This is a genomic window from Algoriphagus sp. UBA3586 (assembly GCF_002376385.1).
Lineage (GTDB): Bacteria > Bacteroidota > Bacteroidia > Cytophagales > Cyclobacteriaceae > Algoriphagus > Algoriphagus ornithinivorans.
On sequence record NZ_DFMT01000046.1, the window covers coordinates 57,672 to 115,342 of the forward strand.

49 protein-coding genes and 1 tRNA gene (1 of these 50 only partly in view) are annotated in these 57,671 nt (G+C 39.7%); 39 read left to right on the top strand and 11 right to left on the bottom strand.

What is annotated here, in order from left to right; all coding sequences use genetic code 11:
• Positions 1-15: the start of a hypothetical protein gene (locus B2906_RS16675; RefSeq protein ID WP_091655031.1), read on the bottom strand. The gene continues 273 nt to the left of window position 1, outside the view; only the first 15 of its 288 coding nucleotides appear in the window; it begins with the start codon at positions 13-15; the stop codon falls past the left edge of the window.
• Positions 16-100: 85 nt separating this feature from the next.
• On the bottom strand, positions 101-1,819 hold the full coding sequence (locus B2906_RS16680) for a DNA polymerase/3'-5' exonuclease PolX (protein ID WP_255590501.1): 1,719 nt from the start codon (positions 1,817-1,819) through the stop codon (positions 101-103).
• Between the two features lie 268 nt (positions 1,820-2,087).
• Between B2906_RS16680 and B2906_RS16685 the strand changes: the two genes are divergently transcribed.
• Genes B2906_RS16685 through B2906_RS16700 form a run of 4 tightly spaced genes read left to right on the top strand, consistent with a single transcriptional unit; the run spans position 2,088 to position 5,608 of the window.
• Positions 2,088-2,486 carry an EVE domain-containing protein gene (locus B2906_RS16685; RefSeq protein ID WP_219958133.1) on the top strand — a complete coding sequence of 133 codons (399 nt, stop codon included), beginning with the start codon at positions 2,088-2,090 and terminating at the stop codon, positions 2,484-2,486.
• Positions 2,483-4,096 carry a hypothetical protein gene (locus B2906_RS16690; RefSeq protein WP_219958134.1) on the top strand — a complete coding sequence of 538 codons (1,614 nt, stop codon included), beginning with the start codon at positions 2,483-2,485 and terminating at the stop codon, positions 4,094-4,096. Before B2906_RS16685 ends, B2906_RS16690 begins: the two co-directional genes overlap by 4 nt.
• A 34-nt stretch (positions 4,097-4,130) precedes the next feature.
• Positions 4,131-4,679 (top strand): bifunctional pyr operon transcriptional regulator/uracil phosphoribosyltransferase PyrR, encoded by a 549-nt coding sequence (gene pyrR / locus B2906_RS16695; protein WP_219958135.1) that lies wholly within the window; start codon positions 4,131-4,133, stop codon positions 4,677-4,679.
• Between the two features lie 2 nt (positions 4,680-4,681).
• On the top strand, positions 4,682-5,608 hold the full coding sequence (locus B2906_RS16700) for an aspartate carbamoyltransferase catalytic subunit (RefSeq protein ID WP_219958136.1): 927 nt from the start codon (positions 4,682-4,684) through the stop codon (positions 5,606-5,608).
• A 1,266-nt stretch (positions 5,609-6,874) separates the two neighbouring features.
• Here B2906_RS16700 and B2906_RS16705 read toward each other — a convergent pair.
• On the bottom strand, positions 6,875-7,480 hold the full coding sequence (locus B2906_RS16705; protein WP_219958137.1) for an outer membrane beta-barrel protein: 606 nt from the start codon (positions 7,478-7,480) through the stop codon (positions 6,875-6,877).
• A 227-nt stretch (positions 7,481-7,707) separates the two neighbouring features.
• Between B2906_RS16705 and B2906_RS16710 the strand changes: the two genes are divergently transcribed.
• The 4 genes from B2906_RS16710 to B2906_RS16725 all read left to right on the top strand — a co-directional run bounded on the left by B2906_RS16710 (position 7,708) and on the right by B2906_RS16725 (position 12,206).
• Complete coding sequence (locus B2906_RS16710; RefSeq protein WP_219958138.1) at positions 7,708-8,424, top strand: ABC transporter ATP-binding protein; 717 nt, start codon at positions 7,708-7,710, stop codon at positions 8,422-8,424.
• Entirely contained in the window at positions 8,417-10,054 is a 1,638-nt protein-coding gene (locus B2906_RS16715; RefSeq protein ID WP_219958139.1) for a putative ABC exporter domain-containing protein, read from the top strand. The genes B2906_RS16710 and B2906_RS16715 overlap by 8 nt, the downstream gene beginning before the upstream one ends.
• 105 nt (positions 10,055-10,159) lie before the next feature.
• Positions 10,160-11,527 (top strand): pyridoxal-phosphate dependent enzyme, encoded by a 1,368-nt coding sequence (locus B2906_RS16720; RefSeq protein WP_144604152.1) that lies wholly within the window; start codon positions 10,160-10,162, stop codon positions 11,525-11,527.
• Positions 11,528-11,534: 7 nt separating this feature from the next.
• Positions 11,535-12,206, top strand: coding sequence for a hypothetical protein (locus B2906_RS16725; protein ID WP_219958140.1), 672 nt, complete (start codon positions 11,535-11,537; stop codon positions 12,204-12,206).
• Here the strand turns inward: B2906_RS16725 and B2906_RS16730 are convergent.
• Positions 12,184-12,912, bottom strand: coding sequence for a lysophospholipid acyltransferase family protein (locus B2906_RS16730; RefSeq protein ID WP_339816723.1), 729 nt, complete (start codon positions 12,910-12,912; stop codon positions 12,184-12,186). The two genes, B2906_RS16725 and B2906_RS16730, sit on opposite strands and share 23 nt — an antisense overlap.
• A gap of 312 nt (positions 12,913-13,224) precedes the next feature.
• Between B2906_RS16730 and rpsA the strand changes: the two genes are divergently transcribed.
• Positions 13,225-14,988 carry a 30S ribosomal protein S1 gene (rpsA, locus tag B2906_RS16735; protein ID WP_370627653.1) on the top strand — a complete coding sequence of 588 codons (1,764 nt, stop codon included), beginning with the start codon at positions 13,225-13,227 and terminating at the stop codon, positions 14,986-14,988.
• Between the two features lie 334 nt (positions 14,989-15,322).
• On the opposite strand, the gene B2906_RS16740 is transcribed toward rpsA, so the two are convergent.
• Positions 15,323-15,393, bottom strand: a tRNA-Cys gene (locus tag B2906_RS16740).
• Positions 15,394-15,758: 365 nt separating this feature from the next.
• Between B2906_RS16740 and B2906_RS16745 the strand changes: the two genes are divergently transcribed.
• From B2906_RS16745 to B2906_RS16850, 22 genes are all read left to right on the top strand, one after another.
• Positions 15,759-17,024, top strand: a complete 1,266-nt coding sequence (locus B2906_RS16745) for a c-type cytochrome (RefSeq protein WP_286941882.1) — start codon at positions 15,759-15,761, stop codon at positions 17,022-17,024.
• A 36-nt stretch (positions 17,025-17,060) separates the two neighbouring features.
• Complete coding sequence (locus B2906_RS16750; protein WP_286941885.1) at positions 17,061-20,144, top strand: TAT-variant-translocated molybdopterin oxidoreductase; 3,084 nt, start codon at positions 17,061-17,063, stop codon at positions 20,142-20,144.
• 17 nt (positions 20,145-20,161) lie between these two features.
• A complete protein-coding gene (gene nrfD, locus B2906_RS16755) occupies positions 20,162-21,526 on the top strand; it encodes an NrfD/PsrC family molybdoenzyme membrane anchor subunit (protein WP_144604147.1) in 1,365 nt (454 codons plus the stop codon).
• A 2-nt stretch (positions 21,527-21,528) separates the two neighbouring features.
• The gene (locus tag B2906_RS16760) at positions 21,529-22,059 is read left to right on the top strand and encodes a DUF3341 domain-containing protein (RefSeq protein WP_091655045.1); all 531 of its coding nucleotides are present in this window, start codon (positions 21,529-21,531) and stop codon (positions 22,057-22,059) included.
• Between the two features lie 13 nt (positions 22,060-22,072).
• Positions 22,073-22,693, top strand: a complete 621-nt coding sequence (locus tag B2906_RS16765; protein WP_091655046.1) for a c-type cytochrome — start codon at positions 22,073-22,075, stop codon at positions 22,691-22,693.
• A gap of 2 nt (positions 22,694-22,695) precedes the next feature.
• Positions 22,696-23,991 (top strand): quinol:cytochrome C oxidoreductase, encoded by a 1,296-nt coding sequence (locus tag B2906_RS16770; RefSeq protein WP_286941891.1) that lies wholly within the window; start codon positions 22,696-22,698, stop codon positions 23,989-23,991.
• A gap of 22 nt (positions 23,992-24,013) precedes the next feature.
• A complete protein-coding gene (locus B2906_RS16775) occupies positions 24,014-25,033 on the top strand; it encodes a cytochrome c oxidase subunit II (protein ID WP_286941894.1) in 1,020 nt (339 codons plus the stop codon).
• 27 nt (positions 25,034-25,060) lie between these two features.
• Entirely contained in the window at positions 25,061-26,944 is a 1,884-nt protein-coding gene (locus tag B2906_RS16780; protein ID WP_091655049.1) for a cytochrome c oxidase subunit I, read from the top strand.
• On the top strand, positions 26,928-28,004 hold the full coding sequence (locus B2906_RS16785) for a COX15/CtaA family protein (protein ID WP_219958144.1): 1,077 nt from the start codon (positions 26,928-26,930) through the stop codon (positions 28,002-28,004). Before B2906_RS16780 ends, B2906_RS16785 begins: the two co-directional genes overlap by 17 nt.
• 2 nt (positions 28,005-28,006) lie before the next feature.
• Positions 28,007-28,912 carry a heme o synthase gene (gene cyoE / locus B2906_RS16790; protein ID WP_219958145.1) on the top strand — a complete coding sequence of 302 codons (906 nt, stop codon included), beginning with the start codon at positions 28,007-28,009 and terminating at the stop codon, positions 28,910-28,912.
• Positions 28,913-28,914: 2 nt separating this feature from the next.
• Positions 28,915-29,496, top strand: a complete 582-nt coding sequence (locus B2906_RS16795) for a cytochrome c oxidase subunit 3 (RefSeq protein WP_219959388.1) — start codon at positions 28,915-28,917, stop codon at positions 29,494-29,496.
• Between the two features lie 27 nt (positions 29,497-29,523).
• Positions 29,524-30,300: a cytochrome c oxidase subunit 3 gene (locus B2906_RS16800; protein ID WP_091655052.1), complete on the top strand. Its 777-nt coding sequence runs from the start codon at positions 29,524-29,526 to the stop codon at positions 30,298-30,300.
• A 20-nt stretch (positions 30,301-30,320) separates the two neighbouring features.
• A complete protein-coding gene (locus tag B2906_RS16805; RefSeq protein ID WP_091655053.1) occupies positions 30,321-30,650 on the top strand; it encodes a cytochrome C oxidase subunit IV family protein in 330 nt (109 codons plus the stop codon).
• Between the two features lie 74 nt (positions 30,651-30,724).
• Positions 30,725-31,393 (top strand): SCO family protein, encoded by a 669-nt coding sequence (locus B2906_RS16810; protein ID WP_219958146.1) that lies wholly within the window; start codon positions 30,725-30,727, stop codon positions 31,391-31,393.
• A complete protein-coding gene (locus B2906_RS16815; protein ID WP_219958147.1) occupies positions 31,380-31,931 on the top strand; it encodes a DUF420 domain-containing protein in 552 nt (183 codons plus the stop codon). Before B2906_RS16810 ends, B2906_RS16815 begins: the two co-directional genes overlap by 14 nt.
• A 60-nt stretch (positions 31,932-31,991) precedes the next feature.
• Positions 31,992-32,210 (top strand): hypothetical protein, encoded by a 219-nt coding sequence (locus B2906_RS16820; RefSeq protein WP_255590503.1) that lies wholly within the window; start codon positions 31,992-31,994, stop codon positions 32,208-32,210.
• Between the two features lie 57 nt (positions 32,211-32,267).
• Entirely contained in the window at positions 32,268-35,972 is a 3,705-nt protein-coding gene (locus B2906_RS16825) for an ATP-binding protein (protein WP_219958149.1), read from the top strand.
• A gap of 43 nt (positions 35,973-36,015) precedes the next feature.
• Positions 36,016-39,480 carry a hypothetical protein gene (locus B2906_RS16830; RefSeq protein ID WP_219958150.1) on the top strand — a complete coding sequence of 1,155 codons (3,465 nt, stop codon included), beginning with the start codon at positions 36,016-36,018 and terminating at the stop codon, positions 39,478-39,480.
• Positions 39,481-39,544: 64 nt separating this feature from the next.
• Positions 39,545-40,249, top strand: a complete 705-nt coding sequence (locus tag B2906_RS16835; protein ID WP_219958151.1) for an SDR family oxidoreductase — start codon at positions 39,545-39,547, stop codon at positions 40,247-40,249.
• A 4-nt stretch (positions 40,250-40,253) separates the two neighbouring features.
• Entirely contained in the window at positions 40,254-42,236 is a 1,983-nt protein-coding gene (gene ispG, locus B2906_RS16840; RefSeq protein ID WP_219958152.1) for a (E)-4-hydroxy-3-methylbut-2-enyl-diphosphate synthase, read from the top strand.
• Positions 42,237-42,323: 87 nt separating this feature from the next.
• Positions 42,324-42,518 carry a DUF6728 family protein gene (locus B2906_RS16845; protein ID WP_091655060.1) on the top strand — a complete coding sequence of 65 codons (195 nt, stop codon included), beginning with the start codon at positions 42,324-42,326 and terminating at the stop codon, positions 42,516-42,518.
• 129 nt (positions 42,519-42,647) lie between these two features.
• On the top strand, positions 42,648-43,397 hold the full coding sequence (locus B2906_RS16850; RefSeq protein ID WP_219958153.1) for an NIPSNAP family protein: 750 nt from the start codon (positions 42,648-42,650) through the stop codon (positions 43,395-43,397).
• Between the two features lie 34 nt (positions 43,398-43,431).
• Here the strand turns inward: B2906_RS16850 and B2906_RS16855 are convergent, their stop codons facing one another.
• Together B2906_RS16855 and sucD are read right to left on the bottom strand one after the other, a co-directional pair.
• Positions 43,432-45,063: an ABC-F family ATP-binding cassette domain-containing protein gene (locus B2906_RS16855; protein ID WP_219958154.1), complete on the bottom strand. Its 1,632-nt coding sequence runs from the start codon at positions 45,061-45,063 to the stop codon at positions 43,432-43,434.
• A 137-nt stretch (positions 45,064-45,200) separates the two neighbouring features.
• Positions 45,201-46,082 (bottom strand): succinate--CoA ligase subunit alpha, encoded by an 882-nt coding sequence (gene sucD / locus B2906_RS16860; RefSeq protein ID WP_091655066.1) that lies wholly within the window; start codon positions 46,080-46,082, stop codon positions 45,201-45,203.
• A gap of 114 nt (positions 46,083-46,196) precedes the next feature.
• On the opposite strand from sucD, the gene B2906_RS16865 reads away from it, so the two are divergent.
• From B2906_RS16865 to B2906_RS16885, 5 genes are read left to right on the top strand one after another with little or no spacing between them, the layout of a single operon-like run.
• Positions 46,197-49,631, top strand: a complete 3,435-nt coding sequence (locus B2906_RS16865) for an ATP-binding protein (RefSeq protein WP_286941909.1) — start codon at positions 46,197-46,199, stop codon at positions 49,629-49,631.
• A gap of 47 nt (positions 49,632-49,678) precedes the next feature.
• Positions 49,679-50,854 carry a hybrid sensor histidine kinase/response regulator gene (locus tag B2906_RS16870; RefSeq protein WP_219958156.1) on the top strand — a complete coding sequence of 392 codons (1,176 nt, stop codon included), beginning with the start codon at positions 49,679-49,681 and terminating at the stop codon, positions 50,852-50,854.
• Position 50,855: 1 nt separating this feature from the next.
• A complete protein-coding gene (locus tag B2906_RS16875; RefSeq protein WP_219958157.1) occupies positions 50,856-51,488 on the top strand; it encodes an ABC transporter ATP-binding protein in 633 nt (210 codons plus the stop codon).
• The gene (locus B2906_RS16880) at positions 51,485-52,723 is read left to right on the top strand and encodes an ABC transporter permease (RefSeq protein WP_286941913.1); all 1,239 of its coding nucleotides are present in this window, start codon (positions 51,485-51,487) and stop codon (positions 52,721-52,723) included. The genes B2906_RS16875 and B2906_RS16880 overlap by 4 nt, the downstream gene beginning before the upstream one ends.
• 24 nt (positions 52,724-52,747) lie before the next feature.
• Positions 52,748-53,188: a hypothetical protein gene (locus tag B2906_RS16885; protein WP_091655071.1), complete on the top strand. Its 441-nt coding sequence runs from the start codon at positions 52,748-52,750 to the stop codon at positions 53,186-53,188.
• 37 nt (positions 53,189-53,225) lie between these two features.
• On the opposite strand, the gene B2906_RS16890 is transcribed toward B2906_RS16885, so the two are convergent.
• On the bottom strand, positions 53,226-54,047 hold the full coding sequence (locus B2906_RS16890; protein ID WP_219958159.1) for an aminotransferase class IV: 822 nt from the start codon (positions 54,045-54,047) through the stop codon (positions 53,226-53,228).
• Positions 54,048-54,169: 122 nt separating this feature from the next.
• Here B2906_RS16890 and B2906_RS16895 point away from each other — a divergent pair, with 122 nt between their 5' ends.
• Positions 54,170-54,586 carry a hypothetical protein gene (locus B2906_RS16895; protein WP_219958160.1) on the top strand — a complete coding sequence of 139 codons (417 nt, stop codon included), beginning with the start codon at positions 54,170-54,172 and terminating at the stop codon, positions 54,584-54,586.
• Here B2906_RS16895 and B2906_RS16900 read toward each other — a convergent pair.
• The 3 genes from B2906_RS16900 to B2906_RS16910 are packed head-to-tail and all read right to left on the bottom strand — an operon-like array spanning position 54,583 to position 56,207.
• Positions 54,583-55,032: a c-type cytochrome gene (locus B2906_RS16900; RefSeq protein ID WP_219958161.1), complete on the bottom strand. Its 450-nt coding sequence runs from the start codon at positions 55,030-55,032 to the stop codon at positions 54,583-54,585. The genes B2906_RS16895 and B2906_RS16900 overlap by 4 nt on opposite strands.
• On the bottom strand, positions 55,029-55,664 hold the full coding sequence (locus B2906_RS16905; protein ID WP_219958162.1) for an SCO family protein: 636 nt from the start codon (positions 55,662-55,664) through the stop codon (positions 55,029-55,031). The genes B2906_RS16900 and B2906_RS16905 overlap by 4 nt, the downstream gene beginning before the upstream one ends.
• Before the next feature lie 6 nt (positions 55,665-55,670).
• Complete coding sequence (locus B2906_RS16910) at positions 55,671-56,207, bottom strand: CopD family protein (RefSeq protein ID WP_219958163.1); 537 nt, start codon at positions 56,205-56,207, stop codon at positions 55,671-55,673.
• A 52-nt stretch (positions 56,208-56,259) separates the two neighbouring features.
• Here B2906_RS16910 and B2906_RS16915 point away from each other — a divergent pair, with 52 nt between their 5' ends.
• Together B2906_RS16915 and meaB are read left to right on the top strand one after the other, a co-directional pair.
• The gene (locus tag B2906_RS16915) at positions 56,260-56,667 is read left to right on the top strand and encodes a hypothetical protein (RefSeq protein ID WP_219958164.1); all 408 of its coding nucleotides are present in this window, start codon (positions 56,260-56,262) and stop codon (positions 56,665-56,667) included.
• The gene (gene meaB / locus B2906_RS16920; RefSeq protein ID WP_286941918.1) at positions 56,664-57,650 is read left to right on the top strand and encodes a methylmalonyl Co-A mutase-associated GTPase MeaB; all 987 of its coding nucleotides are present in this window, start codon (positions 56,664-56,666) and stop codon (positions 57,648-57,650) included. Before B2906_RS16915 ends, meaB begins: the two co-directional genes overlap by 4 nt.
• Positions 57,651-57,671 lie beyond the last annotated feature (21 nt).

A 57,671-nucleotide genomic window follows, 5' to 3' on the forward strand; every position in this document is an offset into this window, starting at 1 on the left:
GTCAGTCCATTTCATATTACTTATATTAAAGGAAGCGAAGTTAGAGATTCATGATGGAAAAAGAATAGGTCATTTCCAAAGATTAAGCTTGAGTGAAAATTCAGCCCTTTTTATGGTCAAAATACTCTTGAATTTCTTTCAAACTCAATGCATTCAGTGTCATCTCCTTGGTTAATCCTCCTTTTCTTCCAACCAAAACTCCATATTTCATATCTGCGTAGCCATCCATTTCATGGGCATCCGGGTTTATGGATAGCATTACCCCCTGATCCATGGCATAGCGAACCCAGCGCCAGTCCAGATCCAATCTCCATGGATTGGCATTGATTTCTATGACAACCTTATTTTTTGCACAGGCATCAATGATGGTTTTATGATCAATAGGATAACCTTCTCTTCTCAAGAGCAATCTTCCGGTTGGATGCCCAAGGATGGTGGTATATGGATTTTCAATTGCAGTCAGTAATCGTTTTGTTGCTCTTTTGATATCCATATTAAGGATAGAGTGTACCGAGGAAACTATAAAGTCAAAGCTTTTCAGCACATCCTCAGGGTAGTCCAAGCTGCCATCTCCTAATATATCCGACTCTATACCTTTGAAGATCTTGAAAGGCGCCAATTCTTTGTTGAGTTGGTCAATTTCCTCATGCTGTTTTTGGACTTTCTCTATTTCCAGCCCACCGGCATAGGAAGCTGTTCTGGAATGATCAGAAATCCCCAAATATTCATAGCCCAACTCTTTGCAATATTCGGCCATCTGTCTGAGGCTATGCTTTCCGTCACTATAGGTGGAGTGATTATGAAGAATACCTTTTAGATCTTTCTCCTCCAAAAGAGTTGGAATTTTTTGTTCTTTCGCCAGACTCACTTCATCATAGCCTTCTCTCATCTCTACTGGGATAAACTGTAGATTTATTTGAGAGAAAAATTCTTCATCGTTTTTGAAGCCATTTTTTGCCAGCTTTTCTGCAATAGTTTCCTTCTCATCCACCAAGCTTTTCAAATGCTCAGCGGAGGCACTGAGAGCATATTTTTTTGATGGGTAATTATTCAGATCACTGAAATGGATTCCAAAGTTTAGATCCAAGTCCTTAACTTTTCCTCTCCAAACAAAAGGGCTTGAAAGGCTTTTATCCAATTCAAATGCTTCGATTGCTTTAAATTGAGATTTTGCCTGAGAAATATCTGAGGTGCCTATCAGCCATTCAGCCGAAGCAATGATTTCCATTTTTCGGGCAAAGTCTCCAACTATAACAACTTCTGATGAATTCAGGCTTTTTTGTAGTTCGCTTGTCAAGGATTCTATGCTCTCTTCAACATCAGCATAAAGCCATTTTCCAGCATTGGATGCCTTGAATTCTAGATTTTGGATAATGGTTTCCTGAGTTTTTTCTCCAAATCCTTTGATTTTAGCCACTTTACCACTTTGGCAGGCCTCCATTAGTTCATGGGTGGAAGTGATGCCTAATTCCTCCCATAGGGTTTTAACTTTCTTAGGACCTAAACCTTTGATTTGCAAAACTTCCAAGATTCCTTCCGGAGTTTTTTCTATCAGTTCATCCAGAGTACTGAAAGTTTCTGTTTCCTTCAAAGAAACAATGGCTTCCAAAATACTTTTCCCCACACCCGGGATTTTTGAAAGCTCACTTTCTGAAATTTCCATGATATCAGCATCCCCTCTTTCCAATGAATTCAGGGCAGATTGATAGCTTCTGATCTTGAAAGGATTTTCATCATGTAGCTCCATTAATTGAATACAGAGCTTGATTTTCTTCAGGATAGTTTTATGGTCCAAAATCTTTTCTTTTTCGTGATACATATCAGACAAAAGTGCAGAAATATTGTTTCAAATTAAAGCCTGATCAGGTAACTTAAGCTTTTGGAGAGAGATAAGTAGCTGGCTTATGAAAATTGGTAATTATGCATCCATGCTTTTCATGATAAGGGGAATTAGTTGGCATGAATGCCAGGTGAGAGTTCAATTTAAGCTTGCTTCGGTCTTCGGTCTTCAAATCAGTCAAGCAATGAAAATTGGATAACTGGCGTGATTGAGGATTATCAGATTTACTAATATAAATGGAAAGCACATGAACTATTGGATGGTGAAAAGCGAACCAAACTCCTATTCTTGGGAGGATTTTGAGGGAAAAGGGGAAGACGTTTGGGATGGAGTCAGAAACTATCAGGCTAGAAATTACCTTAAAGAAATGGAGGTAGGGGATGCAGTGATGTTCTATCATAGTGGAAAGGAGAAGGCAGTCGTAGGAATAGCTAAAGTATCCGTAAGTGCATTTCCCGACCCAAAAGACGAGGCTTGGGTGGCTGTTAACTTAAAGGCTCATCAAAAATTAAATAAGCCTGTTACTCTTTCCCAAATCAAATCAGAAGATTCGCTTTCGGAATTGCCCATGTTAAAACAAAGCCGATTATCTGTTTTGCCTATGAGTAAGGAAGAGTTTGAAACGATTTTAAAAATGTCAAAATGAAGCAGCTTTTCGTATTGGTTTTAATTCTTTTTTTAGGCTTTAAATCTTTTGCACAAGTGGAGTATGTGGCGAGATTTGAAGTAGAGACTGATTTTTTTGATCCTCTTTTTGAAACCATTCCTACAAATCAAGGACTGATTTCTTTCAGGACTCTTTCTAAAAAGGCTTTCAATAACAGGAGGACCTTTCAATATTTTATTTCCGATTTGGAATTGAATACAGATGGGCTGATCGAATTGCCTGTCAGGGATGGTTTTGATATGGTAGGGTTTGATCTGGAAGGTGATTTTTTCCATGTTTTGTTTCAAAGAGGTTATTCTACCACCGGTGAACGCTACGTTTTAAGAATAGATTTATCCACTAGAAAGGGCTTTGAATACGGGCTGAGCAATCTTTTGGATATGGAACTCGCTGAGTTTTTGGTTCAAAATAACAGCGTCATTGTAATGGGAGTTGCTGATACCCGGCCTGCTGTTCAGGTATATGACTTGGATGACAAAAGTGTGCATACGCTACAGGGAATTTATGGAAATGACACCCAAATTCTGCAAATACGAAAAATGCCTGAAATCGAATCATTTCAGGTGGTACTGAGTCGAAAAGGGCAATATAGAGAAAGGGAAATCATTATCAATACCTATGATTTGGAAGGAAATCTTCTGCGGGATATCAAGGTCAATCAATTTGGAGATCCAGATCAGGAAATTATGGAAGCCTTGCTTTTACCGATGCGAGGATATCAGCAGACTATGATTGGATCCTTTGGATTGGAGAGAAGAGATTATTACCAAGGGATGTATTTGATGGATATTAATGAATTCGGGGAGTTTGAAACCAAACTATACACCTTGGAAGATTTCCCTAATTTTTTCAATTACCTGAATGAAAGGTCTAAAGCCAGAAAAGATCGGGAAGTGATGCGCAATATTGAGAAAAATAGAGTTCCAAGCATTCGTAACGTGTACTCTATCCGACAGGCTATAGAGACTCCGGAGGCCTATTATGTTTATTTTGATCACTATAACATTATAAATTCCCGCGGTAATTTCCGCACTCCTTATTCCCCAATGGGAATGTATAGATATGATCGTTTTAATCGGTTTGGTCAGAATATTTTTGACCCTATTTATATGAATAGGCTGGGGTCTCCTCAGTTCAATCAATTGCAACCTGAGTACAGTTACATTTCGGCGCATTTCATCAAGTTAGGCAAAGATGGAAAGGTGATTTGGGATAATGCTGCCACTTTTGATGACCTGAATACTGAAATCCGAATGGCTTTTGGGGACATCGCAGTAATCGGGGATGAATTTTACCATGCCTATGTTCGGGATGATGAAATCCGTTTGGCTTACTTCAAAAATGGGGAGAAAGTTTTTGACAATCTGGAGGTTGAAATAGAGTTGATGGACGAGACCCAGCGGATCGCTGAAAATAATATGGAGACTTTAAGCATTTCTCACTGGTTTGGAAGATTTTACTTATTGACTGGTACTCAGAGGATTCGATATCAGAAAGAAGATGGATCAGGTGCTAGCAAAGAGGTGTTTTTTTTAAGCAAAGTAATGGTCGCTGGGGATTTGTATCAGCCTGAAGAAGGGCAAGAGTAGATTTTCTTTTTATATTTACCCGCAAATCACACCCATGCAAAAACGGCTTGTCTTAGATCAACAGCAAATAGGGATTATTCTCCGCAGATTTTGCCATCAGTTGATTGAAAATCATGATAATTTCGAAAATACAGTCCTGCTGGGATTGCAGCCCAGGGGAAGTATCCTCATGGATCACCTGGCTCCGATTTTGGAAGAGATCTCAGGAGTGAAAGTTCCTTTCGGCTATTTGGACGCCACTTTTCACAGGGACGATTTTCGAAGAAGAGATTTTCCCCTCAAAGCCAACGAAACAAAAATTAATTTCCTGGTAGAGGGTAAAAAAGTCATCCTAGTAGATGATGTATTATACAAAGGACGTTCTGTGAGAGCAGCTATGGATGCTATGATCGCCTTTGGAAGGCCACAGAAAGTAGAACTGATGGTCTTGGTAGATAGGAAACTCACCCGGGACTATCCCATCATGCCAGATTATTATGGCATCAGGGTCAATACACTGGATAGCCAATACGTAGTGGTAGAATGGGCTAATCAGGGACAAACAGAAAATGCAGTTTGGATCACAGAGAAAGTAAAAAGCTAAGCATGTCACAACTCAGCACTCGTCACCTCTTAGGAATCAAAAATCTCACCCCGGAGGATATTCATTTGATCCTTGAAACTGCCGCAAATTTTAAAGAAGTTATCAATAGGCCAATCAAAAAAGTGCCTTCTCTGCGGGATATCACCATAGCGAATGTCTTTTTTGAAAACTCTACACGAACCCGGCTTTCCTTTGAATTAGCTGAAAAAAGACTTTCTGCTGATGTGATTAATTTCTCCTCCAGTAATAGTTCGGTCAAAAAAGGCGAGTCATTAGTTGATACGGTAAATAATATTCTGTCCATGAAAGTGGACATGGTGGTCATGCGTCATAGCAGTCCCGGTGCACCACATTTTTTATCCAGAAATGTCAATGCCAATATTGTCAATGCGGGGGATGGAACCCATGAGCATCCAACTCAGGCACTATTGGATTCATTTTCTATCCAAGAGAAACTGGGGGATTTGGCCGGGAAGAAAGTTGCAATCATAGGAGATATCCTACATTCAAGAGTAGCGCTATCCAATATTTTCTGTCTGAAAAAACTTGGTGCTGAGGTGATGGTTTGTGGACCTATTACTTTGCTTCCCAAGCATATTGAAAGCTTAGGAGTAAAGGTGGAGTTGGATGTGAAAAAAGCTTTGCAATGGTGCGATGTGGCCAATGTGCTAAGAATTCAATTGGAAAGGCAGCAGATCAAATATTTCCCAAGCTTGAGGGAGTATTCACTGTATTATGGAATCAATAAGAAGTTGCTGGAGCAATTGGATAAAGAAATTGTCATTATGCATCCAGGTCCTATAAATAGAGGAGTGGAATTAGCATCTGATGTTGCGGATTCCGAGCATTCCATTATCTTGGAGCAGGTTCAAAATGGAGTTGCTGTCCGAATGGCAGTCCTGTATTTATTGGCAGGTTCCAGAAATTAATCAGTTTGAATCAAAAAAAACGGCTGTTGCGTATTTCACAACAGCCGTTTTTTATTTTCATTCTCCTTGCGGAGATTAACTTTCTTACTTCAGCTTTTATTTTTTCTAAACTGCCAGCGAGAGACTTTAAACTCTCCACTTTAAATTCATCAACCGCAAAGCCGCAGAGACCGCTAAGAATTCCGCAAGGATTTTATTGGCATTAATCACTATCTAAAAGTTGCATTAGGAATGGAACGAAGAACTTATAACTAATAACCAATAACACTTAAATTCCAGCTTCCACTCTTTTTTACTTCTTCTAAGCTTTGCGGGAGATTATAAGCCGACATTTTGGTCTTAGAAATTTTGACCCCCATTTTTCTCTGCGCTGCTGCGCCTCTGGGAGAGACTTTAAAGCCTTTACTTTAAATTTATTCACCGCAAAGCCGCAGAGAATTCCGCAAGAATTTTATTGGCATTAACCTTAAACTAAAAGTTAGCTATGGAATGGATCAAGTACCTTATAACTTGTCGGTGCGAGAAATTTTAACCCACCTTTTCTCTGCGCCGCAGCGCCTCTGCGAGAGATTTTAAACACTCCACTTTAAATTCATTCATCGCAAAGCCGCAGAGACCGCTAAGAATTCCGTAAGGATTTTATCGGCATTAATCATGATCAAAAAGTTGCCTATGGAATGGGACGAGTTCCTTATAAATTGTCGGTGTGAGAAATTTTAACCCACCTTTTCTCTGCGCTGCTGCGCCTCTGCGAGAGACTTTAAACACTCCACTTTAAATTCATTCACCGCAAAGCCGCAGAGACCGCTAAGAATTCCGCAAGGATTTTATTGGCATTAATCTTAAACTAAAAGTTAGCTATGGAATGGATCAAGTACCTTATAACTTGTCGGTGCGAGAAATTTTAACCCACCTTTTATCTGCGCCGCTGCACCTCTGCGAGAGACTTTAAACACTCCACTTTAAATTTATTCACCGCGAAGCCGCAGAGACCGCTAAGAATTCCGCAAGGATTTTATTGGCATTAATCATGATCTAAAAGTTGCTTTTGGAATGGAACGAGGAGCTTAGAACTAATAACCAATAACACTTAACTACCAGCTCCCACTCTTCTTCACTTATTCAAAGCTTTGTGGGAGATAAAATGCCTCCTCTTTGATGCGAGAAATTTTAACCCACCTTTTCTCTGCGCCGCTGCGCCTCTGCGAGAGACTTTTTATTGCCAAACTCCAACTTTCCAGCTTTCAAACTTCTCACTTTATCCTTTCAAAGGCCTCTCCACCTTCCTCCGCCTACATAGAATCCTAATGTAAACCCAAAATATTGATTCAAGGCTTCTCCTATTATATTTCCACTGGTATCTTGAAGGTCACTTACTGGAACGAAATTGTACTCTGCTCCCATCCTGAATTTACCTAATTCGATTCCAGCTCGAACCATTGGTGCCCATTTGTATTCAGCATCTAAATTGTCGAAATCCGGGGTAGAGGAGGATGAACCCAAATCAACTGCACTTAGGGTGTAATAACCATAACCAACTCCAATATAAGGGGCGAAATTGCTTCCTCCATTATTGAAGTAATAGTCAAAAGTGCCAGCAAACGAAGCATTTGCAGAAATTTCGCCTTCATATTGTTGAAAATCATCAAAAGACCTTACTTCCCTAGCTAAGCCAGCGATTCCTAGTCTTAAGCCAATGTTCATATTATTTGCCACATTGATTTTTGGCTCTAAGTTGACCAAAAAACCTAAGCCTCCTCCATCAGGGATTGCGGGCCCCAGGTCTAATCCCATTCTGAATTTCCCAGCTTGCTGACCAAAAGAGGCCTGAGCACTGAAAAGAATTGCTAGTACTATTAAAAGCTTTTTCATCCGTTTATAATTTGTTTTTAGAGTTCAGATGAAATCCCTGCCTGCGGCAGGCAGGTCGCACATTTTCTCCGAAACCTCTGGACATCCCAGTTTGTGTCGCTTACATGGTGCTCGATTTCATGAATTCTTGTAGGTTAATTTTGAGTTGAGCTATTGGAATCAAAAAAGGTTCCAAATATTCTAAACTTCAAAGTATTGCATGTAGTTTAGGAGCTAAAATCATTTTTATGCTAACGGTATCGAATTTAATCAAGCGTTACGGGAAACAAAACGCAGTGAATGATATTTCTTTTCATTTGGAAGGTGGCGAGGTGGTTGGTCTTTTAGGGCCTAATGGAGCAGGGAAAAGTACAACCATGAAATGCATAGTGGGCTTGTTGAGAAAGACTTCCGGGGAAATTTTAATTGGAGGACATGATCACCTTTCTGTAGAGGCAAAGAGGTTTTTCAGCTACATTCCCGAAACCCCCTATGTGTATGATTTATTGACTGTGCGAGAGCATTTGCAGTTTATTGCTCAGGCTTATGGGATCAAGGATTGGAAAAACAGGGGAGAAGAGTTGATGGAAATCTATGACTTGACCGATAAAGCCGATAAGCTGGGAAGGGATTTGTCCAAAGGAATGCGCCAAAAGATATCCATATGCTGCGCCCTTTTACCGGATCCACAGTTGTTGTTTTTCGACGAACCCATGATTGGTTTAGATCCGAAAGCAATTAAAAACACCAAAAGAATATTTAAAGAGCTCAAAGAGGCTGGGAAAACAATATTGGTCAGTACCCATTTGATCGATTCTGTGGAGACGATTGCGGATAGAATCATGATTTTGAAGAATGGAGATATCATCGGCAATGACACTTTGAGTAATTTGAAGCAACAATTCGTTCAGGATAAGCAGGGAAGTTTGGAGGATATATTTTTAGAATTGACAAAAGATGAATGAGATCAAATTGCTCCTGAGAAAGGACCTTTTAATCCTTAAGAATAATATCTGGCTGATTCTAAAGAATCCCTTGCGATTGCTCCCTTACGGAGGGATGATTGCCTATTTTTTCTTCATTTACACGATGAGAGTCCGAAGAGGTGCCGAGGAGGGACGAACAGGAATTGAGAACATTGATGTCGAAGGTTTGCCTCAAGTTGACTTTGGACTTCAGAATGTAATAGGTGGAATTACTCTTTTAGCATTAGCATTTCTGATATTCCAGCTTTTTAGAGCAACCAAAAAGAATGTCAGTTTTTTCAAAATGGCAGATGTCAATTTATTGTTTACTGCACCAGTAAAACCTGAAAATATCCTGATCTACTACATGGGAAGGTCTATCATACCTTCTCTGGGAGGTAGTATCATTTTTATCATTTATGGGGCTAGTCAATTTGCAGACAAGATTGAGTTTTCTTTCATCAATATTGCCTTCTTAGTGCTTGGTTTTGCCCTCTTTTTCTTCTTAACCTCTCCGATTCGCTTTTTGGTCTATACGCTTCATACCAAATATGGTGTGATGCAATATATCCAAACAGGAGTTATCATTTTGGCAGTGTTATTAGGGTTGGCTATCCTGATTCCAGGATTAATGGCTGAAAAATTTTGGCAGGGCATGTTTGCATGGATTGCCTCTCCTTGGTTTGATTTATTTCCTATAGTAGGTTGGTCCAGAGCGATGATGAGCTATATTTTTAATCAAAACTTGATTACTGCTCTAGCTTTTTTTGGCTTATATCTATTAGCCTACTATGTCATCTTGCGCTTAGTGCTGGATACTGCGGGATATTATTATGAAGATGTCTTGGAGGCTACCAAATCCAATGAAGAACAGGTAGAAAAGGTAAGAGGGAAAAAAGAGACTCCAGAGTCATCTATGAGCTTGAATACCAAAAAGAAGTTGGCGCTTCCTGATTTTGGGGTTGGGGCAAAAGCACTTTACTGGAGAAATTATGTACATGCAAGCAGACAGGATTTTCACCCATTGTTTGGATTATGGTCTGTGATTTTAGCTGCCCTTGGGATTGCTTTTGCCATCCTTTCCAACTTTGATTGGTTTTCTCATAAAGTATTGAATGGCTATTTGTTGATGTTAGTCGGGATCAATTTTTTTGCTGGAATAGGAAGAGGCTCTGTTGGGGATCTGAAGAAACCTTATTTCTTTTTAATTCCGGCTTCCTGGTCCTCCAAACTCTGGAATGTCATAAAATTGGACTTGGTACAATTAGGCTTGATCTCCTGGGTATTGATTATTCCTTCTGTTTTGATAGCAGGCTTGGACTGGAAATTGATTTTGTTTTATCCCCTGTGTGTGTTTTTGGTATACATAGTCGGTTTGACGATCAATATGATTCCCAAAGTAGCATTTGAAGAAGGCTGGGATCAAAAGCTCATTAAACCATTAATGATTGGAGGGATTTTTCTTTTTGGAATTATACCGAGTTTGGTTGTCTCTGTTTTGATTTTCGTTTGGACCCGACAATTTGTCTGGATGCTTTTTGCATTTACAATAGGGCAAACATTTATCGCAGGGGTTTTAGTCCATGTTTTATTGGATGTGATCAGTAGATTGGAGCTCAAAGAGATTTAGGAGAATTAACGAAACTCTCACCGAATTTTATTTGGTTTTTGATTGTTTGATTCGTGAGAGGGAAGAAAATTCCCTTAATTTTGTAGCTCCAAATGTAACTGAACTATGATTTACAATTCCATCATTGAAACCATCGGTAATACCCCGATGATCCGATTAAACAAACTTGCCAAAGATATCAAAGGTGAAGTGCTGGTTAAGGTTGAATATTTCAACCCGGGCAACTCCATGAAAGATAGAATGGCAATCAAAATGGTGGAGGATGCCGAAAAAGCTGGAATTTTAAAGCCGGGAGGTACAATCATAGAAGGAACTTCCGGAAATACAGGAATGGGTTTGGCTTTGGCTGCTGTTGCGAAAGGTTATAAGTGTATTTTTACCATGGCTGATAAGCAGTCCAAAGAAAAAATCGATATTCTTAAGGCTGTAGGGGCTGAGGTAATCGTATGCCCTACCAATGTTTCTCCAGAGGACCCACGCTCTTATTATTCAGTAGCGAGGAAGCTGAATGCGGATATTCCCAACTCTTTTTATCCAAACCAATACGATAACTTATCCAATACCGCTGCTCACTACGAGACCACCGGTCCTGAGATTTGGAATGATACAGACGGAAAAATCACGCATTATGCGGCTGGGGTAGGAACCGGAGGTTCTATGTGTGGTACAGCTAAATATTTGAAAGAGCAGAATTCGAATATTGTAACCGTAGGGATTGATACTTATGGTTCTGTATTCAAGAAATATAAGGAAACAGGCGTTTTTGATGAGAAGGAAGTATATCCTTATTTGACTGAGGGAATTGGAGAGGATATTTTGCCAAAGAATGTCAACTTCGATATGATTGATCACTTTGTCAAAGTAACTGATAAAGATGCAGCTGTCATGACCAGAAGATTGGCCAGAGAAGAAGGACTTTTTGTCGGATGGTCTTGTGGATCTGCGGTTCATGGAGCTTTGGAATGGGCTAAGGAAAACCTGAAAGAAGGAGATCAAATGGTGATTATTCTACCGGATCATGGAACCCGCTATTTGGGCAAAGTTTATAATGATGATTGGATGAGAAATCACGGTTTCTTGGAAGATAAAACTTACTCCACGGCCAGAGATATTATTTCCAAAAGACCGGCTAGCTATTCTTTGGTATCTGTGAAAAAATCAGATTCAATCAAAGATGCAATCGGAATGATGAATAAAACAAGTGTATCCCAAATCCCTGTATTGGATGGAGAGGAAGTAGTAGGGAGTTTGACAGATACCAAGTTGCTTTCCAAAATAATTGATAACCCATCCTTGAAAGATGGAAAAGTGGAGGATGTAATGGAGTCTTCTATGACTTTTGTGGCTGGAGACAGTACGTTGGACGTGTTATCTTCTATGATTGAAAAAGAGAAGGCAGTGTTGGTAAGAGATGGAAACGATCAAATTCACATCATCACCAAACACGATATTTTAGAAGCGTTTACTAATTAAGTTTACATTGATTGATCCAAGAAAAGCAGAGCGTCTGCTCAATTCGCCAGTACATTTTGATATTGATCAAGCATTAAAAAGAGGTTGGGAGCTATTTAAAGCCCAACCTCTAATTTTGATCATGTATTTTTTATTGATTATGGTAGTTTCCGTTGGTCCTGCTTTCTACTTGGAGGATTTTTCTACCATTATTAGCTTATTGATAGGCCCACCTTTGACCGCTGGGTTTTATCTGTTGGCGAATAAGATCAGCAGGGGAGAACAGGTAGAATTCAAAGACTGCTTTGATGGATTTAAATTTTGGTTGCCTGTAGTAGGTGTTAATATTATCACTGGGATAATCACTGTCTTGGGAGTTATAGCGCTTATTATTCCAGGTATTTATTTGGGGGTGGCATATACTTTTGCGATGCCATTTGTTTTGTTTGCGGGTACTGAGTTTTGGACTTCTATGGAAATAAGCAGGAAATTGATTACCAAGGTTTGGTGGCGATTTTTCGCTTTTTTAATCCTGATTGTCTTGATCAATATGGTTGGGATCTTATGCTTGGGAGTAGGCTTTTTGGTATCAGGTCCTTTTTCTTACATGGCTATTTATGCCGCATTTGAGGAGTTGACAGGGGATTTATTAGTGGAGGATGATGCAAATCCAACCATCACTCATGAGTCAGAATCATAGCCTCTAATCTATTTCTACATTTTTGACTTAATTCCAGAATGGCAGTTTCAGAAGGCTGGGGAGGGGATATGGCTTCAGAAAAATAGATTCGGACTTTTCCTGGCTTCAAAAGCAATGAGCCTCTTTTCATGATCTCATCTGCACCTATAACAGCCATGGGAAGAATCGGAATACCAGTTTCAATAGAAAGTCGAAATGCCCCTTTTTGAAAAGGCAGTAAAGTTTGGTCGGTATCATTTCTGGTGCCTTCAGGAGCTACTACGACCGATTTCCCTTTGGATAAAAGTTCTACCAGTTTTTTGACGCTTTTTCTTCTAGACTCGGTGGAGGTTCTATCTACCCAAATCGCAAACTTCCCTACTATCCAGCCGAAAATTGGGATTTTGGAAAGCTCTTTTTTTCCCAAAGCTTTCAAAGTTTGTGGGATTGCCATAGGAATGACCGGAGCATCTATGAATGAGCGGTGATTAAAAATGAAAATATAGGGTTGCCTGCGGTCAATATGCTCTAAACCTTCTACCTGATAGCTGATCCCTGAAAGAAAGGACCAGATTCCGGCCCAGCTTCGAATAAAAAAGAAAGAAATTCTATCCCCTTTGTCTGAAATCATAACTGGGATCACTATGAATAAACCCAAAATCATCATGAGTCCAGCAAATAGGATTGCGGCGTAAATGGTATAAATTGTCTGAAAGAACTTGATCATCAGAAATTATCCTTAAATTTGGGTTCGAAAATAATCCTTTAACTCTTTGCTTGCACAGGCCCTGAAGCGTTCAGGGCTTTTTTCTTGCTCCAATTTTGTGAAAAAAATCCAATTCAAAGATTTTTTGAGCAGATGAAGCACATTTCAAGTGATTTTTTGACTCCCTTTTCTTGAAATTACAGAAAATCAGTACCTTTGCAGTCCGTTCGGGTGAACGGGGTGGTTTGGCAAGTGCTAAATCGCTGATTCATAACCAAAAACCGCAGTTAATCGGCCCGGTAACTGTCGGCATTTTTAGGGTCATTATTTATTATGTCTAAACAAGATTTTAACTGGGAAAACTTCGAAACCAAAGGATTCGGAGAAGGCTATTCCAAAGCACAACGTGAGGAAATGGCTGCGATGTACGAAGGTACATTGAACGAGATCACTGAGAAAGAAGTGATCAAAGGAACCGTAGTAGGTGTGAACGACAAGGACGTGATCATCAACATTGGTTTCAAATCCGATGGTTTGGTTCCATTGAACGAATTCCGTGACTTGGAGTCCATCAAGCCTGGTGACGAAGTAGAAGTATTCATCGAAGAGCAGGAGAATGCTTTGGGTCAGTTGATCCTTTCCCGTAAAAAAGCAAAAATCGTTCGTGCTTGGCAGGATATCGAGAGCGCATTTGAAAATGATAGCGTGATCGAAGGTCTTGTGAAGAGAAGAACCAAAGGTGGTTTGATCGTAGATATCTACGGTGTAGAAGCCTTCTTGCCAGGTTCTCAGATCGATGTGAAGCCTATCAGAGATTTCGATATCTATGTAGGTAAGAAAATGGAAGTGAAAGTGGTGAAAATCAACCACGCTAACGATAACGTAGTCGTTTCTCACAAAGTCTTGATCGAGAAAGATCTCGAGAAGCAAAAAGCAGAAATCCTCAACAACCTGGAAAAAGGTCAGGTATTGGAAGGTGTGATCAAGAACATGACCAACTTCGGTGTATTCATCGACTTGGGTGGTGTAGATGGTCTACTTCACATTACAGATATTTCTTGGGGACGTATCAATCATCCAGAAGAAGTATTGCAGTTGGATCAGAAAGTACAGATCGTTGTGCTTGACTTTGATGATGACAAGAAGAGAATTTCTTTGGGTATGAAGCAGTTGACTTCTCATCCATGGGATTCTTTGGCAGGCAACTTGGAAGTTGGTTCCAAAGTACAAGGTAAGATTGTAAACGTAGCTGACTACGGTGCATTCTTGGAATTGGCTCCAGGAGTTGAAGGTTTGATTCACGTATCTGAAATGAGCTGGTCTCAGCACTTGAGAAACCCTGCTGATTTCGTGAAAGTTGGAGACGAAATCGAAGCAGTTGTATTGACTTTGGACAAAGACGAAAGAAAAATGTCCCTAGGCATTAAGCAATTGACTGAAGATCCTTGGACTAAGGAAGATATGTCTACCAAGTATGCAGTAGGTACTAAGCACAAAGGTGTGGTTCGTAACTTGACTAACTTCGGGCTATTCTTGGAAATGGAAGAAGGAATCGACGGTTTGGTTCACGTATCTGACCTTTCTTGGACTAAGAAAATCAAGCATCCATCTGAATTCGTAAAAGTAGGAGATGAGCTAGATGTAGCTGTATTGGAATTGGACGTAGAAAACAGAAGATTGGCGCTAGGTCACAAGCAGTTGGAAGAGAACCCATGGGATACTTTCGAAACTGTATTCCCTGTAGGATCTGTGCATAAGTGTACTGTTGTTTCTAAAAACGACAAAGGTGCTGTGCTGGAGCTTCCTTACGGTTTGGAAGGCTTTGCTACTTCTAAAAACTTGGAGAAAGAAGACGGATCTCAAGTTGAGGTTGGTGAGTCTTTGGACTTCAAAGTGACTGAATTCTCTAAGGATGACAAGCGTATTGTAATGTCTCATACAGCTATGTTCCGTGAAGAAGCTAAGCCAGCTAAGAAAGCTGCTTCTACTAAGAAGAAAGAAGATGCTGCTGACAAGACTCCAGCTGAAAAGTCTACCCTAGGTGATTTGGATGCTTTGGCAGAATTGAAAGAGAAAATGGAAGGTGGCAAGAAGTAATTCTTGACCTCTTATATAACATAAAACGCCGGCTGCAAAGTCGGCGTTTTTTTTTTGAAAAATTCGTGATTTACCTGTTGAAATAGGCGCTGAAATCAAAGGAATGAATAGATAATAAGCAGTCCTACTCCAGGTAAGCTTGCTTCCTTTTTTTAGATTTAAATCGGCAAACTTCCTCTAATATCTGTCTTCTCGAGATCGTATATTTTTGGAATGCACAAGTCTCTATTATTCTTACTTTTAATTTGCGATAGGATAAGTCAGTAGATTTAGAGTTGAAAATCAGTGCTTTGAAAAATAAAAAAAGCACCTTCGCTATGAAGGTGCTTGAGTGAGGTCGCGAGCGGATTCGAACCGCTGTACAAGGTTTTGCAGACCTCTGCCTAGCCACTCGGCCACGCGACCATTTGAAATCGGAATGCAAATGTAGGAATTAATGATTCTAGTGCAAAAGCAGTTCCATAATTTTTTGGAAAATGAGCAGGTTCTTCAAAAAATTCAATTCTTATTAGAATTAAAATATTTACGGTTTTTCTTGGTTTTTTGAACTCCTCTAAAATTGATATTTAAGGTATTTATTTATAAAGATTCTAAATAATTTCCGGTCATAGTTTATTCTTTTAAATAATTGAAAATCAGATTATTATATAATATTTAGGATTGATTGATGATTTTTTGCTGTCCATCAACTCTTGTTTGAAAAATAACGCCCGGATACTACCTTTGCAGGGGTTATTGAAAACCGATTAAACTATTTAATTAGCTATAATATGTTATCCAAACGCTCGTTAGTAGGGGTTCGACTGAATTTCCACACGCTGGCAGTGCTGTTTTTCTTACTGATCGGAACGCAGGCATTTGCTGCTGATCCGGCAGTGTCAGATAGTGATGAAGCCGTTGCTGCTGGGAAATCTCTCTTTAATGCGAACTGTAAAACGTGTCACAAGCTTGATCAAAAAGCAATTGGTCCGGCTCTAAGAGGAATCACCGAAAGAAGATCCATCGACTGGGCAAAACGATTCATCAAAAATTCAAGCGCAGTAATCGCTTCTGGAGATGAATACGCGGTGGCTTTGTACGCTGAGTACAACAACACCAACATGCCACAACATGAATTCTTATCAGATGGTGACCTTGACAATTTGTTGTCATATATAGAATATGGCGATAAGGTCGATCCAGCCGCTCAGGCAGCTGCAGGTGCAGTTGGTGCTGAAGGTGAAGTAGCTGCAGGTGGAGGAGTACCAAGCGAGTATTTGACCATTATTGTAGTGGTATTGGTCATTGTTCTTCTTTTGATCCTGATTGTATTAGGGTTGATCATCTCTGTTTTGACCAAATACATTGATAAGCAGGACTTAGATGAGGATGACAAAGAATTCGTTTCTCAAAAATTCAATTTCGGTAAAGTATTAAAGAGTGATGGCTTTATCATCATTGTAACTGCCTTGGTGGTTGCTTTGGTAGCTAAAACCGCAATTGATGGACTTTATTCTGTGGGTGTGCAGCAAGGATATGCTCCTACCCAGCCAATTGCCTACTCTCACGCGCTTCACGCAGGACAATTAGAGATTGCTTGTCAGTATTGCCATACTGGGGTAGAGATTGGTAAGTCTGCTAATATTCCTTCACCAAACATTTGTATGAACTGCCATACCCATGTGCAGAACGTGCAAGGCAAAGAGGGAATCTCTCCAGAAATTCAAAAAATCTACAATGCGGTAGATAATAATAAACCAATTGAATGGGTTCGTGTACACAACTTGCCTGATTTGGCTTACTTCAACCACTCACAGCACGTGAAGGTAGGAGGTATTGAATGCCAGACTTGTCACGGTCCAATCGAAGAAATGGAAGTGGTTTATCAGCACTCTTCTCTTACTATGGGATGGTGTATTGACTGCCACAGACAAACTGAGATTGCTTCTGCAGGCAATGAGTACTATGACAAATTGGTTCAGTTGCACTCTGATTCCAAAGATGCCTTGAAAGTGAAAGACATCGGAGGTTTAGAATGTGCTAAGTGCCACTATTAATTCATTCATTTCGCAAATTCATTCCTAGATCATAAAATGAAGGAAACTAAAAAAACATACTGGAAAGGGCTTGAGCAGCTCAACAACGATCCAGAGTTTGTAAAGCATGCCGACCGGGAATTTCCCGAGCTTCCTTCCGCATTGGGCGAGGATGGCAGTGCTTCCAGAAGGGATTTTCTAAAATTGATGGGATTCAGCTTGGCCGCAGCTTCTTTGGCTGCCTGCGAAGCTCCTGTTCGAAAAGCTATTCCTTATGTGAATAAGCCGGTTGACGTTAACCCTTCCATTCCAAATTATTACGCATCTACTTTTGCTTCCGGAGGTGATTATGCTTCTGTTGTAGTAAAAACAAGAGAAGGTCGTCCTATCAAAATTGATGGAAACGAGCTTTCTCCTATTAATAAAGGTAAGGTAAATGCCATTGTTGAAGCTTCTGTACTTTCTCTTTATGATAAAGAGCGATTGGCAGGACCTTATGCCAATGGTCAAAAAACCGACTGGGCTGCGCTTGATGCTGAAGTAAAAAGCAAACTAGCAAGTGCAGGTTCGGTAAAAATTGTTTCCAATACCATTCTTTCTCCTTCTACCATGAAAGCGATGCAGCAATTTGCTGATGCATTCGGAGGAGCTGAAGTGATCATGTATGATCCACTTTCCAATTATGGTATTACCAAAGCTGCTGAAACTTTCTACGGTGCTGCAGTTCTTCCTTCTTATTCTTTTGATAAGGCTAAAACCATCGTTTCCTTCGGAGCTGACTTCCTAGGTACATGGATTTCCCCAATCGAATTTGCTGGACAATATGGTAAAACAAGAAAAATCAGCAAAGAGAAGCCGGAAATGTCCCGTCATTATCAGTTTGAGTCTAATTTGACTCTAACTGGTGCGAATGCGGATTACAGAACTCCAATCAAAGCTTCTCAAAGTGGGTTGGCTGTTTTGGCATTATACAATGCCATTGCAAAGAAAGCTGGTGTAGCTCCTGTCTCTGCTCCTGCAGTTGAAGTTGCTCACCTCGACAAAGCAGCTAATGATCTTTGGGCTAGTAGGGGTGCTTCTTTAGTAGTTTCTGGATCTAATGATCCAAATGTTCAAATAGTAATCAACGCAATCAACGAATTGCTTGGAAATAATGGTTCAACAGTAGATTTCTCTTCGCCTGTTTATTTCAGAAAGGGAGACGATGCTAGAATGAACCAATTCGTAAATGAATTGAAAGCTGGACAGGTTGGTGGAGTTATTTTCTACAACTGTAACCCGGTTTACGATCATGCAAGAGGTACTGAAATCGCAGAAGGTATTGCTAAAGCAAGAGTTAGCTTGGCGACCAACGGCACTATGGATGAAACAGCTTCCTTGGTACAGTACATTGCTCCTGATCATCATTATTTGGAGTCTTGGAATGACTTCCAACCTAAGTTAGGTCATTATTCACTTTCTCAGCCTACAATTTCTCCTTTGTTTGACACTCGTCAGGCTCAGGATTCTTTCTTGACTTGGGCTGGTTCTACTACCAATTACTACGATTTCTTACAGCAAAACTGGCAGTCAGAAATGTATGCCACTGCTGAAAATGCAGGTTCTTTCCAGGAATTCTGGGATAGAGCACTTTTCAATGGTGTATATGCTGTAGAAAAGACTGGTACTGCTCTAGTTCCTGTTGGCGATGCTGCAAGTGCAGCTGCCGCTGTAGCCAAAGCTTACAAAGCAAATAATGCAGGTGCTGAATTGGTAGTTTACTCCAAAGTTGCTATTGGTAATGGTACTTTCGCCAACAACCCTTGGTTGCAGGAAACTCCAGATCCAATCACAAAAGCTACTTGGGATAACTATTTGACTGTTTCTCAGAAATGGGCATCCGAAAACGGAGTGACCATGGTGGAAGAAAACACTAAGAAAGCTTCTATCACAGTCAACGGTAAATCACTTATTCTTCCAATCTTGATCCAACCAGGTCAAGCTGAAGGTACCTTCGGATTGGCTTTAGGATATGGTAGAACAAAAGCAGGTAGAGTTGCCAATGGAGTAGGTGTGAATGCTTACGAACTATTGGATGCTTCTGCAGGCTTTGTGAATTTCGATATTACTTCAGGTGTAGAAGTGGCTGTAACTGGTGATTCTTATAAGATCGCGAGAACTCAGACACACCAGACTTTCATGGGACGTGAAAACGTGATCCAGGAAGCTACTTTGGCAGATTATAAGAAAGATGCTTCTGCTGGTAGATATAAGCCTGAAATATACAAGGATGGTGAATTTGTAAAACCATCTAAGATATCTCTTTGGAGTGGTCATAAATATAGCCAGCATCACTGGGGTCTTGCTATTGACATGAATTCCTGTATAGGATGTTCTGCATGTTCTGTAGCTTGTCAGGTTGAAAACAACGTGGCAGTCGTAGGAAAGCAAGAAGTGTTGAACAGAAGAGAAATGGCTTGGATCAGAATTGACCGCTATTATTCTTCAGATGCTCCGGCTGATGATTTGGATGGAATGGAGAAAGCTTCAGAAAATCCTGAGGTAACTTTCCAGCCTATGATGTGTCAGCAGTGTAACAACGCACCTTGTGAGACTGTATGCCCGGTAGCTGCGACCACTCACTCCTCTGAAGGATTGAATCAAATGACTTATAACAGATGTATCGGTACAAGATATTGTGCCAACAACTGTCCTTATAAAGTACGTCGATTCAACTGGTTCAAATATCATGATAACAAAGACTTCGCTGGAGTCAATGTTGCTCAAAACGATGATTTGGGTAAGATGGTATTGAATCCGGACGTGACTGTTCGTGTACGTGGTGTAATGGAAAAATGCTCCATGTGTGTGCAGCGTATTCAAGCTGGTAAATTGGCAGCTAAGCGTGAGAAGCGTAAGATTCAGGATGGAGAAATCAATGTAGCTTGTGCTACAGCTTGTCCTACTGATGCTTTGGTATTTGGTGATATGAATGATCCAAACAGCCGAGTTTCTAAGCTCTTGAAAATCGAAGAAAACACTACTTCTGCATTGAAGGAAGTGAATGAAGAAAGAGCTTATCACGTATTGGAGGAGATCAACGTAAGTCCAAACGTTTGGTACTTCACCAAAATCAGAAATAAAGAGAAAAACGAAGCGTAATCATAATTTTATAAACTATGCAGGTTACTTCATCCGTACGTCAGCCGTTAGTTACCGGAGGCAAAACCTACCATGATGTTACACATGATGTGTCACGTCAGGTGGAGGGCAAACCATCTTTAGCTTGGTTCTTGGCCTTCCTTACAGCTGCAGGCGTGTTGGCTTTAGGATCAATTGCCCTTATTGCCACCCTTTGGGAGGGTATTGGAATGTGGGGTTTGAACAAAACCATCGGTTGGGCTTGGGATATCACCAACTTCGTGTGGTGGGTTGGTATCGGTCACGCCGGTACTTTGATTTCAGCCGTATTGTTACTTTTCAGACAGAAGTGGAGAACATCCATCAACAGAGCTGCTGAAGCGATGACAATTTTCGCGGTTATCTGTGCTGCGATGTTCCCGGTGATTCACATGGGTAGACCCTGGTTAGGTGCTTATTGGGCACTTCCATTGCCAAATACCTTTGGTTCACTTTGGGTAAACTTCAACTCTCCATTGCTTTGGGACGTGTTTGCGATTTCGACTTATTTCTCTGTATCATTAGTTTTCTGGTACATTGGCTTGATTCCTGATTTCGCAACGATCCGTGACAGAGCTACTGGATTGAGAAAAACAATTTATGGTGCGCTTTCATTTGGTTGGGATGGTGCTGCAAAAACTTGGATGAGATACGAATCTGTATCCTTGATTTTGGCAGGTTTGGCTACTCCTTTGGTACTTTCTGTACACACTATCGTATCCTTTGACTTTGCTACTTCAGTAATTCCTGGATGGCATACTACCATCTTCCCTCCATACTTCGTTGCTGGTGCGATTTTCTCCGGTTTCGCGATGGTATTGACCTTGATGATTATTACCAGAAAGGTTTTCAAATTGGAAGATTATATCACCATGGGACACATTGAATTGATGAATATTGTAATCATCATCACAGGTTCCATCGTGGGTATTGCTTATATCACAGAATTCTTTATCGCTTGGTATTCTGGAGTTGAGGCTGAGCAATATGCATTTATCAACAGAGCTACCGGACCTTACTGGTGGGCTTACTGGTCTATGATGACTTGTAACGTGATTTCTCCTCAACTTTTCTGGTTCAAGAAAATTAGAACCTCCATTGTCGCTACCTTCCTTCTTTCTTTGGTAGTAAACATCGGAATGTGGTTTGAGCGATTTGTAATTATCGTTACTTCCCTACACAGGGATTATCTTCCATCCTCTTGGGCTATGTTCTACCCAACTTGGGCTGATGTGGGAGTTTATATGTTCACCTTCGGATTGTTCTTTACCTTATTCTTCCTGTTTGCGAAGTTCTTCCCGGTAATCAACATGGCTGAGGTAAAGTCAGTATTGAAATCATCATCTGAAAAAGCTGCTAAATAATCATGGAAAGAGATACACATTTTATTCTTGGAGTGTACGAGGACGAAGATGTCCTTCTCCATGCGGTTAAAGAAGTAAGATCCACTGGAGTAAAAATCCATGAAGTTTACTCTCCTTATCCTGTTCACGGATTAGAGCATGTATTAGGCTACAAAAGAAGTAGACTTCCTATAGCTGCCTTCCTATTTGGTATGTTGGGAACTAGCTTGGCCTTGACCATGCAGTTTTACATGATGAAGTTTGATTGGCCTATGATTATTGGTGGTAAAGACTTTGCAGCTTTCCCTGATTTTATTCCTGTTTCCTTCGAAATGACAGTATTACTTGCTGCTTTTGGTATGGTAGGAGTATTTATGGTAAGCTCAAACTTGAAGCCTTGGGCGCAGCCTAGGATTTTCGATGTCAGAATCACTGATGATAAGCATGTGATGGCAATTGACATCGCTAATAACAGTAGCATGGAAGTGGAGAAAATTAAGGAAATCCTTAAATCCTCCGGTGCTACAGAGGTAAATAATAAAAGTTTTGAATAGTAATTCTGGAAATATGAAGATTGCTAAAACACTAAGTATTTTGGGAGTATCTGCCCTTGCTTTCTTCGGCTGTAGAGCTGGAGGAGACAATCAGGGATTGGAATATGCCCCTCAAATGTATCACTCTGTAGCATATGAGCCTCTTACTCAGATTACTGATGAAGAGCAGGGTAAATGGTTATCTACCCGTGAAGATGAAAAGGGTGAGTTCTTCAACAGTAACGTCTACAATCCTCATAACATGAATATGAGAGAGCCAGTAGAAGGTACTGTTCCAAGAAATAAGAATGGATTTCTGCCTCATAGACTGAAGCAGTTTGAATTGGAAGAAGCAGCTCTAATTGAAAATCCAATCGAGCTTTCTGATCCAATTTTGAAAGAAGGAGAAGTTCTATTTCAGCAATATTGTTCTTCCTGCCATGGTAAAGGTGGAGAAGGTGACGGAAAAGTTGGTGAGATTATCGGTGGTGTAGCTAACCTAAAAGGTGGAGCTTACATCGATCTTCCAGAAGGCCATATTTTCCACGTAATTACCAAAGGTAAAGGTAGAATGGGAGCCCATGGTTCTCAGATTACTACTGAAAACCGATGGAAGATCGTTCACTATGTTAAACAAGTAATTCAGAAGCAGTAATCATGGCTCACGACGTACAGAACTATAATTTGGATCAAAAATTTGATTTCAACGCGGGCATCAAAAAGTCTTTGTTGACTATTTTGGGTATTGGTGCTGCTTTACTTGTAATCGGTATTGTGATGGCAATGACCGGTGGTGGTCATGCTGAAGATGGAGCAGAGGCAACAGGCCATGCATTTCACTGGTATGAAAGGTTGTTCGCAAACGTGTGGATCAATAATGTGTATTTCACAGGTATTGCCATCGTTGGTGTTTTCTTCTTTGCTATTCAATATGCAGCTCAAGCAGGTTGGTCAGCTCCTATCACTAGGGTAATGTTATCTTTTGGTAACTGGTTGCCATATGCTGCTTTGATTATGATTGCTAGTTTTTTCCTTATGGGACATAATTTGTTCCATTGGTGGCATGCAGAGTTGTTCGATCCTAATTCTCCGGAATATGATTCAATTATTGACGGAAAAGGAGCATTCTTTTTCTGGCCAATGGAAAAAGGAACTTTCCCGATTTTCTACATTGCCAGAATGATTATCTTCTTTGGATTTTGGGTATTCTTCTTCAACAAGTTTAAGAAAATAGCTGCAGCGGAAGATCAATTAGGTGGAAATACTCATTGGTTTAAAATGAGAAGCTGGTCTGCTTATTTCTTGGTTTTCTTTGCAGTTTCTTCTTCTGTTTCTGCATGGGACTGGGTAATGTCAATTGACACTCACTGGTTCTCTACTCTTTTCGGCTGGTATGTGTTTGCTTCCTGGTTTGTTGCAGGACTTTCTGCAATCACACTTTTGACTATTTTCTTGAAAGGAAAAGGATATCTGGAAATGGTCAATGAAAACCATATCCATGATCTTGGAAAGTTTGTATTTGGCTTCTCCATTTTCTGGACTTATTTGTGGTTTTCGCAGTTCCTTTTGATCTATTATGCCAACATACCTGAAGAAACAGTTTACTTTGTTGAGAGACTGTCAAGTGACGTGTATGGACCGTTCATTTTCGTAAACATCGGGATGAACTTTGTCCTTCCATTCTTAGTTTTAATGACAAGAGATGCAAAACGTCATGGAGTTTTCCTTAAGTTAGTTTGTACGCTATTATTGGTTGGTCACTGGGTAGATTTCTTCCTGATGGTTCAGCCGGGTACGCTAGGTCATAATGGAGGAATTGGTTTCATGGAAGTAGGAATGCTTCTCGTATATGGTTCAGCGGTGGCGTTGGTTGTGTTAGGAGGCTTGGCCAAAGGAAATCTTCTTCCTAAAAATCACCCAATGCTTGAGGAGAGCTATCATCATCACATTTAATTAAAGCCGAAAAGATTTAAATATGTACGGATTTCTTATTGCAGTTGGGGTTCTTTTGCTACTATCCATCATCTGGATGGTATATAGAATCCAAACCTTGGTTTCAGTAGTAAAAGGATCAGACAAAAAAATTGCGACAGGCAGTAATAAAGTCAATGCGATCTTATTCGTATTGTTTCTGCTTGGTACAGGAATTTTGATGTTCTGGTATTCTATCAAAGAATTTGATAATTATCAGCTTCCAGTTGCTTCTGAGCACGGTGTGCTTACAGATCAATTATTCTGGATTACCATGGCGGTAACTGGAGTTGTTTTTCTGATTACGCACGTTTTACTGTTTATCTTCCCTTACAAGTATCAGTATAAAGAGGACCGAAAGGCTACTTTCTATCCCGATAATAATAAGCTAGAAATCATTTGGACTGTTGTTCCTGGTGTAGTTTTGGCTGGTTTAGTTATTTCTGGATGGATGGCTTGGTCTGACATCACTGCTCCTGCGCCTGAAAAAGCTCATGTAATTGAAATCATGGGTTATCAGTTTGCTTGGGACGTAAGATATGCTGGAAAGGATAATGTTTTGGGAGATTATGATTACAGATTAACTAGTGCTCAAAACTCTCATGGTGTTGATTTCTCTGATAAAAATGCAATTGATGATTTTCCTTCTCCGGTAGTAGTAATTCCGAAGGGAGAACCAGTATTGTTTAAAATCAGAGCAAGAGATGTGCTTCACTCAGTTTTCGCTCCTCATATGAGATTGAAAATGGATGCAGTGCCGGGTATGCCAACCAGATTCTGGTTTGTGCCAACCAAAACAACTGCTGAAATGAGGGAGGAATTAGGTAATCCTGAGTTTAACTATGAGATCGCTTGTACTGAAATCTGCGGTCGAGGTCACAATGGGATGAGAAAAGTGATAGAGGTGGTAGAGCCAGCGGCCTACCAGAAGTGGTTATCGGAACAGAAATCTTTCATTCAAAATAATCCTGCTTTAGCAAAAGGATTAGAGTCAGATGTGAAAGAACTGGCAGAAATTCAATAAGCGAACAAAAACACAAAATTATAAACTATGGCTACAGCGTCAGTTGCAACTCATGACACGGCCCATGATCATCACGATCACGAGCATCATGATAATTTTGTAACCAAATACATTTTCTCTACTGATCATAAAATGATCGGTAAGCAATTCTTGGTAACAGGTATTTTCTGGGCAATCATTGGTGGATTTCTTTCCATCCTATTCAGATTGCAATTAGGATTTCCTGAAATGAATTTAGAGTTCCTTCGCCCTCTATTGGGTGGATGGATTGATGAATCGGGTGCTTTGGATCCTACCTTCTACCTTGCTTTAGTGACAATGCATGGTACCATCATGGTATTCTTTGTATTGACTGCAGGTTTGAGCGGTACATTCTCCAATTTCCTGATTCCTCTTCAAATTGGAGCTAGAGATATGGCTTCAGGGTTTATGAACATGCTTTCTTACTGGTTCTTCTTCATGTCCAGTGTGATCATGTTTATTTCCCTATTCATTAAAACCGGTCCAGCAGGTGGTGGTTGGGTAGTTTACCCTCCTCTATCAGCATTAGAGCAGGCGATCCCTGGTTCTGGATTGGGTATGACTCTATGGTTGATTGCAATGACATTCTTTATTGCATCGTCTCTTCTAGGAGGTATCAACTATATTACAACTGTAATTAACCTTAGAACAAAAGGTATGTCTTTCTCAAGGCTTCCTTTGACAATTTGGGCTTTCTTCCTAACAGCAGTTATCGGACTACTATCTTTCCCTGTATTATTTGCAGCGGCTCTATTGCTAGTATTTGATAGAAGCTTTGGAACATCCTTTTACCTATCTGATATTTATATTGGTGGTGAAGCGCTTCCAAATACCGGTGGTAGCCCAGTATTGTATCAGCACTTGTTCTGGTTCTTAGGTCACCCTGAGGTATATATCGTATTGCTACCTGCATTGGGTATTACTTCTGAAGTTATAGCAACTAACTCCAGAAAGCCGATCTTTGGATATAAGGCAATGATTATATCCATGTTGGGGATTACCATTCTATCATTTATAGTTTGGGCTCACCACATGTTCGTATCAGGTATGAATCCATTCTTGGGTTCGATCTTTATGTTCTTGACTTTGATTATTGCAGTTCCATCTGCGGTAAAAGTATTTAACTACTTGACAACATTATGGAGAGGTAATTTGATCTTTACTCCAGCTATGTTGTTCTCAATTGGTCTGGTTTCCTTCTTTATCTCCGGTGGTTTGACTGGTATTTTCTTAGGAAACTCTGCTATTGACATTCAATTGCATGATACATATTTCGTAGTAGCTCACTTCCACTTGGTAATGGGATCTGCCTCCTTCTTTGGATTGCTAGCGGGTGTTTACCACTGGTTCCCTAAGATGTTTGGAAGAATGATGGATGCAAGATTGGGTTATATCCACTTCTGGTTGACATTTGTGGGTGTTTACATGGTATTCTTCCCAATGCACTACATCGGTATTGCTGGATTCCCAAGAAGATACTATAGCTGGACTAACTTTGAGTTTACTAACATGTATACTGATTTGAACATGTTTGTATCTGTAGCAGCTATTATTACCTTCTCTGCGCAGTTTATCTTCCTCTTTAACTTCTTCTACAGCATGTACAGAGGTAGAAAAGCGACGCTTAACCCATGGAGATCTAATACACTTGAGTGGACCACTCCAATTAATCCAGGTCACGGAAACTGGCCAGGAGAAATTCCTACGGTGTACAGATGGCCTTATGATTATTCAAAGCCAGGAGCACCTGAGGATTTCATCCCTCAGACTGTACCTCTTTCCGCGACTCCTGAGTCCAATCTTCCTCACGAGCAAGAGCAAGTGAAGCTTGAAATGGAAATTATGAAAGAGGAATCTGAGGTCTTGGTTGCCAATGAATCTAAACACTAAAAATAAAATAAACAGCTTTCGCCGGACGAGTTTAATTACGGTGATAGCTGTTTATTTCCTGATATTGGTCGGGGGCATAGTTCGGAGCACTGGTTCCGGAATGGGTTGTCCCGATTGGCCAAAATGTTTTGGGAGCGTGATACCACCAACTTCGGTAGATCAGCTCCCAAAAAATTATCAAGAGATTTATCTTGAAAAAAGATTAGCTAAAAACGAACGGTTTGTAGCAACCCTTGAAAAATTAGGCTTTGAAAAAGCAGCTTATCAAGTGGCCAATGATAAATCCATTTTAGTAGAAGAGGAGTTCAACGCTACTAAGACTTGGATTGAATACATCAATCGTCTGATTGGAGTATTGATTGGTTTCTTAATCATTTTCACAGTTTGGAAATCCTTCAAATTGTGGTCGGTAGATAAGTGGATTCCGATACTCTCAATTGCATCCTTGATACTTGTTTTATTTCAGGGATGGATAGGTTCGTTGGTTGTCTCTACCAATTTGCTGACTTGGATGATAACCTTTCATATGATCTTGGCTTTGCTGTTGGTTGGTTTACTTCTGTACATCAATCATAGAGCAGTTGATTTGATTAGGACAAAAGCCGATCTGTTTCAAGTTCCATCTAAACTCAGATGGATTTTGATTCTTGGAATAATCCTGATGTTTGCTCAAGTTATTTTGGGAACTCAGGTGCGAGAACAAATTGATCAGGTTGCCGCTAGTCTGGGAAATATGTTAAGAGAGGAATGGATTGAAAGGTCAGGAATAGAGTTCCTGATTCACAGATCTTTCTCGCTTGTACTATTGGGAGTGCATTTGCTTTATTTCTTTTGGGCATTTAAATATACCCTTAGAAAGTCCCAGGTAAACTTATGGTCTCAGGTGCTTATCCTATTGATTTTACTTGAAATTGCTTCCGGGATTGGTATGGCATATTTCGGTATTCCCGCCTTTCTTCAGCCTATACACTTATTACTTGGATCTCTGATTGTAGGAGTTCAGTTTATTCTGATTTTGCAGTTGAGAGACCATGTTCAGCTTAAGTTAAATACAAATTGAAAATGAGGACAGTTGGTGTAACTGACCATTCGATAATGGATGTCCTAGTTGGACGTCTGAAAGCCTACTCTGATCTACTGAAATTCAGATTGTCAGCTTTGGTGACTTTCTCTGCAGTCTTTGGTTATATTCTAGGCGATAGAGGAGCAAGCTTTGGTTGGTCTGGCTTTTTGGGACTAGCATTAGGTGGATTCCTGATTTCAGGTGCTTCAGGCGCTGCCAATGAAATCATGGAGCGGGATTTGGATAAGTTGATGAAGCGAACCCAAAACCGACCTTTACCCTTACAGATTATTTCTCTTAAAGAAGCATATTGGTTCACCACAATCGTGGCAATAATAGGTGTTTCTTTGCTTTGGATTTTCACTAATCCATTGACCACTTGGTTAGGAATATTAAGCATGGTGCTTTATGTATTTGCTTATACTCCTTTGAAAAAAGTTGGTCCTATCGCAGTATTTGTTGGAGCTATTCCTGGAGCCATGCCTCCTTTATTAGGATGGACTGCCGCTACAGGACAAATTACTTATGAGGCGCTAATCATTTTCGGTATTCAATTTATCTGGCAGTTCCCTCATTTTTGGGCAATTGCTTGGGTAAGTGATGAGGATTATAAGAAAGCAGGCTTTAAGTTGTTGCCAAGCGGTGGAGGACAGGATTTGAATACAGCTATTCAAATCATGATATACACCTTGTTTTTGCTTCCTCTCGGTTTATTGCCAAGCTATTTTGGTTTGACTGGTTTGAATTCCGGGATTGTGGCAACTATCTGTGGTGTATTGTTCTTAGCTCAGACCTTTTCATTAATGAGGGACTGTTCTAGAAAGTCTGCTTTGAAGATCATGTTTGGGTCATTCCTTTATTTGCCAATTGTTCAGATTGCGTATTTATTGGATAAACTACCTTAATGATGGAAAAAGAATTGAAATATGTAGATATGGTGGAACAGCCTATCTCAATGCATCCAAAGAAGTTTGCATTGTGGCTGTTTATGGTTACTGTGGTGATGATTTTTGCTGCTTTGACCAGTGCCTACATCGTACGTCAAGCAGAAGGAAATTGGCTGGATTACGAATTGCCTAATATATTTTGGGTTACTTCTGGAATTGTAGTTTTGAGCTCAGTTTTCCTTCATTTTGCTTATGTCTCAGCTAAGAAGGATAATATTTCTCAGCTTCGTATAGGTATGGTGGGTGCAGTTGTCCTAGGGCTGGCCTTTTTGGTAGGTCAATGGTATAGCTGGGTTGCTCTGGTAGATAGAGAAGTGTTTTTTGTAGGTAATCCTGCAGGCTCCTTTCTATATGTATTTACCGGATTACACGCCTTACACCTTATTAGCGGTGTGATATTTCTGATTATTGTATTAATTTCGACCTTTAGATATAAAGTTCATTCACAATCAATGAATACAATGGAGATGGCCACTACCTATTGGCATTTCCTCGGAGGTTTGTGGATTTATCTCTTTATGTTTTTGCTATTGAATCATTAAAATTAACCTGGTACAAATAAATTAATTATGTCTGCGCATTCTACTGCAATTGGAGTAAGCTCTAAAAGAGGCGTTTGGGGAGGTGGAAATGAACCTCTTAAAGCCAGCTATGGAAAACTGATGATGTGGTTTTTCCTGCTCTCCGACATCTTTACCTTTGCTGCTTTTTTGATCAGCTACTTAGCAATCCGTGTAAGTTATCCAGCTTATACAGGTCCTGCTGACACCTTTGTAGGATCTAATGAATACTGGCCAGTTCCTGAATTGGTATTCGAAGCTGTTCCATTTCTACATGGAATTCATGCTCCATTGGTTTTCGTAGGTATCATGACATTCATTTTGATTTCCAGCTCAGTTACCATGGTATTGGCTGTAGAAGCAGGACACAGAAATGATAGAAATGATGTAGTAAAATGGATGCTATGGACTATGTTGGGTGGTATTACTTTCCTTGCATGTCAGGCTTGGGAGTGGAATCACTTTATCCATGGTACAGATGGAGGAACTGTCCTTACCTATGTCAACTCTTTAAATAGACAAGTTACAGAAACAGTCTTTGGTGCAAACTTGGTGGTGAATGAATATGGACCAGCCTCTTTCGCTCAATTGTTTTTCTTTATAACCGGTTTCCATGGTTTTCACGTAACTATTGGTGTTGTACTTCTTTTCCTTTGCTTTTATCAGGCAGCAGTGGGAGTGTATGACAGAAGAGGCCATTATGAAATGGTTGAAAAAATCGGACTTTACTGGCACTTTGTAGACTTGGTATGGGTCTTCGTGTTTACCTTGTTCTATCTAATCTAAGCATTTAAAATTCTTGTAATATGGAAATTCAGGATAACAAGTCAACCTTGGAAGTAACCCCAAGAAATGACGAAAAAATAAAAAAGATCTGGAAAACTGCAGGTATACTTTTAGCCATCACAGTTGCTGAGTTTATCATGGCATTTACTATGGATAGAGGAATTTTGCTTTATGCTTTATTCATCATCCTGACAATCTGGAAAGCCAAGTATATCATGATGGAATTTATGCACTTGGGTGATGAAGTGAAGCCTTTGTTTTACTCTATCATTGTGCCTTTGATCTTCCTAGTTTGGTTATTAATTGCCTTGGCAAAAGAAGGATCAGACATCTTTATGATGCGTTGGTAGAATTCTATTAAAATAATTAAAAAAAGTAGGTTGGGGTGTGACACTTCAACCTACTTTTTTGTTAAAAGCATATCATGAGAGGATTAAGAATATTACAAGGCTTGGTATTGGTATGTATCTTATTGATACCCGTGCTGATCATCATGTTTTTGAGAGGGTTTGGAAACAACGAGTATGACTTGCCTATCTTTTACCAAAATGGGGTAGAGAATCCATTCAGAGAGTGCACCTTTGAGGATAGCACTCAGCACTATATTCCTGAATTTACTTTTGTAAATCAGGATGGGGATAATGTAGGAAGGAAAGACATGGAAGGGAAAATCACTATTGTTGATTTTTTCTTTACTTCTTGTCCAAGTATTTGCCCCGTGATGTCTAAGGAAATGGAACGTGTCAATGATATGTTTCGGGAAGAACCTCAAGTTCAGATCATGTCAATTAGTATTGACCCTGAGTATGATACTCCCGAAATCCTTCAAGAATATGCTCAAAAGCACAATGCTTCTTCCGATAAATGGCAATTTCTTTCCGGTCCGGTTGATGAGACCTATCAACTTGCAAGATGTGGCTTTATTTTACCAGCTCTAGACGGCATGGGTGTTCCGGATGATTTCGTGCATAGTGATAAATTTGTGCTCGTTGATGAGCTGGGAAGAATCAGAGGATATTATAGTGGCACGAACAGAGAGGACGTAGATTTGTTAATGTTAGAAACCAAAGTCTTATTGCATGGCAACAAGTAATTCCCTGCTTCAAAATGAAGCTAAAGTCAAAAATTGGATCATTATTATTTCCGTTCTGATCCCCGTAGCCGTAGCTGTTTTGCTATTTATGCCTAGTAAGGTGGATATTGGCGCAGAATGGGTTTATTTTCTACCCCATTTGAATGCAGTAATGAATTCCGCCGCAAGTTTGGCCTTGATCTTAGGGCTTATATTTGTAAAGAAGAAAATGTATTCCTACCATGGCGCGACGATGAGCGTAGCTTTTGGACTAGGAGCAATTTTCCTGGTTTCTTATGTGATTTATCACGGAGCTGCCGAAAGCACCTCTTTTGGAGGAGAAGGATGGGTTAGACCTGTCTATTATTTCTTACTCATAACCCATATAATTCTGGCTGCAGTGGCACTTTTTCCTATTCTTTTCGCTTATTACTATGGATATACCAACCAAAGGGAAAAGCACAGAAAAGTGGTTAAATTTGCCTACCCGATTTGGTTGTACGTTTCAGTGACAGGTGTAATCGTCTATTTGATGATAAGCCCTTATTATATTCACTGATACTATTGAAAATTGAAAGGAGTTAAGATGAAGAAGAAAAAAACTTTATTATTTACAGTAATGGCATTCTTACTGGTGCAAGTCAATTCTTTTGCGCAATGTGCTATGTGTAGAGCCTCTGTAGAGAATAATGTAAGTAATGGTGATACGAGTATTGGTTCTGGTTTGAATACCGGGATTTTATATCTATTTGTCATGCCCTATCTCATTGCTACCGTCATAGGTATTCTTTGGTATAGAGCCGCCAAAAAAAGAAAGTCAAAACTCGCACTTAGATAAGCATTTAAAAGAAGCAAAGTTTGATCAGGGACTTTGCTTTTTTTATTTTTAAACCAAATGAGCTCAAACGTTCGCAGGCTGATTATTTTGATCAGCAGTTTTTCTCTCCTTGCTGTTTTAATCCTGAATTTCTTTTTCTTTCAAAAAAGTGATGAAGAAAGCTTCATTACTGTGCTGGAAGAAGAAATTCAACAAATTGACAGGGAGTTTGATGAGGATTTTGTCCAAATCTTAATGGTCATCAGACCTGACGAGGAAATTACTTTTGACCGGATCAGTTCTTCGGCTAACAATCATCCGTTTTTTATTCTCAATCCTGAAAAGCAGCTTTTATTCTGGTCGGATTTCACCTTTACCTTAAACTTTGATCAGGTAGATGAAAACAAAGAGTATCAGCTACTGGAAGATCCTTATGGAAAGTTTTTACTTAAAAACAGAAAGATCAGTCGAAATGGTAAGTCTTACTTGGTGGTTCATGCTTTTCGTCTGGTTTGGCCGGGATCTATTGAAAATGACTATTTAGTAACCGGAGCAAATTCCAGGCTTTTTGGGAATGATAAATTTATCCTAAAACCAATAGGAGAGGAGGCGAATTATCAAGTCAGCAATCTAGCGGGTGTCCCGATTTTCGGGATTGATTTTCAGATCGGTTATCAATCGGCAGGGCGGATTTCAAACCCCGCTGTCTTTATCTTTTTCACTTCTATTTTCTTGCTTTATTTTCTGCTAAGCTCAGATTTTGTATTAAAAAAATGGAGGAAAGGAAGAAGATGGCAAGGAGTAGGATATGGGATTCTGGTAGTTTTGGCATTTCGACTGGTCATGCTGATTCTGGGATTTCCCGGAGAGTATTTCAATATCGCTCTTTTTGATCCAAGTTATTATGCCGCATCCTGGTTAAACCCCAGTCTAGGAGATTTATTAATCAATACGGTTTTTGGAGTGGCTGTCTCGGGCATGATTTTATATCAGCTGGTATCTCCTCGTACCCATGAGAAGATTACTATACTTCAAACCAAACAAGAACTGAGAATATTCTTTGGGATAGTTTTCCTGATTTCAGCCTTAGGTTTTTATCTGGTTTGGGAATTACCAAGAGATCTAATTCTAAATTCTCAATGGCCATTGGATATTGAGGCCATCCCTACGTTTGGGATTTTTGAGGGACTGAGCTTTTTGATTGTTTTTCTCTGGTCGGCTATCTATGTTCTATTCTGTCTTTCTCTGGGAAGTTTGTTGTTGGAGCTCAATGCACCCAAGAAAATTTATTTCAAATACCTACTGGTTGCAGGACTTCCCATAGGATTATTAGATTTATTCTTGTCTACTTGGTTGGGAGTGGCCTGGTTTATACACCTGATCTTCCTCTTTTTGGTCATCAAATTTGAGCTTTTCAGAAATATTTTCAGACTCGGACTTAATACCTTTTTGACGTTTTTCTTTGGCTGTTTGATCACTGCCGGGATTGCGGGTATCAGTACTTTTCAAACAGAAAGAGAGCAATTGATCCAATCCAAAGTTCGCTTTGCCAATCAAAATCTAATAGAAAGCGATGTGATGACTGAATTTTTCTTGGGAGAAATTTTTAGCCGCATTCAATCCGACTTATTCATTCAAAATCGACTGGCAGACCCCTTATTATCCAAAGATCCCATCGAGACTAAAATCAGGCGTATTTATCTGGATAATTACTTTGATCAGTTTGATGTCCGTGTCAGACTGTTTTCTCCCAATGGACAGGACTTGATCAATTCGCCGGATAATAGATCCCTCAATAGGCTGAGAGACCAATATGTCAAATCAGACTATGTAACCAGTCTTAAAGGACTCTACTTTATCAGAGGCTCGGAAGGAAATATGGGGAATCAATTTATTGCCTTCATTCCTATTCAGCGGGATGAAAATTTACTTGGGACTTTGTTTCTGGAGTTGCGGCAACTGAGAGTTCAGCCTGGCTCTGTATATCCTAAATTACTGCTAGATAAAAAATACAGTGAAAAATTAGATCCAGTCAGGTTTGATTATGCTATTTTCCGGGAGGGAGAAATCATCCGAAATGCAGGTTCTTTTAATTATTCCAATTCGGATTTATTGGCAAGACTGGATGAGTCCAAACTGATGGGTTCGGGTATTCATGCCAATGGCTACCATCATTTCGCGGTGTCAAATGGGGAAGAAGTAATTGTGATATCCTCGGAAAATAGACCTTTTTCCTACTTCTTCGGGAATATATCTCTCTATTTCGTTGTATTCATCTTTTTGACCTTTTTCACCATTTTGACTAATGTATTGATAAAGGGGAGAAAGAATTTTGAGTTTAATTATTCTACCAAGCTTCAGCTTTACCTCAACTTTGCCTTCTTTTTTCCAATTATCATCATTTCCATCATCACAATAGGGCTTTTGGCCAATAGTTACAGAGAAGATCTAGATAGGCAGTATATACAGAAGGCTGCTTTGATTCGTGGGAATTTATCCAGTTTTCTGGGAGACCGTTCACTTAGTCAGGTAAACCAGGATTTGCTAAATGAGGAGGTTGTAACCTTGGCAAATACTATTGCCGCTGATATTCATTTATACAATTCAGAAGGCAAGCTGGAGTCCACCAATAGGCCTAATATTTTTGATAAAAAATTGCTGGCCCCGAAGATTAATCCGGAAGCAATTTCCGAAATCATTGAAAAAAATCAACTTCAGTTTTTGGCTGAAGAACAAATAGGAAAACTTAGATACAAGTCTGTTTATTTGGCTATTCCTACAGCGACTGGACAAGGGATTTCCGCGATATTGGGAGTTCCGTTTTTTGAGTCTGAGGCGGAACTGAATACCCTGATTGCAGATGTATTGAGTAATATTTTCAACACGTTTGTGATTATTTTCATCGTCTTTTTGATTGTTTCCTTCTTCGTTTCCAAAAACTTGACCTTCCCTTTTAGACTTTTGACCCAAAAGTTGAAAACCACCAACCTGGAGAATAACGAACCTATGCATTGGGATGCAAAGGATGAAATCGGTCTTTTGGTCAATGAATATAACAACATGCTTTTCAAGCTGGAAGCCAGTAAAAAGGTATTGGCGTCTACAGAGAAAGAATCTGCCTGGAGGGAAATGGCTAAGCAAGTTGCGCATGAAATAAAGAACCCCTTAACTCCAATGAAGCTGACTTTGCAGCATTTGCTGAGATTGGAGGAGGCGGGAAGACTGGATGATTTGCAAAAACTTCGAAAGTCTCTGGAAACCCTCATTCATCAAGTTGATGCCTTAAGTGGAATAGCTTCATCATTCAGCACCTTTGCCAAGATGCCATTGCCGAAAAATGAGCTCATGAACTTTAAAGCGGTGGTAACAAGAGTTTTGGATCTTTTTAAGAATGATGAAAAGGTTGACTTGATTTTCCAGGATGACTCTTACACCGACACTATCCCTATTATGGGGGACGAAAAATTATTTGGCAGGGTGGTTTCCAATTTAATTATCAATGGAGTTCAGGCTGTGGAAGAGGGGAAAACTCCACAGATTAAAGTATGGCTTTGGATGACAGAGCAGGCGGTATTTCTGGAGATTTCTGATAATGGAAAAGGTATACCAGAGGAACTTAGAGACAAGATCTTTATCCCAAATTTCAGCACCAAATCCACCGGTTCAGGATTGGGGCTTGCCATAGCAAAATCAGGGGTGGAAACAGCCGGAGGAAAAATATGGTTTGAAACTAATTTCGGAAAAGGAACTACATTTTACCTAACTTTTCCTATAGCCACATAAGTTGGCTTTTAGTACCTTGTGAGTAAAAGGGTCTGGTTTTCTGATGCGTAGTTGCTTGCTTATACTTCTATTTTTTCTGCTGGGGAATTTTTATTCCAAAGCCCAGCAAATCTGTAGGCAGGTTCCTGTAGCTCAACTTCAAAAAGGGATGGAGTTGGATTCTCTTTCAGGAATTGAAGAAACCATAGTATTAAAAGATGAAAAAGGCGATATCTATCCTTTCGTATTCGATCTCAGCAAAAATTTTATTAGCATAAAGGAAGATGTAATTCCAGCTACTGATTCCCTAACACTGTGTTATCGCACTTTTTCTGTTCGCTTTGACAAACCCATTGCCAGAAGAACCCTACTCCAAAATTATGATTCTACGGCCAGATTTAAGGATAATAGAGTGATCCAAAATGAAGTTTTGGATATCAGAGAAGAGCTCTTCCCCAGTACCAATTTGTATAAGTCTGGTAGCTTGACTCGGGGTGTTTCTGTAGGTAATACGCAGAATGTTTTTGTAAACTCTGCACTAAACCTTCAACTGGAGGGAGAAATTGCTGAAAACTTGAATATAAGAGCCAGTATTACAGATCAAAATGTTCCATTTCAACCAGAAGGGAATACCCAGCAAATTCAGGATTTTGATAATGTCTTGATTGAGCTGTATAATAATGATTTTCGTTTGGCTGCCGGAGATGTGGTTTTGCAGCAGAGGCAGTCTGAATTTCTCCGGTATTACAAAAACGTTCAAGGTCTTCAGCTCACCACTCAATATAAGATGAAGGGAAATTGGGAGGCAAGTACCCAGGGATTTGCATCCATAGCTAAAGGAAAGTTCGCTTCTATACAAGTTCCAATATTAGAAGGAGTATTAGGTCCATACCGTTTAAATGGTCCTAATAATGAGCGCTTTGTTATTATTATGGCTAATTCAGAGCGGGTGTTTTTAGATGGAAAATTGCTCCAAAGAGGCTTTAATGCCGATTATGTGATTGATTATAATCAGGCTGAAATCACTTTTACTCCAAAGGTTCTCATTACTCAATATTCCAGAGTTCGTGTCGACTTTGAATTTGCAGAGAGAAATTATTCCCGTTCCATAGTTGGCGCTAACCATTTACAAACCAATGGAACAGTAGATTTTTATATGAACTATTATCAGGAGAAGGATAATAGAAACCGTCCCTTATTCACTGATTTCTCTCAAGAGGAATTAGCACTTCTGGCAAGTGTGGGTGATCAGGTTGAAAATGCCAGAATACCGAGGATAGATTCTGTGGCTTTTGATCCCAATCGAATTTTATATGAAAAAATAGTAGAAGAAGATGGACAGGGAAACCCCATTGTATATTACAGGTTTTCGAAGGATCCAGAAAAGGCTTTTTTCGATCTTTCTTTTTCTCAAGTTGGCTTTGGAAATGGGGATTATATCAGGACCAATCAGCTCTCTAACGGAACGGTTTTCGAATATGTGCCGAGGCTCAATGGTCAACCACAGGGAAATTATTCCATCGTCAGTCAGTTGCCGGCACCTGATAAAAGAAGCATGTTGACTGCGGGTACCAGAATCAAAATTACTGAACATGAAAAAGTCTATACTGAATTTGCCCTGTCCAGCAGAGATAAAAATCTTTTTTCAACTATTGATAATGAGGATAATCAGGGAATAGCCTGGAAACTTGGCTTAGAATCTTCCAAAAGACAAAGCAAACTCTTACCGGGATATGAGTTGAGCGGGAAGACTGAATTTGAATACAATTCTAGCAATTTCAATTTTATCGATCGCTTTCGTTACATAGAATTTGACCGGGACTGGGGGATTACGCAGGAAGAGCTTAGGAGCGCTGCGGCTGAAAGATTTATTCAAGCCGGGATTTCTGCTACAAAGGATGATTCCAATAGATTTAACTACCTGGTATATCTTAGAAATCGACAGAATGTATTGAATGGAACCCAGCATACTGCCAATTGGGATTTCCAAGTAGGAGAGAGGATCAAGATTAGAAATGAATTTTTCAGTCTTCAAAGTGACAAGGATTCCACACAATCTGAATGGATTAGATATCTCGGAAATATCTCTTACCAATCCAAAATTTTTAAGCCTGGCTACCAGTTTTCATTGGATCAAAATGCCCTTAAGGTCATCGAAACAGATTCTGTTATCAGCACAGCCATGAATTTCAAAGAGCATTTGATTTTCCTCCAAAACAATGATACGCTCGGAGTTAAGTTTCGATTGGATGCCGCTTGGAGAGAAGATAAAGCTCCTTTTTCAGGAGTATTGGAGAATGATACCAAAGCATTTACTTCCAATTTCACTTTTCAGAAACAATGGAATCAGCACAGCTTGACAAGTACCTTTACTTATAGGGAATTGGAATATTTACAAAGGGCCTTGCCGAGAGAACTGACAGTCATGGGCAAACTGGATTATATAGGTTCTCTTGGAAAAAATCTCATCAGAAATGAATTGAGTTATGCTATTGGTAACGGTCGGGAATTGCAGAGAGAATTTGTTTTTATTCCTGCCCCGAATGGAGATGGAACCCATACCTGGAGGGACGATAATGGAGATGGGATTCAGCAGTTGAACGAATTTTACATAGCAATCAATCCAGAGGAGAAACAGTATATTAAAATTTTTGTACCTACTGATACCTATATCCAAGCTTATACTTCTCTTTTAAATTATAGAGTTCAGGCAAAATTCCCGGATGATTGGAAAGAGGGTGGCGGAATTAAATCATTCCTCCAGCGCTTTTCAAATACCAGTAGCTTAAGTATTGAAAAGAAGGTGACTTCAGAGGATTTTTTGGTTCGGGTCAATCCATTTATCGGAGGAGTACAACGCGAGGATATTCTTTCATTAAGGCAAGTGATTCGAACATCCCTGTTTTTTAACCGGGCATCTGCACTTTATGGATTTGACCTATCCTTGTTTGATTCACAGCTGAAGCAGTTACTCTCGGGAGGCTTTGAAGATCTGATTCAAAAAGACTGGAAGTTGAATACCCGGTATAATTTTACAAACCGAACTACTCTTCGAATCCTAGGTTCCACAGGTCAAAGAGTTTCCAGCTCAGACTTTTTATCCAATAGAAACTATCAGATTCAACAGCGATCCCTTGGCCCCGAGTTTGTTTGGCAGCCCAGTGTCAAATTGAGAATGACGGGTTCTTATGTATTTACAGATAAGGTCAATGAGGCGAATATTGAATTTGAAGAAAAAGCCCAGAACCATCAGGTAGGATTGGATGTGCGATTTGCAAGAGCCATCAAGACCACCTTGAATTTCAATTTGAAGTTGACCCAGATTGATTATAACGGAGTGGTCAATTCTCCTGTGGGGTATGAGATGTTGCAGGCTTTGACTCCTGGAACCAATATTATCTGGAACATGAATTGGCTCCAGAAGATTGGAGAAGGTTTACAGCTAAACATGGTATATGAAGGAAGAAATTCCCAAGGCTTGGACCGCATTGTTCATGTGGGAAGAGTTCAAGTGACGGCACTGTTTTGATAAAAAAATGTAACTTTGCTGGCTCTAGATAGTTGTCATACTAACTATTAAAACACTAACAAAAATGCCCAAAAGCATATTGGTAACAGGAGGAACAAAAGGAATTGGAAAAGCTATCATTCATCGCTTTGCGAAAGAGGGCTTTGACATCGCCACATGTTCCCGAAATCAGGAAGATTTACGCAGATTAAAAGAGGAGTTAGAGTCTAAATTCCCTAAAATAAAGGTTATTGCAGAAGTGGCTGATCTTTCTCAAAAAGATCAAGTGAAGGCTTTAGCTACCAAAGTCCAAGGAGAATTTCAGCCAGACGTTTTGGTAAATAATACAGGCCTATTTTTACCGGGAGCCATTCACGATGAGCCGGAAGGAAATTTTGAACTGATGATGCATACCAATCTTTTTTCGGCTTATTATCTGACCAGAATTTTTATTGGAGAAATGATCCAAAGAAAATCAGGTCATATTTTCAGTATTGGTTCAATCGCAGGGACCACAGCCTATCCTAATGGAGGTAGTTACGCGATTTCCAAATGGGCTATGCTGGGAATGACGAAATGCCTTAGAGAAGAAATGAAACCCCATCAGGTGAAGGTCACTTCCATTTTACCGGGGGCTACTTACACGGCCAGTTGGGAAGGGGTAGATTTACCTATAGAAAGATTTATGAAGCCCGAGGATGTAGCGGAGTCTGTATGGGCTGCTTACAACCTTTCCCCACAATCTGTTGTTGAAGAAATAGTGATTCGCCCACAATTAGGTGATATTTAATCATATGGAGCCATTAATTAAGTCTAGCGATTTATTGTACTGTAATAGTCTTACTTCCTATTCACGTAGAAAAACCATTCCTGTCAAAGTTGGGGATGTATACATAGGTGGGGACAACCCAATAGTTGTACAGTCCATGACCACGGTAGATACCATGGATACTCAAGGGTCTGTTGAGCAGTGCATACGTATGATTGAATCAGGATGCCAACTGATCAGAATCACGGCTCCCAGCATCAAAGAGGCTGAAAATCTTCGAAAGATAAAAAATGAACTCAGAAAGCGAGGTTACCAGACACCCTTAGTAGCTGATATTCATTTTACTCCCAATGCAGCCGAAATAGCAGCAAAAATCGTCGAAAAAGTACGGATCAATCCGGGCAATTATGCCGATAAGAAAAAGTTTGAGGTCATAGAATATACGGACGAAAGTTACCAGGAAGAGTTGGATAGAATCCGTGAACGCTTTTTGCCTTTGGTGAAAATCTGTAAAGAACATGGAACGGCGATGAGAATTGGAACCAATCATGGATCTCTCTCTGACAGGATCATGAGCAGATATGGAGATACTCCCTTAGGCATGGTTGAATCAGCCTTGGAATTTTTAAGAATCTGTGAAGATGAAAACTATCATGATATCGTCATATCCATGAAATCATCCAATACGCAAGTGATGGTGCAGGCATATCGTCTTCTGGTGCAAAAGTTGGAAGAAGGTGGATTTAAGCCTTATCCCTTACACCTAGGAGTAACTGAAGCTGGAGAAGCCGAAGATGGAAGAATCAAGTCAGCTGTTGGAATTGGAACCTTGCTTGAAGACGGGTTAGGTGACACAGTACGGGTTTCATTGACCGAAGATCCGGAATTTGAAGCTCCGGTGGCCAAAGCTTTGATAGATCGTTATACCAATAGATCCAGACATCAGGAGATTGATGTGATTCAAGATTATCCAATCAATCCATTCGAGTATACCAAAAGAAGTAGCGCGGAGGTTTACAACTTTGGAGATCATAATGTCCCTAGAGTAATCACAGATATTTCAAGAATAGAAAAGATTACTGAAAAGGAAATGAAGGCTGTCGGCCACTTTTATCTGCCTGAATTGGATAAGTGGAAAATGAATGATCAGGGATGTGACTTTGTCTATTCCGGTTCCAATTCCATTCCTTTTATGCTTCCTAATGGAATGAAGGAAATCCAAAATTTCGAAGTTTGGGACGAGGCTCCTGATCAGAAAAATAAGTTTCCGCTATTTACTTGGGGGAATGTCCAGAGTGCCAGCGTTTTTCATGAAGCATTGAATTTTCTCGAATTGCTGGATACAGAGGTGGAGGAAGCTATTCCATTTTTACAAAACCAAACCAATTGGGTGGTTATTTTAAAGACCAATAATGCTCATGCCATGCCGGCATTGAGAGCTGCTTTTGTAAAACTTTTGAAAGTAAACTGTACTATTCCTGTGGTAGTAAAGGTTAGCTACCCAGATCAGTCAGCAGATAAAACCATGCTTTATGCTGCCACTGATGTAGGAGGTTTGTTGGTAGATGGCTTGGGAGATGGGATTATGATTTCCTTGGAAAAGGAAACAGCTCATGAAAGATATGAAATGCTGGAGCAAATTAAGCTGCATAATTCAGTTTCTTTTGGAGTCTTACAAGCTGCCAGAACCCGAATGTCTAAGACTGAATATATTTCTTGTCCTTCTTGTGGTCGAACGCTATTTGATCTTCAGGAAACGACGGCTATGATTCGTAAGCGAACAGATCATCTCAAAGGTGTTAAAATCGGGATCATGGGCTGTATCGTAAATGGTCCTGGAGAAATGGCTGATGCAGATTATGGGTATGTAGGTTCTGGAAAAGGGAAGATTACTTTGTATAAAGGGAAAGAAGTGGTTAAGCGATCTGTTCCATCAGAAAAAGCCGTGGATGAACTTATAGAAATCATTCGTGAAGACGGGCAATGGATTGAGCCTGAAACCATCTGATTTCCTGTTAGAAAAGCAAATAAAGATACTGGCATTTGGGTAAACTTATCTCCCCATCAGCGTGTTAACAGTAAAAATCACAAGACTATGTCTGAAAAAAATAAAGTAAAAGAGTTCTTTAAGTTGGGCGAGGTGGGGAATTACTTTATCCGGGTTTTTCAAAAACCAGATCCTAATCAAAAATCAAATTTCAATCTGAGAATGATGCATGGAATTAATAAGATTTCCATCATTATCTTTCTGTTTGCCATCATTGTATGGACGATCAAGAGATTGATGTAAATGCATATATAATTTCTTTCGAAGCCTGATTTCAGTTTTGAATCAGGCTTTTTTATTGCCGATGGCGGGAATTATTCTTTTTTTGAGGTATTTTAGACTCAATCAACCCTCAATAACCTATTCAATTTCATGAAAAAACTATTTACAGTTATCCTGCTTGCATTTCTTTCAGTTCAGGTTTTCGGTCAGCAATTGCAAAATATCAAGTCTAATTATTTTGAATTGCGTATTTATACGGCTCATGAAGGGAAAATGCCCGATTTAATTAAGCGTTTTCAAAATCATACCATGAAGATTTTTGAGCGCTTAGGGATGGAAAATATAGCCTACTTTCTTCCGGTAGATGAAAGTGAAAATAAGCTTTACTACATCCTAGGCTATCCGGATGCAAAATCCAGAGATTTATTATGGCAAAAATTTTCCGCTGATGAGGAATGGCAGGCAGCCTATCAGGAATCAATCAAAGACGGGATTTTAGTAAAAGACATTCAGGAAACTTTTATGGTACTTGCGCCGGGTCTGAATGAAGGTCCTTTGCCTGCTCCAAGTGGGATATTTCAGCTGAGAATTTATCATTGTTTTGATGGAAAGATCAGCGATATCCAGTCCAGATTTAGAAATCACACCCAAGCTTTATTTGAAAAGCAAGGTTTAAAAAATTATCCTTATTTCTTGACAGTTGAGAAGGGAGGCAACCAGCCTAAACTGGTCTATCTCTTGGGACACTCAAATCAGGTGACTTATGAAAAATCATTTGCTGATTTTGTAAAAGATCCGGCATGGATTAAGGTAAAAGAAGCCTCAGAAAAGAATGGCAAAATAGTGGAAAGAGTGGATGCGGTTTTTTTAAAAACCTTGCCTTTTTCACCAATGAAATAGAAAAGAAAATCCCGAGCTGAAACTCGGGATTTTTTTATCTTTCTACCTCTCTGAGATTTTCCATTTTTTTATTTCTCAAGAATCCATTGATATCCTCAAAGTGTTCTTTCACTCTTTTATTTCCGAATTCAAATACTTTGGTTACCAAGCCATCCAAGAAGTCACGGTCGTGTGAAACAACCACCAATGTACCGTCAAATGCTTTCAATGCATCCTTGATGATGTCTTTGGTTTTCATATCCAAGTGATTGGTTGGTTCATCGAGAATCAATAGGTTGACCGGTTCCAATAATAGTTTGATCATGGCCAAGCGGGTCTTCTCCCCACCGGAAAGGACTTTTACTTTTTTGTTGATATCATCTCCTTTGAACATGAAAGCGCCTAATAAGTCCTTGATCTTAGTTCGGATTTCACCCACAGCAATCTGGTCGATTGTTTCGAAGATGGTTAGACTCTCATCTAAAAGGGAAGCTTGGTTTTGCGCAAAGTATCCAATCAGGGCATTGTGTCCCAGTTCGCATTTTCCTTCATAATCAATCTCGCCCATGATGGCTTTGATCATGGTTGATTTACCTTCTCCGTTCTTTCCAACAAAAGCTACTTTCTGTCCTTGTTCAATGGTCATGGAAGCATCCTTGAAAACCACATGATCGCCATAAGATTTGCTCATTTCATCCACGATGACTGGATATTTTCCAGATCTTGGAGAAGGAGGGAAGCGAAGCTTTAAAGCAGAAGTGTCTACTTCATCCACTTCCACGAGTTCCAGTTTTTCCAGCATTTTCACACGGGATTGAACTTGAAGGGTCTTGGAATAAGTGCCTTTGAAACGCTCGATGAATTGAGTGGTTTCTGCGATAAATTTCTGCTGCTCTTCGTAATGCTTTTGCTGCTGCTCTCTACGCTCTTTTCTCAATTCTAGGTAGTGAGAATATTTGGCCTTGTAGTCATAGATACGACCCATGGTCACTTCAATGGTTCTGGTCGTGATGTTGTCAACAAAAGCTCTATCGTGGGAGATCACCACTACAGCCTTGGCCTTAGAAATCAAAAATTCCTCTAGCCATTGAATGGATTCTATATCCAAGTGATTGGTAGGCTCATCCAATAGAATAAGGTCCGGTTTCTGTAATAGAATTTTCGCCAGTTCGATTCGCATTCTCCATCCACCGGAGAATTCAGAAGTAGACCTTTGCAAATCATCCCGTTCGAATCCTAGGCCTAAAAGTACCTTCTCTACTTCTGCTTCATAATTGACTTCTTCGATTGCGTAGAATTTTTCGCTTAATTCAGAAACCTGCTCAATCAGCTTATAATATTCTTCGGATTCATAGTCTGTTCTTACAGTCAGCTCCTCGTTAATTCTTTCGATTTCAGCCTTCATGTCCAAGTAGCTGGCAAAAGCCTTGGCAGTTTCATCCATGACAGTACAGTCATCGCTCGTCAAAAGGTGTTGGGGTAGATAAGCGACCACATACCCTTTTGGGGCTGATACAGCGCCTGAAGTAGGTTTGCTTTGACCTGCTATAATTTTAAGCAAAGTGGATTTACCTGCTCCGTTTTTTCCCATCAAGGCAATTTTATCATTCTCATTGATGGCAAAGGAGATATTACTGAAAAGCGCCGTGCCGCCATGCAGAACGGTCACATTGTCTACTGAAATCATAAGGCAAGAAATTGAAGCGGCAAAGGTAGATTTTTAAATATGAAATCAGAAGTTAGACATAAGAAAAAAACCGCCTCGAACTCAATCGAAGCGGTTTCAATTTATGGTTTATCGGTCCACCCGATAGTAACAATTTATTAAGCGTTCACGCCCAAAACCTTGGCCATAACAGCACCAATTTCAGCTGGAGATTCTGCAACGTGAATTCCGTTTTCTCTCATGATTCTCATTTTGGCTACAGCTGTATCATCTGCTCCTCCGATGATGGCACCTGCGTGTCCCATTCTTCTACCTGGAGGCGCTGTCTGTCCAGCTATAAATCCAACAACAGGTTTCTTATTTCCTGTCTCTCTGATCCACTTAGCAGCTTCTGCTTCGTAATTTCCTCCGATTTCTCCAATCATCACGATAGCATCGGTCTCAGGATCTTCCATGAGCATTTGAACGGCTTGCTTGGTAGAGGTTCCGATGATTGGGTCCCCACCGATACCGATTGCTGTAGAAACACCCAAACCTGCTTTAGCAACTTGGTCTGCAGCTTCGTAAGTCAAGGTTCCAGACTTAGAAACGATACCGATTCTGCCCTGCTTGAATACAAAACCTGGCATGATACCTACTTTCGCTTCTCCTGGTGTGATTACTCCCGGGCAGTTTGGTCCGATCAAGATAGCCCCTCTTTCTTTAATATAAGGCTTAGCCTTCATCATATCAGCTACAGGAATACCTTCCGTGATAGCGATGATGACTTTGATTCCTGCATCAGCTGCTTCCATAATTGCATCAGCTGCGAAAGCAGGTGGAACAAAAATGATAGAGGTATCTGCACCAGTCTTCTGAACAGCTTCTTCTACAGAATTAAACACTGGCTTTTCCAAATGAGTTGAGCCTCCTTTTCCTGGAGTTACGCCACCAACTACATTGGTGCCATACTCGATCATTTGCTGTGCGTGAAAAGAGCCCTCAGATCCGGTGAATCCTTGTACGATTACCTTGGAATTTTTATTGACTAGTACACTCATGCGTCGATTTTTAAAGTTTGGCACAAAAATAAGAGAAACCGACCGCTGACAAAAGAATATATCAACAATATCCACTTTATTTGACATACGGCATCTTTTTCTAATTTAGCCTTTATGAAACTTAACACCCTGAGGTTTCTGCTCTTAATCACCTTTACAGTGATCACTGTAGCTACCCAGGCACAAACATTTAAATTCAATTCTAACCCTAAAGGGGTTCAGCTGCCTGTACAAACGGTTTTGCAGGCTGAGCAGGATACTTTGGGCAGGATATGGTTTTCCACTACAAGAGGTATATTTTTCTCAGATGGTTTTCAAACCTATGAACTACCTGATAGCTTAAAATCACTTTTTGATTATCAAATCAATATCCATAAAGATGAGGATGGAATGATTTGGTTATACAATGACCGAGGCTATGGTAAATTTTTGAAAGGGGGCTATGGAAGTTGGGAAGAAGTCAGTTTCCCTGAAAAGCTGAGAGACAATGATGTGTTTTATATTTTCTTCAGCACAAGAGGGAAGGGCAAGGAAAAGGAGTATGTGCTAGACACTAATTATGAGTTGATCTTTTGGAGGGAAGGAGAACAACCTCATATTTTCTTTAAGAAATATAAGGATTGGGGAAAATTGGGTCACTTGGGAGGCAGTAGGGACTATCCGATATTTTTTCTTTCAAACTCCACCCTAAGGTTTATCAATGGTAAATTTGAAGAATACAACTGGGAAAACTCAATCTTACCCTCACCTCCTGTGATGGTGAAAAAGTCTCCTGAAACAGGAGAATTTTATTTTTTAGGAAGTAATTATTTGGCAAAAGGAGACTCGGAACTTAATGCTTCTGAAATCATTGATTCTAACCTTAAAAAAGATTTTACATTCCTAAGGGATTATTTCGATTTACAGTTTTCCAAAGGGAGCGTTTTCTATTTCTTTAATTCAAACCTGAGAAAACTAAGCTATGGAACCCAGCGATTTTTAGATATTAATATAGAGCCCCTTTTCAGAGTATTTTATATTCATGATTTTTTGATTGACAGGGAAGGAGTCTTGTGGATAGTAACGAGTAGAGGATTGGTTAATCTCAATAGTTTAGCCTTTCAAACTTACAATGCGCAGGTTTCAGGCTTGTTGAGTGATGAAGTAACTGCCATTTCTAATATTCCCGGAGAGGATTCTTATCTGATTGGATTTAATAACGGGATTCAAAAAGTTTCTAGAAGTGGTATCCAAAATATCTATGTGGACTCCAATTCCGGAGTGATTCCTAATAGTAGAATCGTGAATTTTTCTATTCAAGATGAGAATACAATTTGGTTTTCGGCCAATATTCGGGGAGTAGGAAAATATAATGTGAAGACGGGAAACGTACAGATTTTTCCGCATCCCGAAAAAGAGGGAGTTTCTTCGATATATGCATTTGGTGATTCCTTGATGATCACCACTCCAAAGTCTGTGTATTTAGCTTCCACGAAAGGTAATTTTCAGAATTTGTATTCAAATTCTCTGAAGTCACAGCTGGAAGAAATCATGAATGGCTTCTACCACCTTCGAAAAGCTGGAAAACTATCAGACGGAAGAAAAATAATAATCAGAGCAAGCAGGCTCGTGAATGAGAGAAGAATCATACAGGAAAATGGACTTTTGATTGCCGAGGGATATGATTATCTGGAAACAGAAAATGGGATTTTGTTGGGCACAGAGACTGGTCTGAAAATCATAAAAAATGATACAATCCTTCCTTTTGAAGTGAATGGCAACACTGTTAACCGAGCGGTTTTTTCAATTCTGAAAGACTCAAAAGGAGTGATCTGGGTAGGAACCGATGATGGAATTTTTAAAATAGATCAATTTCAAATCAAGCATTTGAACAGTCAAAATGGATTGGCTGATAATGAGACCAACCGGGGGGCGTTGATAGAGGGGAACCGAGGTTTGATTCTAATTGGAACTTTAGACGGATTTTCCATTTTTAAGCCTGATGAGCAGTTTTTTGCTCAGGGGGAACCCAAATTACATTTGAATTCCATTTTCTTGGGTGGAAATCAGATTGAAGAAGGTGCTGAGTTGAAGGTGCCGTATGAGAAAAATACCCTTGAAATTAATTATTCAGCTATTGGATTCAATGAGGAGGATGAATTATGGGTTCACTACAGGGTAATTGGCTTGAATGAAAATTGGGAGGTCCTAAAAAACCCAAAGTCTTCCAGAATATTTTTACCCAATCTTCCTGCGGGAGAATATCAGGTAGAAATTAAGGCTTCCTATGAAGGGACCAATTTCTCTGATGCTATCACTACACCAGTTTTCACGGTTTTAAGGCCCTTTTATCTGAGAGCCTGGTTTTTGGTACTGCTAGCCTTATTTCTGGTGGGAGTTGGATTTTTTATCAATTCATTTTACGATCAATTGAGAAAATTGGGGGTTTTGGAGAGTGTATTGTCTAAAAAAGATAAAGAAAAAGTGCATGCAGAAGAGCAATTCAAGAATGTATGGGATAGCTCCAAAGATGCCTTGTTATTGAGTGTTGATGGAAAAAAAATAGTTGCTGCAAATCCTTCCTTCGCATTTTTAGTTAAAAAAGCTCCTGAAAATTTAGAGGGAGAAAATCTTCAAGAAATTATTCAAGACACTAAGTTTTTTAAGTCTTTCTATAAAACATTGGATCAATTGGATACAATTGGTTTGACCTTCTTGCAGGAGGTGAAGTGGAGTAATCAAAGTCTGGAAATGGAGGTCTATACCAAAGTGATCAACTCTGAGATTCAGGATGGGCGATTGATTTTGACGGTCTTCAGAGATGTAACAATCGAAAGACAGATTGAAAAAAAGCTGACCGAGGCAAAAGAAAAAGCGGAAGAAGCCAATAGATTTAAGACGAGTTTATTGTCCAATGTGAGTCATGAAATCAGAACCCCACTAAATGTGATTTTGGGAGGTACAGAGCATATCATGATGCAATACTCCAAAGACCCTAAATTACTTTCGGAGTTGGATTTGATTCTTCAGAGCGGGGAAAGGTTGCTCACTACTATTTCCTCGATTTTGGATATGGCGAAGATAGAGGCAAATAAAATGCAGGTATCATATTCTTTCTTTGACGTTAAAGCTTTTATATCTGCGATCATGAAACCCTATTTTTCTCATGCGGAACGAAAAGGACTTCAATTAGAACTTGAATTTCTAAAAGATAGAATAGAAGGAAGTTCGGATAAACGTTTTCTGGAAATGATCATCAATAACCTGATCGGAAATGCCATGAAATACACCGAATCAGGTGTGGTGAAAATGACTGTAGACCATGTTGGTGATCATCTGAAAATTGAGATCTTGGATAATGGAGTTGGTATGGAGGAAGATTTCCTACAAAAGGTTTTTGATCCTTTTGAACAGGAGAGTAGTGGAAATCAGCGAAAGTTTGAGGGAACAGGTTTGGGCATGACCATTACCAAAAATCTTTTGGAATTATTGAAAGGAAGTATTCACTTAGAGAGCGCTAAAAATAAAGGGACGAGAGTAATAGTTGAAATTCCATTGTCAGAATCATAATTTTTGTATTTTTCCTAATCTAATCTTAACCGGGATCCAAAGTTTAAATGTTTAGCCTTAAAATTCTCATCGTTGAAGATGACTCAGTCTCAGCTCTTTTGTTGCAAAGGGCTTTGGAGAAAAATAATCACGAAATTATTGGTATAGCAGATACAGGTGAAAAAGCTTTGGACCTGCTCGATGAAAGTCATGCAGATATTGTGATGATGGACATCAATCTTGCAGGTGAACTCGATGGAATCACTACCACAGAGATTATCAATGAAAAATTTGATATACCGGTCGTATACCTCAGCGCCAGTTCAGATGCTGAAACCCTCAATAAAGTTGTGGGTACAAATCCTAGTGCTTATGTGATCAAGCCCTTCAATATCCGTGAACTGAACATGGTAATTGAATTGGCAATTTTTAAAGATCGCAAGGAAAAAGAATTACAAAAGCTGAATAATGAGCTCGAGGAGAAAGTAAGGATGCGGACGGCTGAGCTTTATGAAGCAAATAAAGAGTTGACTAAAGCCCTCGAGAAGGAAAGAGAAATCAATGAATTGAAATCCAGGATTGTCTTAAACGTATCTCATGGGTTTAAAACGCCACTGACTTCTATTTTGAGCTCTGCTCAGCTGCTACAGATGTATGCTGAAAAAGATCATCCGTTCAAGCAAAAAATCGCAAAGCATGCGATGAAAATTGAAAATTCCGTTCGTGCCTTGAACAATCTGCTCACCAGTGTGCTATTCTTTGGAAAGGCTGATGCGAACAAAATGGAGTTCAAGCCGAAAAAGATGTTTCTGGGAGCTTTTGTCAAGGAGTTGCTGGATACAGTTAAAGCCGGTATTGAGAATGATGTGACCATTAAAACAGAATTGGGTGACCTGCCTAAAACCATTGTTTCAGATAGTGAAATTCTATACCAAACCTTTGAGAATTTACTTTCCAATGCTGTCAAATACTCCAAAGATGGAAGCGAAGTTCTATTTAAGCTGGACTATAAAAATGGGCATCTTTATGGGACGGTGGTAGATAATGGAATTGGAATTCCAAAATCCGAACAAAGCCAGCTGTTTGATCGTTTTTTCCGAGCAAAGAACGTGGGCATAGTGGAGGGCTCAGGTCTGGGTCTTTCTATTGTCAAAAAATGTATAGAAGTCATGGGTGGAGAAATAGATTTTTCTAGCGAGGTGAATAAAGGAACTACCTTTGAAGTGAAAATCCCTGTAAAGTAAGATGTTGATTTCAACCGAAAACATTCAATATTCCCATCCTGGTCAAGCTCCTCTTTCTTTTCCTGACATTCATTTAAAATCAAATGAAGCTCTCCTGGTTCTTGGTAAATCAGGAAGTGGAAAAACAACTTTACTAAATATTTTGGGTGGTTTGCTAAAGCCTCACAGCGGAAGTGTAAGCATTGATGGCGTGGCTCTGAGCTCCCTAGAAGGCTCAAATCTAGATCTTTTTAGAGGTAAAAATATCGGTATTGTATTTCAAAAACCTCACTTGTTAGCTCCCTTGACAGTGGAGGAAAATCTTCAAATGGCTCATTATTTTTCAAAGAAAAAGGGTCAGGAAATCAATCGCTTATTGGATGAGTTGGGCATTGGAGAAAAATCCAAGTCTAGAGTTCAAAACCTGAGCGAGGGAGAAGCACAAAGAGTTTCCATTGCAAGAGCATTGGTGAATTCTCCCAAGTTGATTTTGGCAGATGAACCTACCTCAAGCTTGGATGATGAGAACACTTTTAAAGTTTTGAACCTTTTGCAAACTCAAGCAAAAAAAATAGGAGCAGCTTTAATTATAGTGACTCACGATCAACGGGTTAAAGATCATATTCCTCAATTTATTGAAGTCAAAGGCGCATGAATTTATTTCGATTAAGTTGGAAGTATTTGACATTCAGGCCTCTTTCCACTGGATTGAATGTGATTTTATTGGCATTGGGCCTTGCAATTATTACTGTTTTACTGCTCGTTCAGGACCAGTTTGAAAATAAAATGACCAAGGATGCAGAAGGCATAGACCTAGTGGTCGGTGCTAAAGGCAGTCCACTTCAGCTCATTTTATCTGGGGTTTATCATATAGATTTTCCGACAGGGAATATTCCTTTGGAAGAAGCTAAAAAGCTATCAAGAAGTCGCTTGATTAAAAATATCATCCCCCTTGCCCTTGGAGACAATTATAAAGGCTATCGAATAGTAGGAACCAATCATGATTATCTCGGTCTTTTTGAAGCTCAGTTTGATCAGGGAAAAGTTTGGGAACAGCCGTATGAGGTGGTAGTAGGTGCTACTGTTGCCTTAAGGGAGGGGCTCAAAGTTGGGGATACATTTGAGAGCAGCCATGGGATCAGCGTTGGTAGTCATGATCATGAGCATGACTATCAAGTTACAGGGATTCTTGCTCCCAGTGGAAATGTCATCGATAGATTGGTTTTGACCTCCATAGAAACGGTCTGGTATACCCATGAAGAAGAGACTGAGTCAGAAGATGAAAACGATCATGCCCAGCTTCATCAAGAAGTTTCGAAAACCGGCTTTCCTGAAGGGGATGAAGCAAAGGAGGTCACTTCTCTCTTGATTCAATACAGAAGCCCAATGGCAGCTGTTCAATTGCCTAGAATGATCAATTCAGGTACTTCTATGCAAGCCGCTTCTCCTACTTTTGAAATGGCTAGGTTATTTGAGTTGCTGGGTATAGGTGTAAGTTTACTTCAAGGCTTGGCTTTTGTCTTAATTGGTATTTCGGGTTTAGGAATTTTCATAGCGCTTTATAATTCCTTGAAAGAAAGAAAATACGACTTGGCCATACTAAGAGCCATCGGAGCCTCCAGAGGGCAATTGGTATTTTTGATTTTCTTGGAAGGAATCATGCTTACCAGTATTGGAGCTTTAGTTGGGATTCTTTTAGGCCATAGCTTTTTAGCCGTAATTATTTCACAGAATGAACAGGGAGTTGCTGCCTCGCTTGATGCTTGGATTTTCTTGAAAGGAGAACTTTGGATACTGGTTTATGCGTTAGGGGTAGGTATTCTGGCCTCTCTTATTCCTGCGTGGTCAGCTTATCAAACAAGTATTGCAAAACAATTGGCAAAGTCATAACTAGCAGCAGAATTAATTAAACCCATGAAATATTTCAAAACCACCCTATTGACAGGATTGCTTTCTTTAGGTTTCGCAGCTTTCACTTACGCGCAAAGCCCAAATGTATGGAAGAGCCTTTCGGAAGTTACCTATAAAATCAGTGAAGACAACTTTGGGGAGCTTTACGTTCCAGTATTCTCTGATAAAGTGAAGCAGCTGGAAGGAAAAGTAGTGGAGGCGGATGGTTACATTATTCCTTTCGAGGGAATGTTCAAACCAGAGCATATTATTTTATCCAGTTTACCACTTGCTGAATGCTTTTTTTGTGGTTCTGGTGGACCGGAAACGGTCATGGAGGTAATGCTGAAAACACCTATCAAATACACCTCAAAAAGAGTGAAGGTAAGAGGTAAGTTGACTCTCAATTCCAAGGATCCTGAGAAGTTGATGTATATTTTGAAGGATGCTACCTTGGTAGATTAGAAAAAGAAGGAGCCCCGAAAATTTCAGGGCTTTTGTATTAATAGCAGAGTTCTTTCTCCAATTCTTTAAATTTTTCCAGCAAACTCACGGAAATCGGTCCGGGTTTACCATTCCCTATAGTTCTATCATCAATTTGTGTTACCGGTAATAGAACTTTGGTGGTACTACAGATAAAAGCCTCATCTGCGTCCCATACTTCCTGCAAACTGATAGGTCGTATGGTGACCTGACCTGCTATTTTGATTAAATTTTTCCGGGTAATTCCAAGAAGAATATGCTCACTTGGAGTGATTAGCTCACCATCCTTCACAATAAAGAAATTGCTTCTGGAGCTTTCACTGATAAACCCATTCATGTGATATAATACATCCTCGGCACCTTGCTTTTTCCACTGAGCCGAATGCCACACTGCAAGTGCATAGTTGGTGGTTTTAATATCAGCTATTGGACGGACATATTCTAAGGTCAAAAGCTTAACTCCCTTTTCATATTTCTCTTCAGATGGGAAAATTAAGGACTCTGCAAAAATGAATAGTTTGCCATCAGCAGGAGAAAAGTGGTTGTCCGAAATTCCACCGCTCAAAACCATTCTCAATCCGCCCTGCTCCAAATCATTCTTTTCGATTAATTGCCCGATAATTTGACGGAGTTCTTCTCTTGAATAATCTAAAGGAAGAAAGGTCTTTTCTGCAGAAGCAGTAAACCTATCCAAGTAATCCTCCAAAAACAGACCTTGATGATTGACTGTTCTGAAGAAATCAAAAATTCCATATCCCCTGATTAATCCCAAGTCCATTGGATGGATACTTGCAGTTTGAGTATCTATGATTTTTCCGTCAGCGAAGCAAAATGGTTTCATATTTTTTCATTAAGCTCTAAAATTAAGCAACCTATTTTAATATTTTTGCTCTTTGATAATTTCATTTTAATAAGATTAAAAAAAGAAAAAATAGTAACTTTACTCAAATTTTAATCAACTCCATGAACAGATTTATTCCTTTTTTGATTATTGTTATCTTTTTTGTTTCCTGTGGTTCAAGCTTAGAGGAGGAAAACTCAGAAATGAGAGCTAAAGTGATTGCCGTTCACGATGAAGTCATGCCTATGATGGGTAAGCTGAAGTCCCTCGAAAAGCGGGCTATCAGCGAGGCTTCTGAATTAGAAGCTGAAAGTTCCTCGGATTCTCTAAAAATTCAGGAATTAAAAGCCTTGGCTTATGACCTTGAGCAAGCCTATGAAGCCATGTTTGTTTGGATGAGGCAATATGATAATGAGAACGGTGAACGAAGCCCAGAAGAGGTGAAAGCTTATTTGGAAGAACAAATGGAAAAAGTGAAAGTGGTGAATGAAAAAATTACCACTGCTCTGAACAAAGCTGAGAAAACACTTAAAGACTAAAGGTTTTCAGGCTTTTCAGAAAGAAATTTCTCCACATCTTTTGAGCTGATTACTCCTTCCTTATTTCCCCAGATATTGTATAAATAAGTACTGATTTGGGAGATCTCTAAAGCTGTGAGCTGGGGATTAGCAGGCATTGCTTGATTATACGCTTCTCCATTGACAATGATTTCCCCCTTTTGACCATTTTTCATAATCCAGACACTTCTATGAATACTTTCTTTGAAGTAATCTGATTCATTCAAAGGAGGAATAAGTTTCCCCAGCCCTTTACCATCCTTCTGATGACAATTTGCACAGTAATTTTCATAAAGTGCTTTCCCATTTACGGCATATTTCATCACATCTGGATTAGAAATTTGAGCCAGTGTGTTATCCTTATCGGATGATTTGGGAGAGCAGGCAAAAGTGGCTAAAAAAAGAAAACCTAATAGAAACCTTTTCATGACCCCAGCAATTTTGGAATATCCTTGATCAGGTTATCCACCTGGTCCGATTTGGTACCGTCATAGACGCCTCTGATATGGCCTTCCTGATCTATCAATACAAAAGCTCCACTATGTAGAAAGCCTCCCGGTTCATTCTGATCTTCCATTGCAGTTGTCAGATAACTTGTCTGGCCGATTTCATAGATTTTTTGAGGTTCTCCCGTAAGGAAATTCCAAGTTTTTGCATTCTCAATCCCTAGTTTTTCCGCATAATCTTTCAGAACCTGCTGAGTATCATAAGTAGGATCAATAGAGTGACTCAAAATCTTAAAATTAGGATTGTCTCCAAATGCCTCGTGAACGCGGAGCATCTCTTTTTTCATGATGGGGCAAATAGTAGGGCAGCTAGTGAAGAAAAAATCTGCTACATAGACCTTGCCTTTGACATCTTGATTGGAAATTGTATCCCCTTCCTGATTTATAAAAGCAAACTCAGCAATTTGATGGTAAACAGTATCTCCAGCATCATCGACATGCCAATTTCCCAATTTCGGTAATACTTCCTGTGAACTTTCTTCACTGGCAGGTTTACACTGCCAAAATATCCAGACGCTAACTAAAGCCAGTATTCCAATTCCTTTAATCTTCATGGGTGATTAAGATTTTGATCTATATTTTTTATAAAGCCTGATTCCCAACATGAGCAGAATCCCAAGACCTATTAGCCCTGCAATTCCCCAAACCATACTGAGGGTATTTTTTAATACTATCAGGAATACTATTGCAAAAAGCAACAGGGTAGAGGCTTCATTCCAAAGTCTTAACTGAGTAGAGCTCCATCGGGTTCGTCCTGCTTGAATTTCTTTGAAAAGTTTATGGCACCCCAAATGATAAGCGTAGAGCAAAACCACAAAACCCAATTTGGCATGCATGAATCCAAGTTCAAGGTAGCCCATTCTGTAAGTTAAAACCCAAGTGCCAAAAATCAGGGTTAAAATGGCAGAAGGCCAAGTGATAATGTACCACAGCCTGGAAGCCATTAAATCCAATTGAGGTTTTAAGATTTCCCGTTCTGCTTCAGGGCGATCCATGGCTTCTGTCTGGTAGATAAAAAGCCGAACGATATAAAAAAGTCCTGCAAACCAGGTGACTACAAAAATGATGTGAAGTGCTTTGATATATTCGAAACCCATTGTCAGAATTTTCGGCTAAATTAAGGCCTAATCCTTTTAACCCCTAAAGTTTTTGAAAAGTACTCGAATTCTATACCTTTTGTTAAGTCTGTCTGTTTTGGCTTTGGTAGTATATATTTTAAAAGAAAGCTTCACTCAGCCCGGATTGGATCGATTTGAGGGGAAATACGAAGAACTTGGCTTTTATAGAAATGAAAATAATACTGGCCCGGTGCTGAGAATTTATGCGATAAAAGTTTTAAACGAGGAAGGCGACTGGATGAGAGAGTTCGCCGAAATGCAGCCACATACCAAATATGGAAAAACACTGGTTTACTTTTTCTCCCCGGAAGCTCCCTCAAAAATTGAACTTACTCCTAAGTATCCCTATTTTCAAGCAAATTTAGAACCTTTGGTTTTAGCCAGCTTTGAAAAAAGTCCCATGGGCCAAAGTAAATTCCAAGAAGGTTTTTCACAATGAGAAAAAGAAAGTCCTTAACTGAGTTTAAAAAAGGTGTTTTAGCTGGTGATAGAGTAGTTCTCTCCCAAGCAATCACTCTCGTGGAAAGCAATTTGGAAACTGATTCCAAACTTGCAGGAGATTTGGTTCAAGAGCTATTACCCTACGCTGGTAATTCTATTCGGGTGGGAATTACAGGTGTCCCGGGTGTAGGGAAGAGCACGTTCATTGAGTCATTTGGAAAAATGCTCGTTGATAAAGGAAAAAAGGTGGCAGTACTTGCCGTGGATCCAAGTAGCCAAAAAACCAAAGGAAGCATTCTTGGAGATAAAACCAGGATGGAAAAACTAGCTTCAGATAAAAGAGCTTTCATCAGGCCTAGTCCATCAGGGAGTACTTTAGGCGGGGTAAGTTCCAAAACCCGTGAAGCCATGCTGATATGTGAAGCGGCGGGCTTTGATGTGATTTTGGTCGAAACTGTTGGAGTAGGACAATCAGAAATTGCCGTGAAAGGCATGGTTGACTTCTTTCTCCTTTTGATGCTTTCAGGAGCAGGAGATGAGCTCCAAGGGATTAAAAAAGGGATCATGGAAATGGCTGATGGGATGCTAATCAATAAAGCAGACGGAGATAACCTGCAACCTGCGAAAAAGGCTAAAGCTACCTATCAAAACGCTTTACACTTATTTCCATTGGGAGAGAATAATTGGTCTCCTCAGGTTCTGATAGGGTCCTCTATTTCTGGTATGGGTTTGCCAGAATGTTGGCAAATGATTGAAGATTTTCAGAGTAAAATGTTGGGTAATGGATTTTGGGAGAAAAATCGGGCCGAGCAAAGACTCAAATGGCTGGATGATAGTATTCAGGCATTGCTGGGCCGAGCATTTTACATGCATACTGCTATTCAGAAAAAATTGAACGAAGGAAAAAAACAGGTATTGGAAGGTGAGCTAAACCCAATGAATCTTGCTAGAGAATTAACCTCTCATTTTTTGAAAAAATAAAGCCCCGAATTTTTTCGGGGC

Excerpts from the sequence above, each read along its gene's own strand:
- B2906_RS16885 (WP_091655071.1), top strand. The coding sequence starts at position 52,748 with ATGAAATATTTCAAAACCACCCTATTGACAGGATTGCTTTCTTTAGGT.
- B2906_RS16770 (WP_286941891.1), top strand. The coding sequence starts at position 22,696 with ATGGCTCACGACGTACAGAACTATAATTTGGATCAAAAATTTGATTTC.
- ispG (WP_219958152.1), top strand. The coding sequence starts at position 40,254 with ATGGAGCCATTAATTAAGTCTAGCGATTTATTGTACTGTAATAGTCTT.
- B2906_RS16890 (WP_219958159.1), bottom strand. The coding sequence starts at position 54,047 with ATGAAACCATTTTGCTTCGCTGACGGAAAAATCATAGATACTCAAACT.
- B2906_RS16715 (WP_219958139.1), top strand. The coding sequence starts at position 8,417 with ATGAATGAGATCAAATTGCTCCTGAGAAAGGACCTTTTAATCCTTAAG.
- B2906_RS16820 (WP_255590503.1), top strand. The coding sequence starts at position 31,992 with ATGGCATTCTTACTGGTGCAAGTCAATTCTTTTGCGCAATGTGCTATG.
- B2906_RS16900 (WP_219958161.1), bottom strand. The coding sequence starts at position 55,032 with ATGAAAAGGTTTCTATTAGGTTTTCTTTTTTTAGCCACTTTTGCCTGC.
- B2906_RS16805 (WP_091655053.1), top strand. The coding sequence starts at position 30,321 with ATGGAAATTCAGGATAACAAGTCAACCTTGGAAGTAACCCCAAGAAAT.
- B2906_RS16775 (WP_286941894.1), top strand. The coding sequence starts at position 24,014 with ATGTACGGATTTCTTATTGCAGTTGGGGTTCTTTTGCTACTATCCATC.
- B2906_RS16800 (WP_091655052.1), top strand. The coding sequence starts at position 29,524 with ATGTCTGCGCATTCTACTGCAATTGGAGTAAGCTCTAAAAGAGGCGTT.
- B2906_RS16765 (WP_091655046.1), top strand. The coding sequence starts at position 22,073 with ATGAAGATTGCTAAAACACTAAGTATTTTGGGAGTATCTGCCCTTGCT.
- B2906_RS16895 (WP_219958160.1), top strand. The coding sequence starts at position 54,170 with ATGAACAGATTTATTCCTTTTTTGATTATTGTTATCTTTTTTGTTTCC.
- B2906_RS16830 (WP_219958150.1), top strand. The coding sequence starts at position 36,016 with ATGCGTAGTTGCTTGCTTATACTTCTATTTTTTCTGCTGGGGAATTTT.
- pyrR (WP_219958135.1), top strand. The coding sequence starts at position 4,131 with ATGCAAAAACGGCTTGTCTTAGATCAACAGCAAATAGGGATTATTCTC.
- nrfD (WP_144604147.1), top strand. The coding sequence starts at position 20,162 with ATGCAGGTTACTTCATCCGTACGTCAGCCGTTAGTTACCGGAGGCAAA.
- rpsA (WP_370627653.1), top strand. The coding sequence starts at position 13,225 with ATGTCTAAACAAGATTTTAACTGGGAAAACTTCGAAACCAAAGGATTC.
- B2906_RS16810 (WP_219958146.1), top strand. The coding sequence starts at position 30,725 with ATGAGAGGATTAAGAATATTACAAGGCTTGGTATTGGTATGTATCTTA.
- meaB (WP_286941918.1), top strand. The coding sequence starts at position 56,664 with ATGAGAAAAAGAAAGTCCTTAACTGAGTTTAAAAAAGGTGTTTTAGCT.
- B2906_RS16700 (WP_219958136.1), top strand. The coding sequence starts at position 4,682 with ATGTCACAACTCAGCACTCGTCACCTCTTAGGAATCAAAAATCTCACC.
- B2906_RS16905 (WP_219958162.1), bottom strand. The coding sequence starts at position 55,664 with ATGAAGATTAAAGGAATTGGAATACTGGCTTTAGTTAGCGTCTGGATA.
- B2906_RS16865 (WP_286941909.1), top strand. The coding sequence starts at position 46,197 with ATGAAACTTAACACCCTGAGGTTTCTGCTCTTAATCACCTTTACAGTG.
- B2906_RS16785 (WP_219958144.1), top strand. The coding sequence starts at position 26,928 with ATGAATCTAAACACTAAAAATAAAATAAACAGCTTTCGCCGGACGAGT.
- cyoE (WP_219958145.1), top strand. The coding sequence starts at position 28,007 with ATGAGGACAGTTGGTGTAACTGACCATTCGATAATGGATGTCCTAGTT.
- B2906_RS16750 (WP_286941885.1), top strand. The coding sequence starts at position 17,061 with ATGAAGGAAACTAAAAAAACATACTGGAAAGGGCTTGAGCAGCTCAAC.
- B2906_RS16685 (WP_219958133.1), top strand. The coding sequence starts at position 2,088 with ATGAACTATTGGATGGTGAAAAGCGAACCAAACTCCTATTCTTGGGAG.
- sucD (WP_091655066.1), bottom strand. The coding sequence starts at position 46,082 with ATGAGTGTACTAGTCAATAAAAATTCCAAGGTAATCGTACAAGGATTC.
- B2906_RS16730 (WP_339816723.1), bottom strand. The coding sequence starts at position 12,912 with ATGATCAAGTTCTTTCAGACAATTTATACCATTTACGCCGCAATCCTA.
- B2906_RS16795 (WP_219959388.1), top strand. The coding sequence starts at position 28,915 with ATGGAAAAAGAATTGAAATATGTAGATATGGTGGAACAGCCTATCTCA.
- B2906_RS16825 (WP_219958149.1), top strand. The coding sequence starts at position 32,268 with ATGAGCTCAAACGTTCGCAGGCTGATTATTTTGATCAGCAGTTTTTCT.
- B2906_RS16835 (WP_219958151.1), top strand. The coding sequence starts at position 39,545 with ATGCCCAAAAGCATATTGGTAACAGGAGGAACAAAAGGAATTGGAAAA.
- B2906_RS16760 (WP_091655045.1), top strand. The coding sequence starts at position 21,529 with ATGGAAAGAGATACACATTTTATTCTTGGAGTGTACGAGGACGAAGAT.
- B2906_RS16710 (WP_219958138.1), top strand. The coding sequence starts at position 7,708 with ATGCTAACGGTATCGAATTTAATCAAGCGTTACGGGAAACAAAACGCA.
- B2906_RS16875 (WP_219958157.1), top strand. The coding sequence starts at position 50,856 with ATGTTGATTTCAACCGAAAACATTCAATATTCCCATCCTGGTCAAGCT.
- B2906_RS16780 (WP_091655049.1), top strand. The coding sequence starts at position 25,061 with ATGGCTACAGCGTCAGTTGCAACTCATGACACGGCCCATGATCATCAC.
- B2906_RS16705 (WP_219958137.1), bottom strand. The coding sequence starts at position 7,480 with ATGAAAAAGCTTTTAATAGTACTAGCAATTCTTTTCAGTGCTCAGGCC.
- B2906_RS16680 (WP_255590501.1), bottom strand. The coding sequence starts at position 1,819 with ATGTATCACGAAAAAGAAAAGATTTTGGACCATAAAACTATCCTGAAG.
- B2906_RS16745 (WP_286941882.1), top strand. The coding sequence starts at position 15,759 with ATGTTATCCAAACGCTCGTTAGTAGGGGTTCGACTGAATTTCCACACG.
- B2906_RS16880 (WP_286941913.1), top strand. The coding sequence starts at position 51,485 with ATGAATTTATTTCGATTAAGTTGGAAGTATTTGACATTCAGGCCTCTT.
- B2906_RS16720 (WP_144604152.1), top strand. The coding sequence starts at position 10,160 with ATGATTTACAATTCCATCATTGAAACCATCGGTAATACCCCGATGATC.
- B2906_RS16910 (WP_219958163.1), bottom strand. The coding sequence starts at position 56,207 with ATGGGTTTCGAATATATCAAAGCACTTCACATCATTTTTGTAGTCACC.
- B2906_RS16815 (WP_219958147.1), top strand. The coding sequence starts at position 31,380 with ATGGCAACAAGTAATTCCCTGCTTCAAAATGAAGCTAAAGTCAAAAAT.
- B2906_RS16855 (WP_219958154.1), bottom strand. The coding sequence starts at position 45,063 with ATGATTTCAGTAGACAATGTGACCGTTCTGCATGGCGGCACGGCGCTT.
- B2906_RS16845 (WP_091655060.1), top strand. The coding sequence starts at position 42,324 with ATGTCTGAAAAAAATAAAGTAAAAGAGTTCTTTAAGTTGGGCGAGGTG.
- B2906_RS16850 (WP_219958153.1), top strand. The coding sequence starts at position 42,648 with ATGAAAAAACTATTTACAGTTATCCTGCTTGCATTTCTTTCAGTTCAG.
- B2906_RS16690 (WP_219958134.1), top strand. The coding sequence starts at position 2,483 with ATGAAGCAGCTTTTCGTATTGGTTTTAATTCTTTTTTTAGGCTTTAAA.
- B2906_RS16870 (WP_219958156.1), top strand. The coding sequence starts at position 49,679 with ATGTTTAGCCTTAAAATTCTCATCGTTGAAGATGACTCAGTCTCAGCT.